This window comes from Thalassobaculum fulvum (assembly GCF_014652915.1).
GTDB classification, from domain to species: domain Bacteria; phylum Pseudomonadota; class Alphaproteobacteria; order Thalassobaculales; family Thalassobaculaceae; genus Thalassobaculum_A; species Thalassobaculum_A fulvum.
This window is the reverse complement of record NZ_BMZS01000001.1, coordinates 588,252-644,060: the sequence shown is the minus strand read 5'-3', so window position 1 is coordinate 644,060 and position 55,809 is coordinate 588,252. Positions and strand designations below refer to the sequence as shown.

54 protein-coding genes (1 of these 54 cut by a window edge) are annotated in these 55,809 nt (G+C 71.5%); 31 read left to right on the top strand and 23 right to left on the bottom strand.

Going from position 1 to position 55,809, the window contains the following annotated elements:
- From modC to IE246_RS02830, 3 genes are all read left to right on the top strand, one after another.
- Positions 1-755 carry the 3' portion of a molybdenum ABC transporter ATP-binding protein gene (gene modC, locus IE246_RS02840; RefSeq protein ID WP_189987387.1) on the top strand. The gene continues 388 nt to the left of window position 1, outside the view, so 755 of the gene's 1,143 nt are visible here — the last part of the coding sequence; its start codon lies off the left edge, out of view; it ends in the stop codon at positions 753-755.
- A gap of 571 nt (positions 756-1,326) precedes the next feature.
- Complete coding sequence (yddG, locus tag IE246_RS02835) at positions 1,327-2,253, top strand: aromatic amino acid exporter YddG (RefSeq protein WP_189987386.1); 927 nt, start codon at positions 1,327-1,329, stop codon at positions 2,251-2,253.
- Positions 2,254-2,263: 10 nt separating this feature from the next.
- Positions 2,264-3,892, top strand: a complete 1,629-nt coding sequence (locus IE246_RS02830; protein ID WP_189987385.1) for a glycosyltransferase family 4 protein — start codon at positions 2,264-2,266, stop codon at positions 3,890-3,892.
- Between the two features lie 3 nt (positions 3,893-3,895).
- On the opposite strand, the gene IE246_RS02825 is transcribed toward IE246_RS02830, so the two are convergent.
- The 3 genes from IE246_RS02825 to gloB are packed head-to-tail and all read right to left on the bottom strand — an operon-like array spanning position 3,896 to position 5,779.
- Complete coding sequence (locus IE246_RS02825; RefSeq protein ID WP_189987384.1) at positions 3,896-4,351, bottom strand: cupin domain-containing protein; 456 nt, start codon at positions 4,349-4,351, stop codon at positions 3,896-3,898.
- Entirely contained in the window at positions 4,348-4,959 is a 612-nt protein-coding gene (locus IE246_RS02820) for a glutathione S-transferase N-terminal domain-containing protein (protein WP_189987383.1), read from the bottom strand. Before IE246_RS02820 ends, IE246_RS02825 begins: the two co-directional genes overlap by 4 nt.
- 49 nt (positions 4,960-5,008) lie before the next feature.
- Entirely contained in the window at positions 5,009-5,779 is a 771-nt protein-coding gene (gene gloB, locus IE246_RS02815; protein ID WP_189987382.1) for a hydroxyacylglutathione hydrolase, read from the bottom strand.
- A 233-nt stretch (positions 5,780-6,012) separates the two neighbouring features.
- Here gloB and IE246_RS02810 point away from each other — a divergent pair, with 233 nt between their 5' ends.
- The 5 genes from IE246_RS02810 to IE246_RS02790 all read left to right on the top strand — a co-directional run bounded on the left by IE246_RS02810 (position 6,013) and on the right by IE246_RS02790 (position 10,535).
- Entirely contained in the window at positions 6,013-7,107 is a 1,095-nt protein-coding gene (locus IE246_RS02810; protein WP_189987381.1) for a mandelate racemase/muconate lactonizing enzyme family protein, read from the top strand.
- A 177-nt stretch (positions 7,108-7,284) separates the two neighbouring features.
- The gene (locus IE246_RS02805; protein ID WP_189987380.1) at positions 7,285-8,040 is read left to right on the top strand and encodes a class I SAM-dependent methyltransferase; all 756 of its coding nucleotides are present in this window, start codon (positions 7,285-7,287) and stop codon (positions 8,038-8,040) included.
- Between the two features lie 46 nt (positions 8,041-8,086).
- The gene (locus tag IE246_RS02800) at positions 8,087-8,371 is read left to right on the top strand and encodes a putative quinol monooxygenase (RefSeq protein WP_189987379.1); all 285 of its coding nucleotides are present in this window, start codon (positions 8,087-8,089) and stop codon (positions 8,369-8,371) included.
- Between the two features lie 176 nt (positions 8,372-8,547).
- On the top strand, positions 8,548-9,621 hold the full coding sequence (locus IE246_RS02795; RefSeq protein WP_189987378.1) for a LacI family DNA-binding transcriptional regulator: 1,074 nt from the start codon (positions 8,548-8,550) through the stop codon (positions 9,619-9,621).
- A complete protein-coding gene (locus IE246_RS02790) occupies positions 9,618-10,535 on the top strand; it encodes a dihydrodipicolinate synthase family protein (RefSeq protein ID WP_189987377.1) in 918 nt (305 codons plus the stop codon). The genes IE246_RS02795 and IE246_RS02790 overlap by 4 nt, the downstream gene beginning before the upstream one ends.
- 168 nt (positions 10,536-10,703) lie before the next feature.
- Here the strand turns inward: IE246_RS02790 and IE246_RS02785 are convergent, their stop codons facing one another.
- Positions 10,704-10,862: a hypothetical protein gene (locus IE246_RS02785; protein ID WP_189987376.1), complete on the bottom strand. Its 159-nt coding sequence runs from the start codon at positions 10,860-10,862 to the stop codon at positions 10,704-10,706.
- 216 nt (positions 10,863-11,078) lie between these two features.
- On the opposite strand from IE246_RS02785, the gene IE246_RS02780 reads away from it, so the two are divergent.
- Positions 11,079-12,776: a methyl-accepting chemotaxis protein gene (locus IE246_RS02780; RefSeq protein ID WP_189987375.1), complete on the top strand. Its 1,698-nt coding sequence runs from the start codon at positions 11,079-11,081 to the stop codon at positions 12,774-12,776.
- Positions 12,777-12,876: 100 nt separating this feature from the next.
- Here the strand turns inward: IE246_RS02780 and metW are convergent, their stop codons facing one another.
- The 4 genes from metW to IE246_RS02760 all read right to left on the bottom strand — a co-directional run bounded on the left by metW (position 12,877) and on the right by IE246_RS02760 (position 17,505).
- Entirely contained in the window at positions 12,877-13,506 is a 630-nt protein-coding gene (metW, locus tag IE246_RS02775) for a methionine biosynthesis protein MetW (protein ID WP_268245263.1), read from the bottom strand.
- Complete coding sequence (gene metX / locus IE246_RS02770; protein WP_189987374.1) at positions 13,503-14,702, bottom strand: homoserine O-acetyltransferase MetX; 1,200 nt, start codon at positions 14,700-14,702, stop codon at positions 13,503-13,505. Before metX ends, metW begins: the two co-directional genes overlap by 4 nt.
- 63 nt (positions 14,703-14,765) lie before the next feature.
- On the bottom strand, positions 14,766-16,367 hold the full coding sequence (locus tag IE246_RS02765) for a TIGR04372 family glycosyltransferase (RefSeq protein ID WP_189987373.1): 1,602 nt from the start codon (positions 16,365-16,367) through the stop codon (positions 14,766-14,768).
- Positions 16,368-16,374: 7 nt separating this feature from the next.
- Positions 16,375-17,505 carry an FkbM family methyltransferase gene (locus IE246_RS02760; protein ID WP_189987372.1) on the bottom strand — a complete coding sequence of 377 codons (1,131 nt, stop codon included), beginning with the start codon at positions 17,503-17,505 and terminating at the stop codon, positions 16,375-16,377.
- Between the two features lie 148 nt (positions 17,506-17,653).
- On the opposite strand from IE246_RS02760, the gene IE246_RS02755 reads away from it, so the two are divergent.
- The 3 genes from IE246_RS02755 to IE246_RS02745 are packed head-to-tail and all read left to right on the top strand — an operon-like array spanning position 17,654 to position 20,482.
- On the top strand, positions 17,654-18,412 hold the full coding sequence (locus IE246_RS02755; protein ID WP_189987371.1) for a chorismate mutase: 759 nt from the start codon (positions 17,654-17,656) through the stop codon (positions 18,410-18,412).
- A 28-nt stretch (positions 18,413-18,440) separates the two neighbouring features.
- Positions 18,441-19,556: a pyridoxal phosphate-dependent aminotransferase gene (locus tag IE246_RS02750; RefSeq protein WP_189987370.1), complete on the top strand. Its 1,116-nt coding sequence runs from the start codon at positions 18,441-18,443 to the stop codon at positions 19,554-19,556.
- Complete coding sequence (locus tag IE246_RS02745; protein ID WP_189987369.1) at positions 19,553-20,482, top strand: prephenate/arogenate dehydrogenase family protein; 930 nt, start codon at positions 19,553-19,555, stop codon at positions 20,480-20,482. Before IE246_RS02750 ends, IE246_RS02745 begins: the two co-directional genes overlap by 4 nt.
- 132 nt (positions 20,483-20,614) lie before the next feature.
- Here the strand turns inward: IE246_RS02745 and IE246_RS02740 are convergent, their stop codons facing one another.
- On the bottom strand, positions 20,615-21,703 hold the full coding sequence (locus IE246_RS02740; protein WP_189987368.1) for a DUF2125 domain-containing protein: 1,089 nt from the start codon (positions 21,701-21,703) through the stop codon (positions 20,615-20,617).
- Positions 21,704-21,762: 59 nt separating this feature from the next.
- Here IE246_RS02740 and IE246_RS02735 point away from each other — a divergent pair, with 59 nt between their 5' ends.
- Together IE246_RS02735 and IE246_RS02730 are read left to right on the top strand one after the other, a co-directional pair.
- On the top strand, positions 21,763-22,323 hold the full coding sequence (locus tag IE246_RS02735; RefSeq protein WP_189987367.1) for a gamma-glutamylcyclotransferase: 561 nt from the start codon (positions 21,763-21,765) through the stop codon (positions 22,321-22,323).
- Positions 22,324-22,365: 42 nt separating this feature from the next.
- On the top strand, positions 22,366-23,187 hold the full coding sequence (locus IE246_RS02730; RefSeq protein WP_189987366.1) for a phytanoyl-CoA dioxygenase family protein: 822 nt from the start codon (positions 22,366-22,368) through the stop codon (positions 23,185-23,187).
- Positions 23,188-23,339: 152 nt separating this feature from the next.
- Here the strand turns inward: IE246_RS02730 and phbB are convergent, their stop codons facing one another.
- The 4 genes from phbB to IE246_RS02710 form a co-directional block, all read right to left on the bottom strand.
- The gene (gene phbB / locus IE246_RS02725; RefSeq protein WP_189987365.1) at positions 23,340-24,062 is read right to left on the bottom strand and encodes an acetoacetyl-CoA reductase; all 723 of its coding nucleotides are present in this window, start codon (positions 24,060-24,062) and stop codon (positions 23,340-23,342) included.
- Between the two features lie 95 nt (positions 24,063-24,157).
- Positions 24,158-25,336, bottom strand: coding sequence for an acetyl-CoA C-acetyltransferase (locus tag IE246_RS02720; protein WP_189987364.1), 1,179 nt, complete (start codon positions 25,334-25,336; stop codon positions 24,158-24,160).
- Positions 25,337-25,538: 202 nt separating this feature from the next.
- Entirely contained in the window at positions 25,539-26,663 is a 1,125-nt protein-coding gene (locus tag IE246_RS02715) for an alpha-hydroxy acid oxidase (RefSeq protein WP_189987363.1), read from the bottom strand.
- A 25-nt stretch (positions 26,664-26,688) separates the two neighbouring features.
- Positions 26,689-28,008 (bottom strand): alpha/beta fold hydrolase, encoded by a 1,320-nt coding sequence (locus IE246_RS02710; protein WP_189987362.1) that lies wholly within the window; start codon positions 28,006-28,008, stop codon positions 26,689-26,691.
- A gap of 458 nt (positions 28,009-28,466) precedes the next feature.
- Between IE246_RS02710 and IE246_RS02705 the strand changes: the two genes are divergently transcribed.
- The 3 genes from IE246_RS02705 (at position 28,467) to IE246_RS02695 (ending at position 30,633) form a co-directional block, all read left to right on the top strand.
- The gene (locus IE246_RS02705; RefSeq protein WP_189987361.1) at positions 28,467-29,192 is read left to right on the top strand and encodes an FkbM family methyltransferase; all 726 of its coding nucleotides are present in this window, start codon (positions 28,467-28,469) and stop codon (positions 29,190-29,192) included.
- 181 nt (positions 29,193-29,373) lie between these two features.
- On the top strand, positions 29,374-30,054 hold the full coding sequence (gene phaR, locus IE246_RS02700) for a polyhydroxyalkanoate synthesis repressor PhaR (protein WP_189987360.1): 681 nt from the start codon (positions 29,374-29,376) through the stop codon (positions 30,052-30,054).
- Positions 30,055-30,126: 72 nt separating this feature from the next.
- The gene (locus tag IE246_RS02695) at positions 30,127-30,633 is read left to right on the top strand and encodes a hypothetical protein (RefSeq protein WP_189987359.1); all 507 of its coding nucleotides are present in this window, start codon (positions 30,127-30,129) and stop codon (positions 30,631-30,633) included.
- Positions 30,634-30,637: 4 nt separating this feature from the next.
- Here IE246_RS02695 and IE246_RS02690 read toward each other — a convergent pair whose 3' ends face one another.
- The gene (locus IE246_RS02690) at positions 30,638-31,621 is read right to left on the bottom strand and encodes a DUF2333 family protein (RefSeq protein ID WP_189987358.1); all 984 of its coding nucleotides are present in this window, start codon (positions 31,619-31,621) and stop codon (positions 30,638-30,640) included.
- A 51-nt stretch (positions 31,622-31,672) separates the two neighbouring features.
- Here IE246_RS02690 and IE246_RS02685 point away from each other — a divergent pair, with 51 nt between their 5' ends.
- Together IE246_RS02685 and IE246_RS02680 are read left to right on the top strand one after the other, a co-directional pair.
- Positions 31,673-32,572: a phosphotransferase family protein gene (locus tag IE246_RS02685; RefSeq protein WP_189987357.1), complete on the top strand. Its 900-nt coding sequence runs from the start codon at positions 31,673-31,675 to the stop codon at positions 32,570-32,572.
- Between the two features lie 10 nt (positions 32,573-32,582).
- A complete protein-coding gene (locus IE246_RS02680; RefSeq protein ID WP_189987356.1) occupies positions 32,583-32,894 on the top strand; it encodes an HNH endonuclease in 312 nt (103 codons plus the stop codon).
- Positions 32,895-32,898: 4 nt separating this feature from the next.
- Here IE246_RS02680 and IE246_RS02675 read toward each other — a convergent pair whose 3' ends face one another.
- Complete coding sequence (locus IE246_RS02675) at positions 32,899-33,516, bottom strand: pyridoxamine 5'-phosphate oxidase family protein (RefSeq protein WP_189987355.1); 618 nt, start codon at positions 33,514-33,516, stop codon at positions 32,899-32,901.
- Between the two features lie 125 nt (positions 33,517-33,641).
- Between IE246_RS02675 and IE246_RS02670 the strand changes: the two genes are divergently transcribed.
- A complete protein-coding gene (locus tag IE246_RS02670; protein WP_189987354.1) occupies positions 33,642-34,124 on the top strand; it encodes a response regulator in 483 nt (160 codons plus the stop codon).
- Positions 34,121-35,221, top strand: coding sequence for an agmatine deiminase (gene aguA / locus IE246_RS02665; protein WP_229836261.1), 1,101 nt, complete (start codon positions 34,121-34,123; stop codon positions 35,219-35,221). Before IE246_RS02670 ends, aguA begins: the two co-directional genes overlap by 4 nt.
- Here aguA and IE246_RS02660 read toward each other — a convergent pair.
- Positions 35,218-35,721, bottom strand: coding sequence for a PAS domain-containing protein (locus tag IE246_RS02660; protein ID WP_189987353.1), 504 nt, complete (start codon positions 35,719-35,721; stop codon positions 35,218-35,220). The genes aguA and IE246_RS02660 overlap by 4 nt on opposite strands.
- A 231-nt stretch (positions 35,722-35,952) precedes the next feature.
- On the opposite strand from IE246_RS02660, the gene IE246_RS02655 reads away from it, so the two are divergent.
- On the top strand, positions 35,953-37,188 hold the full coding sequence (locus IE246_RS02655) for a pyridoxal-phosphate-dependent aminotransferase family protein (protein WP_189987352.1): 1,236 nt from the start codon (positions 35,953-35,955) through the stop codon (positions 37,186-37,188).
- Between the two features lie 158 nt (positions 37,189-37,346).
- On the top strand, positions 37,347-38,249 hold the full coding sequence (locus tag IE246_RS02650) for a nitrilase-related carbon-nitrogen hydrolase (protein ID WP_189987351.1): 903 nt from the start codon (positions 37,347-37,349) through the stop codon (positions 38,247-38,249).
- A 34-nt stretch (positions 38,250-38,283) separates the two neighbouring features.
- Here the strand turns inward: IE246_RS02650 and IE246_RS02645 are convergent, their stop codons facing one another.
- On the bottom strand, positions 38,284-39,378 hold the full coding sequence (locus IE246_RS02645; RefSeq protein ID WP_189987350.1) for an AAA family ATPase: 1,095 nt from the start codon (positions 39,376-39,378) through the stop codon (positions 38,284-38,286).
- A gap of 15 nt (positions 39,379-39,393) precedes the next feature.
- Positions 39,394-39,885 carry a Ycf46 family AAA ATPase gene (locus IE246_RS02640; protein ID WP_189987349.1) on the bottom strand — a complete coding sequence of 164 codons (492 nt, stop codon included), beginning with the start codon at positions 39,883-39,885 and terminating at the stop codon, positions 39,394-39,396.
- 230 nt (positions 39,886-40,115) lie between these two features.
- Between IE246_RS02640 and IE246_RS02635 the strand changes: the two genes are divergently transcribed.
- Positions 40,116-42,716, top strand: coding sequence for an HD domain-containing phosphohydrolase (locus tag IE246_RS02635; protein ID WP_189987348.1), 2,601 nt, complete (start codon positions 40,116-40,118; stop codon positions 42,714-42,716).
- Positions 42,717-42,728: 12 nt separating this feature from the next.
- Here the strand turns inward: IE246_RS02635 and IE246_RS02630 are convergent, their stop codons facing one another.
- From IE246_RS02630 to IE246_RS02620, 3 genes are all read right to left on the bottom strand, one after another.
- Positions 42,729-43,214 carry a PilZ domain-containing protein gene (locus IE246_RS02630; RefSeq protein WP_189987347.1) on the bottom strand — a complete coding sequence of 162 codons (486 nt, stop codon included), beginning with the start codon at positions 43,212-43,214 and terminating at the stop codon, positions 42,729-42,731.
- Positions 43,215-43,557: 343 nt separating this feature from the next.
- The gene (locus IE246_RS02625; protein ID WP_189987346.1) at positions 43,558-44,001 is read right to left on the bottom strand and encodes a GlcG/HbpS family heme-binding protein; all 444 of its coding nucleotides are present in this window, start codon (positions 43,999-44,001) and stop codon (positions 43,558-43,560) included.
- A gap of 171 nt (positions 44,002-44,172) precedes the next feature.
- Complete coding sequence (locus tag IE246_RS02620) at positions 44,173-46,524, bottom strand: mechanosensitive ion channel domain-containing protein (protein ID WP_189987345.1); 2,352 nt, start codon at positions 46,522-46,524, stop codon at positions 44,173-44,175.
- Positions 46,525-46,687: 163 nt separating this feature from the next.
- Here IE246_RS02620 and IE246_RS02615 point away from each other — a divergent pair, with 163 nt between their 5' ends.
- From IE246_RS02615 to IE246_RS02585, 7 genes are all read left to right on the top strand, one after another.
- Positions 46,688-47,158, top strand: coding sequence for a GFA family protein (locus IE246_RS02615; protein ID WP_189987344.1), 471 nt, complete (start codon positions 46,688-46,690; stop codon positions 47,156-47,158).
- 25 nt (positions 47,159-47,183) lie between these two features.
- Entirely contained in the window at positions 47,184-48,074 is an 891-nt protein-coding gene (locus IE246_RS02610) for an MBL fold metallo-hydrolase (protein WP_189987343.1), read from the top strand.
- Between the two features lie 27 nt (positions 48,075-48,101).
- A complete protein-coding gene (locus tag IE246_RS02605; protein WP_189987342.1) occupies positions 48,102-49,070 on the top strand; it encodes a magnesium transporter CorA family protein in 969 nt (322 codons plus the stop codon).
- A gap of 27 nt (positions 49,071-49,097) precedes the next feature.
- On the top strand, positions 49,098-49,976 hold the full coding sequence (locus IE246_RS02600) for an alpha/beta fold hydrolase (protein WP_229836258.1): 879 nt from the start codon (positions 49,098-49,100) through the stop codon (positions 49,974-49,976).
- Positions 49,977-49,980: 4 nt separating this feature from the next.
- Complete coding sequence (locus IE246_RS02595) at positions 49,981-51,099, top strand: 2-methylaconitate cis-trans isomerase PrpF family protein (RefSeq protein WP_189987341.1); 1,119 nt, start codon at positions 49,981-49,983, stop codon at positions 51,097-51,099.
- 241 nt (positions 51,100-51,340) lie between these two features.
- Entirely contained in the window at positions 51,341-52,525 is a 1,185-nt protein-coding gene (locus IE246_RS02590; protein WP_189987340.1) for a Gfo/Idh/MocA family protein, read from the top strand.
- A 229-nt stretch (positions 52,526-52,754) separates the two neighbouring features.
- Complete coding sequence (locus tag IE246_RS02585; RefSeq protein WP_189987339.1) at positions 52,755-53,216, top strand: VOC family protein; 462 nt, start codon at positions 52,755-52,757, stop codon at positions 53,214-53,216.
- Positions 53,217-53,384: 168 nt separating this feature from the next.
- Here the strand turns inward: IE246_RS02585 and IE246_RS02580 are convergent, their stop codons facing one another.
- Both IE246_RS02580 and IE246_RS02575 read right to left on the bottom strand, forming a co-directional pair.
- The gene (locus IE246_RS02580) at positions 53,385-54,656 is read right to left on the bottom strand and encodes an amidohydrolase family protein (protein ID WP_189987338.1); all 1,272 of its coding nucleotides are present in this window, start codon (positions 54,654-54,656) and stop codon (positions 53,385-53,387) included.
- Between the two features lie 22 nt (positions 54,657-54,678).
- Complete coding sequence (locus IE246_RS02575) at positions 54,679-55,623, bottom strand: ABC transporter permease (protein WP_189987337.1); 945 nt, start codon at positions 55,621-55,623, stop codon at positions 54,679-54,681.
- Between the last annotated feature and the right edge of the window lie 186 nt (positions 55,624-55,809).

Here is a 55,809-nt window from a genome sequence, read left to right as displayed (position 1 = left end):
TGCTCGGCATCGGGGCGCTGCTGGACCGGGCGCCGGCGGCGCTGTCGGGCGGCGAGCGCCAACGCGTGGCGGTCGGCCGGGCCCTGCTGTCGCGACCGCGGCTGCTGCTGATGGACGAGCCGCTGTCGGCCCTCGACCGCTCGACCAAGGACGAGATCCTGCCCTACCTGGAGGCCCTGCACGACAGCCTGGCGATCCCGATCATCTACGTCAGCCACGACATCTCCGAGGTCGCGCGGCTGGCCGACCGCATCGTCGTGCTGGCCAGGGGCCGGGTGGTGACCGAGGGCCCGGTGGCGGCGATCCTGGAGCGCCTCGACCTGCACCCGGCGATGGGCCGGTTCGAGGCCGGCGTGGTGCTGACCGTGCGCGTGGTCCGGCACGACGCCGAATTCTACCTGACCCACCTGGAGCACGCCGGCCAGGAACTGGTGATGCCGATGACCGACGCCGCGCCCGGCAGCGACATCCGCCTGCGCATCCGGGCCCGCGACGTCTCGCTCGCCACCGAGCGGCCGACCGGCATCAGCATCCGCAACATCCTCTCGGGAACCGTGGCCGAGATCGTCGAGGAGCCGGACACCGCGTTCGCCGAGACCCTGGTCGACATCGGCGGTGCCCGCATCCGCTCGCGCGTCACCCGCGCCTCGGTCGCCGAGCTCGGCCTCGAGGTCGGCAAGCCGGTCTACGCGCTGATCAAGTCGATCACCTTCGAGCGCCGCAACCTGATCACCCGGGCGCCGCGGGAAGGGTGAGGGGCATCAGTCCCTGAATTGCCACCAGTATTCCAAGATCCAGACGATCGACATAACCCCGACAATTCCGAGTATGACCAGCGCCATCCGCAGATTGTCCGAAAACGCGACGGCATATGTCACCCAGAAGAACACGGTCGCAGCAATCGACCTTTTCCATATCGCCGTTTTGGCTGAACGATCCCGTGCTAGCGGTCGAACTCCAACCATCAACGACACCGCCGCGGACGCAAGCATTCCGGCAACAATCAAAGATTCGACGAACTCCAAATCACCAAATCCATGTTGGTACTAGTCGCCCGCCAGCATGATAACCACGCAAGCCGAAGCATTCCGGCGTGTAACACGCCACTTGCGACCGAGCCACCCACTTGCCCCGCCCGCCCACTTGCCCCGCCCGCCGTCCCGCGCTACACGCAATCCGCGCCGCGCCCGAGTCCTCCGCGCCGCCGCAGGCCGTCAGTCGGTGCGCGGGGTTCCCGCGCGGGTCCGGAGGCTCCCAACCGATCTCTGTCCGCCGACCGCCCGTCGGACCGAGAGGTCGTGGGCGGTCCCCTCGGGAGCCTTCGCGATGACCGCAACCGCCCTGAACGACTCTTCGGCGCATACGTCCACCGCCCGCCGGCGCGCCACCCTGATCGGCTTCACCGCCGTGCTGATGTGGGCGCTGCTGGCCCTGCTCACGACCCAGTCCGGCGCGGTGCCGCCGTTCCAGCTGCTCGCCATGACCTTCGCGATCGCGACCGTCATCGGCGTCGCCGCCTCGCTGGCCCGCGGCACCGGTCCGCACAGCCACCTGCGCCAGCCCTGGACGGTCTGGGCGACCGGGGTCGGCGGGCTGTTCGGCTACCACTTCTTCTACTTCCTGGCGCTGCGCAACGCGCCGGCGGTCGACGCCAGCCTGATCGCCTATCTGTGGCCGCTGCTGATCGTGGTGTTCTCGGCCCTGCTGCCGGGCGAGCGGCTGCGCTGGTTCCATCTGGCCGGGGCGGTGCTCGGGCTCGCCGGTGCCGGCCTGCTGGTCACAAAGGGCCAGAGCCTCGCCTTCGATCCGCGCTACGGCCTCGGCTACGGGGCGGCGATGGCCTGCGCGCTGATCTGGTCGAGCTACTCGGTCGCCTCGCGCCGGCTCGGCAAGGTGCCGACCGACGCGGTCGGCGGGTTCTGCGGCGCCACCGCCCTGCTGGCCGTGCCGTGCCACTTGGCATTCGAGACCACGGTATGGCCGCAGGACACGGTCGAATGGCTGGCGGTGCTGGCGCTCGGCCTCGGCCCGGTCGGCGGCGCGTTCTTCACCTGGGACATCGGCATGAAGCGCGGCGACATCCAGGTGCTCGGCGCCGCCGCCTACGCGGCCCCGCTGCTGTCGACCCTGGTGCTGATCGCCGCCGGGACCGCACCGCTGACCGCGGTGGTGGTCGGGGCCTGCCTGCTGATCGTCGGCGGCGCGGTGCTGGCGGCCCGCGACCTGATCCTGCCGAGGCGGAGAGTGTCATGAGGAGCATGCCATGAGCCGGGCCGCCATCCTCTACGACAGCCGCGGCTTCGACGCCGGCAAGGAGCGGCTGACCGGCCTCGCCACCGCCAGCGCCGGATTCCTGCGCGCCTATCTCGACCACGGCGCCGACGGGAAGCTGTGGCTGCACCCGACCGACGAGAGCACCACCGTCGAGGCGTTCCGCAGCCGGTTCCCGAGCGCGCGCCCGGTCGAGATCGTGCACCGGCTGGAGACCCGGCGGCTGGCCGAGCCCGGCGCGCTGTTCGTGCCGGGACCGGTGCTGGGCCCGTTCGCCTGGCGCCGGCGCGTCGTGGGGGACTCCGCCTGGTCGCTGACCGGCGTCACCCACACCATGTCGACGGCGCGGGCGCTGGAGGCGGTGCGCGAGCTGCTGGTGGCGCCGACCCGGCCGTGGGACGCGCTGATCTGCGCCTCGCGGTCGATCCGCGACCTGGTCACCGGGGTGCTGGAGCGCCATGCCGCGCATCTGGCCGAGCGTACCGGCGGGCCGGCCATGGACGTGCCCCTGCAGCTTCCGGTGATCCCGCTCGGCATCGACCTGCCGGAGACCGATGAGGCCGACCGGATGGCGTTCCGGGCCGAGCACAGGCTGGCCGACGACGCGGTGGCGGTGCTGTATCTCGGCCGGCTGTCGGCGCACGCCAAGGCGCACCCGCTGCCGATGTTCCGGGCGCTCGGCCGGGCGGCGGCGCGGACCGACCGGCAGATCGTCGCGGTGCTGGCCGGCTGGTACCACGACGAGGATACCCGGCGGGCCTTCGAGGCGACGGCCGCGGCCCTGGCGCCCGATGTGCGCGTGATCGCGGTCGACGCCCGGCCGCCGGCGGTCAAGCGCGCGGTGCTCTCGGGCTCGGACGTGTTCCTGTCGCTGTCCGACAATTTGCAGGAGAGCTTCGGCCTGACCCCGGTCGAGGCGATGGCCGCCGGCCTGCCCTGCGTGGTGACCGACTGGGACGGCTACCGCGACACCGTGGTCGACGACGAGACCGGGTTCCGGGTGCCGACCGCCCTGCCGCCGGCCGGCATCGGCGCCGACCTGGCGTGGCGCCGGCTGCTCGGGATCGACGACGACTCGGTGTTCCACGCCCTGACCTCCGAGGCCGTGGCGGTCGACACCGAGGCCGCCGCCGAGGCGATCGCCCGGCTGGCCGACGATCCCCAGCTGCGGCACCGCATGGGCGAGGCCGGCCGGGCGCGCGCGCGGGCGAGCTTCGCCTGGCCGGTGGTGATCCGGGCCTACGAGGCGCTGTGGGCCGAGCTGGCGGAGCGCCGGGCCGCGGCCGGGCCGCCGGCCGGCGGCACCCCCAGCATCGCCCCCGACCCGTTCGACGCCTTCGCAGGGTTCGCCACGCCGGGCGGCGGCAGCGGCCTGCGGATCGAGCCGGTAGAGGGCCTCGACGCCATGGCCGAGCTGGCGCGGATCGCGAGCCTGCCGAAGGCGGTCATCGACCCGCGGCTGCCCGGCACCGCCCAGGCGGTGCTGGCGCAACTGGCGCAGCGCGGCAGCATCGTCGTCGCTCTCGACCCGCCGCAGGGCCGCATCGACGACCAGCGCGCCGCCCTGCGCGCGGCGTTCTGGCTGGCCCATGCCGGGATCGTGCGGATCGTTCGGTTCTGAGGGTCAACCCTTCGGCTGCCAACCCTCCGGGGCCATCTCGAAGCCGGCGAACTCGAAGGCCGGGGCGACCGTGCAGCCGCACAACGCCCAGTCGCTCTGCGGGGCGGTGCCGATCGGCCGGGCGCTCTGCCACCAGCCGGCCGGCACCACCACGTGCGGCTTCTCGCCGGCCAGCACGTCCGGCCCCATGCGATGCTCCACCAGCCCGCGGCCGTCCGGGTCGGTCACCGACAGCAGCAGCGGCCCGCCGTCGTAGTGGTGCCAGACCTCGACGGCGTCGGTGACCCGGTGCCAGGCCGAGACCTGCCCGGCCCCGAGCAGGTAGAAGATCTGGGTCATCGCCCCCCGGCCACCGTCGGCCGGCCGCTCGCGGAAGGTCTCCTTGAACCAGCCGCCCTCGGGGTGGGGCTGGAGGCCGAGACCGGCCACCAGCGCCTTGACCCTGTCGTCCCCGCTCATGCCGCCGGCGGTACGGTCGCCTGCATGGACGGCCGGGCCGAGAACTTCTCGTACCAGGCCGCCAGCTTCGGCCGGCCGTCGCGCCAGTTCAGGTGGCCGAGCCGGAAGTCGACGTAGCCGAGCGCGCAGCCGACCGTGATGGTGCCGATGTCGACCCGGTCGCCGAAGCTGTCGGCCTCGGCCTCGAGCGCGTCGAGGGCGCCGAAGATCTTCGACAGCTGGGCGTCGGTCCAGGCCTTGTTGCGCATCGCCTCGTCGCGGAAGCGGCTCTCGTAGACCACCAGCAGGGCGGCATCGAGCATGCCGTCGGCCGCCGCCTGCAGGCGCAGCGCCTGCCAGCGGGCCTTGCCGTCCGGGAACATCTTCGGCCCGCCGTGCAGGCTGTCCAGGTACTCGCAGATCACCGGCGAGTCGAACAGGGTCATGCCGTCGTCGGCGACCAGCGCCGGGATCTTGCGGACCGGGTTGGCGGCGGCGACGCCGGGATCCGGCTGCATCGGCGTGGTGGCGATGGTCGCGATCTCGATCTTGTCGAGCACGCCAGTCTCCTGCGCGACGACCATCACCTTGCGGACGTAGGGCGAGGCCGGGGAGTGGTAGAGCTTCATCGGTGGTTTCCTCCAGACGGCGCCGCGATGGCGCCGGAACGCGGTGAACTCAGAACGAATCCTTGCGCCGGCGGATCTCGGCGAACACCTCGACCGGCGCGGCACCGGCCTTGCCGACCGCCGCCGCCATCGCCGGGTCGTCGGCCCGCAGGAACGGGTTGGTGTCGAGCTCGTCGGCCAGGGTCGACGGCACCGTCGGCTCACCGGCCGCCCGCTTGCGATCGATCTCGGCGGCCCGGGCCTTGAGCTTGGCGTTGCCGCCGTCGACCGACAGGGCGAACCGGGCGTTCGACTGGGTGTACTCGTGGCCGCAGTAGATCCGGGTCTGCGGTGGTAGCGCCCGCAGGGTGGACAGCGACTGCCAGAACTGCGCCGGCGTGCCCTCGAACATCCGCCCGCAGCCGAGCGCGAACAGCGTGTCGCCGCAGAACAGCGCATCGGAATCCGGGATGTGGAAGGCGATGTGGCCGGTGGTGTGGCCCGGCGTCTCGTAGACCGTCGCCTTGTGACCCGCGACCTCGACCGTGTCGCCGTCGCCGACCGTCTTGTCCATGTCCGGGATGCGCGCGGTCTCGGCGCGCGGCCCGACCACCGGCACGCCGTACTTCGCCTTCAGCGCCTCGTTGCCGCCGATATGGTCGTGGTGGTGGTGGGTGTTGACGATCTGCGTCAGGGTCCAGCCGCGGGCCGCCAGCGCCGCCTCCACCGGCTCCGCCTCAGCCGGGTCGACCACCGCGGTGGCACCGGTGCCGGCATCGTGGAGCAGGTAGACGTAGTTGTCCGACAGGGCCGGGACGAGCACGATTTCGAGGGCTGCCATCGGGGCCTCCTGGTGACGTGAGGGTCGGTGCGGGACTGCCGCCGCCCGAGGTCGTCGCCGGGCGGGGTCGACAGCGGGCGGCACGGTAGCATTAAGATCAGGGGCCTGCCACCGAGGCCGGGATCGCGAACCGGCAACAGTCCATCCACGGACCGGCCGGCAAACCGGCGGTCCAATCCACCTACCATCAGGCGGCCTACCATCGAAGCGTCGAACACCCGGGAGAGACGACCATGAAGATCGCCCACGTCGAAGCGGTGCCGCTGCGCATGCCGTTCAACCACGGGGGTGCCACCCGCGACGTCACCGCCGGCGGCTGGCCGGCGCTCGACTTCTGCCTGGTCAAGGTGACCACCGACACCGGAATCACCGGCTGGGGCGACGCCTTCGCCTACCACTGCCGGGAAGCGGTCGCGGCGGCGGTCGAGCACATGGTGAAGCCGGCGGTGCTGGGCGAGGACGCCCGCGACATCGCCGGGCTCAGCCACCGGCTGCAGCAGAAGTTCCACCTGTTCGGCCGCTACGGCATCACGCTGTTCGCGCTGTCCGGCCTCGACATCGCGCTGTGGGACATCGCCGGCAAGGCCGCCGGCATGCCGCTGGCCCGGCTGCTCGGCGGCAGCGCCGACCGATCGCTGCCGGCCTACTCGTCGCTGTTCATCCTGCGTGACAAGGAGGCGGTGGTGCGCGACGTGAAGCGGTCGCTGGAGGAAGGCTACCGCTACATCAAGCTGCACGAGATCGCCGAGGAGGAGGTCGGGGCGGCGCGCGACGCCGCCGGCGACGACATCCCGATCATGGTCGACGTCAACTGCCCGTGGACACCGGAGCAGGCCGCCCGCATGGCGCTGGCGCTCGACAAGTTCGACCTGCACTGGCTGGAGGAGCCGATCTTCCCGCCCGAGGACTTCGCGTCGCTGGCCCGCATCCGCGGCGAGACCGGGGTGCCGATCGCGGCCGGCGAGAACTGGTGCACCTCGTTCCAGTTCGCCCAGGCGATCGCCGCCGGCGCCATCGACTACGCCCAGCCGAGCGTCACCAAGGTCGGCGGCATCACCGAGTTCCGCAAGGTGGCGGCGCTGTCCGAGGCCGCCGGCGTGCAGGTCATGCCGCACTCGCCGTATTTCGGCCCGGGCTTCCTGGCGACCCTGCAGCTGGCGGCGGCGATGCCGAACCCCGGGCTGGTCGAGCGCTTCTACATCGACCCGGCGGCCAGCCTGTACGGCGAGTGGATCAACCCGGTGAACGGCGCCTTCCAGGTGCCCGACGGCCCGGGTCTCGGCCTGGATCCGGACCCGGCGGTGATCAAGGAGTACCGGGTGGGGTAGCCGGCCGGCGCCCGTCGCGTCGTGGCTCCCGGATCTCCACGGCGCTGCCGCTGCGTCCGGGATGAGGTCGGGAGGGGCCCCACTCCCCTCATCCCGGACGACGCGAAGCGGCGAGCCGGGACCCGCCGGCAGCCAAGCCGCTTCCGGCATGCCGCCGCCGCGGTTACCCTCCGCGCCATGTTTCTCGACGTGGTCGAACTGCGCGACTTCTACGCGGGCCATCTCGGCCTGCTGGTCCGGCGAATGGTCCGGCGCCGGGTGCGCGAGCTGTGGCCGAACCTGCGCGGCCAGTCGCTGCTCGGGCTCGGCTACGCGGTGCCGTACCTGCGGCCGTACCGCGGCGAGGCCGAGCGGGTGATCGCCGCCATGCCGGCCCAGCAGGGGGTGCTGCACTGGCCGCCCGAGGGGCCGAACGCGGCGGTCCTGGTCGACGAGGCCGAGCTGCCGCTGGAGGATTCCTCGGTCGACCGCCTGCTGATGGTGCACGCGCTGGAGAACACCGAGCAGCGGGCCGCCATGATGGCGGAGGCCTGGCGGGTGCTGGCCGGCAACGGGCGGCTGATGGTGGTCGCCCCGAACCGCCGCGGGCTGTGGGCGCGGTTCGACCACACGCCGTTCGGCCACGGCCAGCCCTACACCGTCTCGCAGCTGTCCCGGGTGCTGCGCGAGGGCCGCTTCACCCCGACCCGGACGGTGCATGCGCTGTACGCCCCGCCCTACACCTCGGCCCTGGTGATCCGTTCCGCGCCGGCGCTGGAACAGGTCGGCCAGCGGTGGTTTACCGGCTTCGCCGGGGTCGTCATGATCGAGGCTCAGAAGGAGGTCTACGCCGTCCGCCGCGACCGCAAGCGGGTGCTGGCCCGGGCCCGGGCGCTGCTGCCGTCCGGCAAGCCGGCGATGCCGGTGCCGGCCAACCGCGACGGACGCGCGTGAGGATCGACCGCGAAGCCGGGACCGAGAACCGAGGGAGGAACAAGGAATGTACATCGTCGCCGTGAACCTGGTGGTCGACGCCAAGGATGCCGACAGCTTCGCCGAACGGATCAAGCAGCACGCCAGGAACAGCCTGACCCAGGAAGGCTGCCTCGGCTTCTCGGTCAGCCGCGACCACGACAACCCCGCCTCCTTCCACCTCTGGGAGGTCTACAAGGACGCCGCCGCGTTCGAGGAGCACAAGGCCGCCGACTTCATGGCCGAGTTCGGCAAGTTCGCCGGCCCGCTGGTCAAGACCCGGGTGCTGGCGACCGGCAACCAGATCGCCTGAGTTCGCAGGCCCGGCAGGAACCCTGCCGGCCGTCGCCGGCTCGCATTGACTCGGTACGGCCCGGCTATGTAAGCGTTTACCGAGCTGCCCGGCCCGGCGGCCGCCGGCGTGGTCGTCCCGCGCCGCGGCCGGTCGGGGCGAGGCAGCGTCGCCGTCGACCGTTGGGCTCTCGCAGGATGGATGCAGACACCCCGGCCCCGCGCCGCCGCGCCCGCCGTCGCCCTGCCGGGCCGGACCGGGTGTCGGCGCGCGACGTCGCCCGGCATGCCGGGGTCTCGATCGCGACGGTCAGCCGGGTCCTGAACGACAGCGGCCCGGTCGCCGACCGGGTCCGCCGCCTGGTCGCGCAGGCGATCGACGAGCTCGGCTACACCCCGAACGCCGCCGCCCGCGCCCTGGTGCGCAGCCGCTCGGAGACCATCGGGGCGGTGGTCCCGACCCTCGAGAACGCGACCTTCGCGATCGCCGTCGAAGCCCTGCAGAGCCGGCTGCGCCAGGCCGGCTACACGCTGCTGCTGGCGAGCTCCGGCTACGACCGCTCGAACGAGAGCACTCAGGTCCGCGCGCTGCTGGCCCGCGGCGTCGAAGGGGTGATGGTGGTCGGCGGCGCCCACGACCCGGAGATCGAGCAGCTGTGCGCGGCCCGCGGGGTGCCGCTGGTGCAGACCTGGACGCTGCGGCCCGACGTGGCGTGCGTCGGCTTCGACAACCGGGCGGTCGGCCGGCAGCTGGCCGACTACCTGCTGGACCTCGGGCATCGCCAGATCGGCGTGGTCGCCGGCGTCACCCGCGGCAACGACCGGGCCGCCGAGCGGGTCGCCGGCATCACCGAGGCGCTGGCGGCCCGCGGCCTGGACCTGCCGCGCGAGCAGCTGATCGAACGGCCGTACCGGATCGCCGAAGGCCAGATCGGCCTGCGTGCGCTGCTGGCCAGCGAACCGCGCCCGACGGCGGTGATCTGCGGCAACGACCTGCTGGCGTTCGGCGCCATGCTGGAGGCCCGCAAGCGCGGCATCCGGGTGCCCGACGAGCTGTCGATCGCCGGCATCGACGACCTGGAGTTCGCGGCCGATCTCGACCCGCCGCTCACCACCATCCGCGTGCCGGCCGAGGAGATCGGCCGCCGCAGCGCCGAATACCTGATCGACCGGCTGGATGGACAGACGGTCGCGACGGTCACGGAAGTGGCAACCAGCCTGATCGTGCGCGGCTCGACCGGCCCCGCACCGCAACGAGGAGACCGAGAATGACCGACCAGACGCCGATGCGCGGCGTGCTTTCGCCGGTGGTGACGCCGTTCGACGCCGATCTGCGCCCGGACGCCGACAAGCTGATCCGACACTGCCGCTGGCTGCTGTCGCACGATTGCGGCCTCGCCATCTTCGGCACCAACAGCGAGGGCAACTCGCTGTCGGTCGAGGAGAAGATCGACCTGGTCGACCGGCTGGTCGACGCCGGCATCGACCCGGCCCGCATGATGCCCGGCACCGGCTGCTGCGCCCTGCCCGACACGGTGAAGCTGTCGCGCCACATGACCGAGCGCGGCTGCGGCGGCGTGCTGATGCTGCCGCCGTTCTACTACAAGGGAGTCAGCGACGAGGGCATCTACCGTTCGATCGCCGAGGTCATCGACCGGGTCGGCGACGACCGCCTGCGGGTCTACCTCTACCACATCCCGCCGGTCGCCCAGGTCGGCTTCAGCCTCGACCTGATCGAGCGGCTGATCACCGATTTCCCGGGCATCGTCGCCGGCATCAAGGACAGCTCCGGCGACTGGGACAACACCCGGGCGATGATCGAGCGGTTCCCGGGCTGGGGCGTGTTCGCCGGCAACGAGACCGTGCTGCTGAAGACCATGCAGGCCGGCGGTGCCGGCTGCATCTCGGCGACCTGCAACGTCAACGCCCACGGCATCGTCGAGTTCTACAAGACCTGGCAGGCGCCGAACGCCGAGCAGCGCCAGGCAGACCTGACGGCGCTGCGCAACAAGGTCGGCCAGTACGTGATGATCTCGGCCCTGAAGGCCACCATCGCGCACTACTCGGGCGACATGGACTGGCGTCGGGTGCGGCCGCCGCTGGTCGAGCTCGACGAGGCGACGGTGGCGAAGCTGGGCGCCGAGCTGGAGGCGTACGGCTTCACGATGCCGGGGCTGGCCGGCTGAGGCGGCCGTCGCTTGGTGGGTTCCGGCTCGGGCGCGCCCTCGTGGCGCACCCGTCCGGAATGACGACAGAAGGGTGAGGCGTCGTTCTCCCCTCCGTCATTCCGGAGAGACGCGCGCCAGCGCGGCGCATCCGGAACCCATCGCCCGCTCCGATCTCGGACGGGTAACTCATTCCTTGCACACCAGGAACACCTCGGTCTCGCCCGTGCTGTCGGCGAAGGCCGCTGGTTCGAGCGGCCGGCTTTGGGCGTCGAGGGCCGGCTGCTGCCCCACCCCGACCCTCACCGGATCGGGGTGAACGCCGCCACCACCCTGGTCGGCGACCATGCGGCGAACCGTGTCGCCGGCCCACCGCGGCGCTGCCGGTCCAGGCTCCGGATGCCCCGGCTCGACATACAGCCGTATTAACCAGAACGCGTAAGCCCTTCTTAGCGGGTAAACGTTTACCGTCCATTTGCGCGCATCGCCTGCACCGGGAGTTGCAGCGACCGCCGTACGCATTTCTGCGGCTTCGTCCATCGTGCAAAGTGGAGGGTAACAGGCATGAACCGAGTGACGCTGTTGTTGAGCGGCACGATCAGAGCCCGGCTCGTCAGCCTGGCGGCGGTCCTGTCGCTCGGACTCGTCGTCGTAGGCACCGTCGGACTGCTGACGGCCTACGATTCCCGCGGCCGGCTGCAGACGGTCTACCAGGACCGGACGATCCCCCTCGGGCAGATCGCCGAGATCAACGATCGCATGGCCGACAACGTCCTCGCCCTCTACGGCGCCGCATCCGAGGCGAAAGCCGGACGCACCGCCGGTGCCGGCTCGGTGACCGGGCGCGTCGAGGAGAACATCGCGTCGATCACGACGATCTGGCGCCAGTTCATGGCCACCTACCTGACGCCCGAGGAAGCGAAGATCGCCGAGAGCTACGCGGCCGATCGCAAGGCGTTCGTGGAACAGGGCCTGAAGCCGGCGCTGGCGCTGGTCGCGAAGGCCGATTTCGCAGCCCTCGACAGCTTCACCACCAGCACCCTCCTGCCCCTCTACGCCACCGCCAAGGCCGAGGCCGAGCAGCTGATGGCGCTGCAGATCGAGGTTGCCGCCAGCGAATATGCCGCCGCCGAAACGACCTTTACGACGGCGTTTGCCGGTGCCGTCGGCCTGCTGTCGTTGTTCATCGCGCTCGGTGTCTTCGCCGGCCGAAGCACGATCCGGGCCGTGATGCGGCCGCTGGGGCATCTCATCGAGGTCATGGGGGAGATCGCCAAGGGCAACTACGACAACCGCATCGGGATCGAGCGGCGGGACGAGCTCGGCCAGGCCCTCGAGCACCTGGAGGACATGCAGGCCAAGCTGCATGCGACCCGCGAGGAGGAGCGGCGGGCCGCCCGGGAGAAGGAGGAGCGCACCGCACGCCTCGACGCCCTGACCGCCGGCTTCGACTCCGCGGTCTCGACGGTGTTGAAGACCGTCGCCTCGGCCTCGACCGAGTTGCAGAGCACGGCCGCCTCGATGACCGCGACCGCCGAGCAGACCAGCCAGCAGGCGCTCGCCGTGTCGACCGCCGCCGAGGAGGCCGGCTCGAACGTCCAGACCGTCGCCTCCGCCTCCGAGGAGCTGTCGAGCTCGATCGCCGAGATCGGCAGCCAGGTCCGGCAGTCGACCGCGGTCGCCAACCGGGCCAAGGACGAAGCCGACCAGGCCAACGCACGGGTGCAGGGCCTGGCGAGCGCCGCCCAGCAGATCGGCATGGTCATCACCCTGATCCAGGACATCGCCGAGCAGACCAACCTGCTGGCCCTGAACGCCACGATCGAGGCCGCCCGAGCCGGTGAAGCCGGCAAGGGGTTCGCGGTGGTGGCGTCCGAGGTCAAGAGCCTGGCCAGCCAGACCGCCAAGGCCACCGAGGAGATCGCCGGCCAGATCGCGTCGATCCAGACGGCGAGCACCGACTCGGTCGCATCCATCGAATCGATCGCCCGGGTCATCGAGGAGGTCAACCAGATCTCGACGATGATCGCCTCGGCGGTGGAGCAGCAGACGGCGGCGACCGCCGAGATCGCCCGGAACGTGCAGCAGGCCGCGACCGGCACCACCGACGTCACCCGCAACATCTCCGGCGTGAACGAGGCGGCCTCGGAGACCGGAGCGGCCGCATCGCAGGTGCTGGCCTCGTCCTCGGAGCTGTCGCAGCAGGCCGAGGGGCTGCGCTCCCTGGTCGAGCGTTTCCTCGCCGACGTCAAGGCGGCCTGAGCGGTCGGCCGAGTTGCCCACACCCGCGCCGGCGCAGCGGCCGTCGCGGGTGTGGGCACGGAGGCCCGACATCCAGGATGGCAACGGCTGCGGCAGCGCCTCAGCCCTTTCGCAGCAGGAACACCCCGGTCTCGCCCATGCAGTTGGCGAAGGCCGACAGCTTGATCGGCTGGCCGTGGGAATCCAGGGCCAGCTTCCGCTCGACCGTGATCCCGAGCCGGTCGGCGAGGTCGACGAAGTCGTCGATCGTGCACAGGTGGATGTTCTGGGTCGACCACCAGGCGTCCGGCAGGGTCGCCGTGGTCGGCATGCGGCCGCCGACCAGCAGGCTCCAGCGCACCCGCCAGTGCCCGAAATTCGGGAAGCTGACGATCGCCCGGCGACCGATCCGCACCAGGTCGAGCAGCACCTGCCGCGGATCGCGGGTGGCCTGCAGGGTCAGCGACAGCACCGCGAAGTCGAAGCTGCGGTCCGGGTAGTAGGCGAGGTCGAGGTCGGCGTCGCCCTGGATCACCGACAGGCCGTTGGCGACGCAGGCGTTCACGCCCTCCTGCTTGATCTCGATGCCGCGGCCGTCGACCCCCTTCTCGTCGGCCAGCAGCTTGAGCAGCGCGCCGTCGCCGCAGCCGATGTCCAGCACCCGCGCCCCGGGCGTCACCATTTCGGCGACATGCCGCAGGTCGGGGCGGATCGGCGGCGTCGCGGTCGGGGCCGGCCGCTGGACGTTCACGAGCCCGCCTCCGCCAGGCCGGCATGCTCGGCGCAGCCCTTCAGGAAGCCGTCGAGCACCCGGAAGAACTCCGGCTCGTCCAGCAGGAAGGCGTCGTGCCCCTTGTCGCTCTCGATCTCCACGAAGCTGACATTGGCCGCGACCGCGTTCAGGGCGTGGACGATCTTGCGGCTCTCGGCGGTCGGGAACAGCCAGTCCGAGGTGAACGAGATCAGGCAGAACCGGACCCGCGTGCCCTCGAACGCCTTGCCGAGCACGCCGCCGTGCTCGGCCGCCAGGTCGAAGTAGTCCATCGCCCGGGTGATGTAGAGGTAGGCGTTGGCGTCGAACCGGTCGACGAAGGTGCTGCCCTGGTGGCGCAGGTACGACTCGACCTGGAAGTCGGCGTCGAAGCCGAACGACAGCTCCTTGCGGTTCTGCAGGTTGCGTCCGAACTTGCGGTGCAGCGCGGTCTCCGACAGGTAGGTGACGTGCGCGGTCATGCGAGCCACCGACAGGCCGCGCCGCGGGCTGATGTCGTGTTCCAGATAGCGGCCGCCGCACCAGTCCGGGTCGGCCAGGATCGCCTGCCGCCCGACCTCGTGGAACGCGATGTTCTGGGCGGTGTGGTAGGCGGCGCCGGCGATCGGCACCGCGGCGAACACCCGGTCCGGGTAGTCGACCGCCCATTGCAGCACCTGCATGGCGCCCATCGAGCCGCCGATCACGGCGAACAGCCGGTCGATGCCCAGATGGTCGATCAGCCGGACCTGGGAACGCACCATGTCGGCGATGGTGATCACCGGGAAGTCGAGGCCGTAGGGCCTGCCGGTCGCCGGATCCGGGTCGCTCGGCCCGGTCGAGCCCATGCAGCCGCCGATCACGTTGGCGCAGATCACGAAGTAGCGGTCGGTGTCGATCGCCTTCCCGGGCCCGATCACCGTCAGCCACCAACCCGGCTTGCCGGTGATCGGGTGATCCTCGGCGCAGTACTGGTCGCCGGTCAGCGCGTGGCACACCAGCACGGCGTTGCTGCGCTCGGCGTTCAGGGTCCCATAGGTCTGGTAGGCCACGGTGACCGGGCCGAGCGACACGCCGCAGTCCAGCGGCAGCGGGTCGTCGGCCGGAATCACGAAGCGGTGGCCCGGCAGCGTCGCCCGCAGGCGCGCCAGCTCCTCGGCACTGGTGATGGTCGACAGGCGGGTGGCCGTTGTCATGGCGGCAAAGATGGGTCGGTCGCGGGAGGGATACAACGGCCTTAGGGCGCCGGCCGCCGCCTGTCAAGGAAGCCCGGCCGCTCCCTTCGCCCCGGAACGCCGCCGCGGCGGCACCTCGACCAGGGTCCCGCCGGGGCCGAACCGGAACACCGGCGCGGTCGCCGATGGGTGGGCGCCTGCGCAGTCGCCCGGCCTCGGCCGGCCGTCGAGAAACGCCATGTAGGCGTCGAGCGCGGCGTCGGTCTCGGCGGCGGTGAGATCGTCCAGCCCGTAGCCGAGCTCGGCCAGGGTGCCGGTGTCCGGAACCTTGCCGACCGAATGGATCAGCTCCGGATCGGTCACCCGCTCGCCGGTCGCGGCCTCGCGCAGGGTCTTCAGCACCGTCCAGGTGCGCGGCCCCCACGGCAGCAGGGTGGTCGGGTACCAGTCGAGGAACAGGCAGGGGGTACCGAACAGCAGCGGCACCAGCGACATTCCCGAACTGGAACCGATATGGAAATCGGCGCCGGCCGCCAGCAGCACGTCGAGCCGGTCGGATTTCGCCGGCGAATGGGCGTAGTCGACGATCCCCGGAATGTCCGGCAACCGCGTCATCGACGGGTCGCCGAGCCGGACCACGGTGTATCCCGTCTCAGCCAGCCGCTGCAGGGCCGGCAGGGCGACCCGGATGTCGGCGTTGCGCGGCTGGTGGCGCCGGCTCGGCCGGTAGCCGCTTTCCCGGTAATGGACGGTGACGAGCCCGCGACCCGGGCGGTTACCGAGCGCCTCCAGGAACGCCGCAAGCTCCCGCCGGTCGTGCTCGGGCACCTGCAGCACGGCTCCGCGGACCGGGTCAGCCGCGCGCGAGACCGCCTCGCAGACCTCGAACCAGTCGAGAAACCCGCCTTCGACCAGTTCCACGGCGCCGCTGCCATGGGTCTCGCGGAACACGTCGTCGCCTTCGAAGAACCGCACGGTCCCGGTCGCCGCGGCCACGAGGTTGAACAGATAGCCGTTCGCCACCGTCTCCTTGGCGACCGCGATCGAACGCCCGTCGACCAGGCCCAGCTTCTGCCCGACCAGGGCGTGCGCCAGCAGGACGATGTGCCCGATCGCCGTCACCCAGTTGCGATCGAAGCACCGGTACTCGCCGTCGGACGCCATCCGCCGGACCCGAAGGCTGAACCGGGCCGCCTTGCCGGCCAGGGTGTCGTGCTCCGGCACGAACCCGGCATCCAGGAGGACCCCGGCCGTCGTCCGCTGCATGTGGGCGATGATGTTGGCCTCGCGTGCCGACCCGGCGATCGGGTCCTGCGACAGCGCGCAGAGCAGCCGCGAGAAGATGTCGCCCATCTGCCGGAACCGCAGCGGCTTCTCCGACATCCGTTCGACCAAGCCGACCCTGGCGACGCACAGCATGGCGCCGACCAGCGACCACGGGAAACGCCGGTCCGGGGACGACGAATTGGCCCAGCGCGCCAAGCCGTCGATGGTGACCGCGTCGGCCGCCCGGATCGCCCGGCGCAGGGACACCGCGTCCGGATCGTCCGACACGCAACAGTACCGGCGTATCCAGGCGAAGACCCGCTGCGGATCCGTCAGGCCGCGGATCACCCGGTCGATGCCGGCCGGTCCGGCCGGATCGGCAAGGACCTCGGCGGCGACGTCGCGGCTCACGGCGGACACGCGACGGTCACCTTGCGGCTGCGGCGGGCCGGCGCCGGAACAGCAGGTTCTTCGGGTCGTCGGCGACCTGCGGTTCGAAGCCGTGGCGCCGGAGCCCGTCGACCACCGCCTGCTTGCCCGGCTCCCACCAGCGGATCTCCAGGCGCACGCTGTCGAGGCGCGGGTCGGCGAGCGTCGCCTGCATGCCGGCGACGACCGCGCCTTCGCCGCCGTCGACGTCGATCTTGATGCGGGTCGGGAACGGGATCGTACCGCTCGCCACCAGGTCGTCGATGGCAGCGCCCGCCACGGACAGCCCGGACTTGCCGTCCGGCAGCGCCTCGTCGACCGCGTGGAACGCCTGCGCGGCGACCCCCGGGACCGCCTCGTCGTGGCTGAGCCGGCCGTGCGCCGAGCGGGCGGCGGCCGCCACCGGCAGGATCGTCACCAGGGCCTCGAGGCGGTTCGCCGCGACGTTGGCCCGGGCGGCGGCGACGTTCACCGGAAACGGCTCCAGCCCCACCACTCGGCAGCCCCGCAGGCCGGCCGCGGCGACGCTGTAGATCCCGACATTGGCGCCGACGTCGAGCAGCACGTCGTCCGGCGTGAACCCGGCGAACCAGTCCCACATCCCCGGCTCGTGCACGAAGAAGAAATCGAAATGCAGGCCGAGCCGGGGTCCCTCGACATTGAAGATCACGCGTCGGTCGCCGGCCTGCAGCAGGTACTGCCGGCCGCGGTGCTCGACGGCGAGCGCCCCGCCGAAGCGTTGGTGGAACGCCGCCAGGCCGGCGGCATGCGCGAGCGTGGCGTAGTGGAAGTAGCGGCGCGGATCGGTCTCCTGCAGCCCGGCCCCGCGCGCCTCGACGCAGACCCCGAAGGCGTTGCCGGCGGTCAGCGGGCGGTCGAGCAGCGGCACGCAGGCCAGCATCCGGTTGACCGCGCGGATCGTGGCCGGCCCGGCGCGGTGGCGCCGCAGCGCCAGCCACAGCCGCAGCGCGTTCAGATCGACGTCGCCCGGCACCACTGCCAGCGCCCGCTGGAGGTTGTGCGCGGCGTCGGGGAACGGCATCCCGGCCAGCCCGCGGGCGATCCGGTAGGGCTCGTCGCCCGTCGCGGTCGCGCGTTCCGCGGTATCGGTCGTTGTGGTTCCGCCCATTCCCTCGGCCCCGTGCCGGTCTTCGGCCTGCGCCCCCTGTCCTATGGCACCGCGCGGAAGTCAACCGAGGATGCGGTCATCCTTGCCTTCCGGGACGGCTCCCGATAAGTGTCCTGGTCCCTTCCGGTGTCGAGACGACCCAACGCCCATGGCCGACGCCTCACCTTCCCTGGCCCAGCTGCGCGCCGAGATCGACGAGATCGACGACGCCCTGCTGACGCTGCTCGAGCGCCGCATCGCGATCGGCCGGCGGGTCGCCGCCGCCAAGGGCGACGCCTCCGGTCCGTTCCTGCGCCCCGGGCGCGAGGCCCAGATCCTGCGCCGGCTGGCCGCCCGGCTCGGCGGCTCGGACCTGCCGGTCCCGGTGATGGAGCGGGTGTGGCGGGAGATCCTGGCCGCCAACCTGGCCCGCCAGGTCGAGCCGGTCACCGTGGTGTGGGCGCCCGCCGGCGCCGAGGCGCTGGTCGACCTCGCGCACGACCGCGGCGGCGTGTCGACCCGGGTCGAGACCGTGACCGGGCCGGCCGCGGCGCTGGCCGCCGTCGCCGAGGGCCGGGCGACCCTGGCGGTGCTGCCGACGCCGGAGCTGACGGCGTGGCGCTGGTGGCCGACCCTGCTCGTGGACTCCCCGGCGAAGCCGCGCATCGTTGCGCGGCTTCCGCTTTTCGGGGACCTGGGACCGGGCGCGGTCGCCGGGGTCGGCGTGGCCTGCCAGGCCCCGGACCCGTCCGGCGACGACGTGACCCTGTGGGCGGTGCCCGGCGACCTGCCCGAGGCCGTCGATCGGGCGACCGGCGCCGACGGCGCGGCCCTGTCGCTGCTGGCGGTCGACGGCTGGCCGGATGCCGGCGATCTGCCCGCCGGTGCGATCATGATCGGCGCCTACGCCCGTACCCACAGCTACTGACCTTCACGCCTGCCTCCAGGAGAGTTCGATGCCCAGCGTCGCTCCCAAAGCGTCCATTGCCGGCCTGGCGGCCCGCAAACCCGCCCTGCCCGAACCCACTTTGCCCGATGCTGCGAGCGCGGGGCGCATCGTGCGGCTGCACCTGAACGAGGGCGCGCTCGGGCCGTCGCCGCGCGCGATGGAAGCCATGCGGTCGGTCGCCGAGCGGATGGACCGCTACCCCGGCGTCGACGCCTCCGGCCTGGCCAGGGCACTCGGCCGCAAGCACGGCATCGACCCCGAGCGGGTCCTGCTCGGCTGCGGCTCCGACGAGCTGATCCAGTTCCTGTGCCTGGCCTATGTCGAGCCCGGCGAGGAGGTCATCCACACCCAGTACGGCTTCCTGCTGTTCCCGATGGCGGCGCGGATCGCCGGCGGCGTGCCGGTCTCGGCGCCGGACGACGGCTTCACCGCCAGCGTCGACGCGATCCTGGAGCGGGTCACGCCGCGCACCAAGCTGGTGTTCCTGGCGAACCCGAACAACCCGACCGGCACCTGCCTGCCGGCGGGCGAGGTCCGGCGCCTGCGCGAGGGCCTGCCCGACCGGGTGCTGCTGGTGGTCGACGCCGCCTATGCCGAATACGTGCAGCGCGACGACTACACCGCCGGGATCGAGCTGGTCGAGGCGACCGACAACACGGTCATGCTGCGGACCTTCTCCAAGGCCTTCGGCATGGCCGGGCTGCGGCTCGGCTGGGCGTACTGCCCGCAGCCGGTGGCCGACACCCTGTACTCGGTGCGTCCGCCCTACGGGGTCAACGCGCCGTCGCTGGCGGCCGGTCTCGCCGCGGTCGAGGACCGGGCGTTCCAGGACGCCACGGTCGCCCACAACGCCCGCTGGATGCCGTGGCTGCAGGAGCGGTTCCGCGCGCTCGGCCTGGAGCCGCTGCCGACCGCCGCCAACTTCATGATGCTGCGGTTCCCGGCCGAGCCCGGCCGTAACGCCGACGCGGTCCGGCCGTTCCTCGCCGGGCGCGGCATCCTGGTCCGCGAGATGGCCGGCTACGGCGCGCCGGAGTACATACGGCTGTCGGTCGGCCGCGAGGACGAGAACCGCCTCGTGGTCGACGCCGTCCGCGACTTCCTGAACGGGGCCAACGCATGACCGACGGAATCGTCTTCGAGCGCATGGCGCTGATCGGCATCGGCAACCTCGGCTCGTCGATCGCCCGGGCGGTGCGCGAGCGCGGGCTGGTCGGCACCATCGCCGTCGCCGACTTCTCCGACCGGGCCCTGGCGCGGGCCGCCGAGCTCGGCCTCGGCGACAGCTACGACGAGAGCCCGGCCGAAGCCGTCAAGGACGCCGACCTGGTGGTCATCTGCACCCCGATCGGCACCTACGGCGCGATCGCCGAGGGCATCGCGCCGCACCTCAAGCCGGGCGCGGTCCTGACCGACGTCGGCTCGGTCAAGCAGGCGGTGATCTCGGCGGTGCAGCCGCACGTTCCGGACGGCGTCCACTTCATCCCCGGCCACCCGATCGCCGGCACCGAGAAGTCCGGGCCCGACGCCGGCTCCGGGGCGCTGTTCGAGGGCCGGTTCTGGATCCTGACGCCGCTGGAGGGCACCGCTCCGGAGCCGCTGGCCCGGCTGGAGACCCTGTGGACGCGCTGCGGCGCGCTGGTCGAGGAGCTGCCCGCCGCCTACCACGACAAGGTGCTGGCGGTGACCTCGCACCTGCCGCACCTGATCGCCTACACCATCGTCGGCACCGCCTTCGACCTGGAGGAGCAGGAGCAGCGCGACGTCATCCGGTTCTCGGCCGGCGGCTTCCGCGACTTCACCCGGATCGCCGGCTCCAACCCGATCATGTGGCGCGATATCTTCCTGAACAACCGCGAGGCGGTGCTGGAGATGCTGCAGCGCTTCAGCGAGGACCTCAGCTACCTGCAGCGCGCCATCCGCTGGGGCGAGGGCGACAAGCTGCAGGAGCTGTTCACCAAGACCCGCGAGATCCGCCGCGGCGTCATCGAGGCCAACCAGGCCCGCCCCTTCCCGTACGGCACCAGCGGCAACGGCAACGGGAAGTGACGGCGTAGGTCCCGGATCTCGCTTCGCTCGTCCGGGATGAGGAGCGGTGGATGGCTTCCTGTTCCCTCATCCCGGCCGCAGCGGCGACGCCGCGGAGAGCCGGGACCTCGAACCGACGCCCGCCCCCACGCCCTATTCCGCGATCGAGCGGACCTTGGCGACCGGGATGCGGCCGACCCGGACGGTGCCGTCCTGGACCGTGACCGGCGCCTTCACCCGCTGACCCCGGCCGTCGGCCGCCGGCTCGCCGGCGGCGATCGCCGCCAGCTTCAGCAGCGCGGCGTCGGCCGGCTTCATGCGGCCCTTGGCGACCAGCCGGTCGAGCGCCTCGCCGATGCCCTGGACCTCGGCCACGCCCGCCCCTTCCGGCCGCATGGCGGCGTCGAGCGCCACCGTGCCGTCGCCGACCAGATCGATCGGCGGCCAGGACACCGACAGGTACTGCACGTCGATCACCCCGCCGGCGTCGCGCCACATGGCCAGGCCGGGCAGCCCGGCGGCCGGATCGACGTCGCCGCGCAGAGCGGCCCGCCAGCTCACCGCAGCCGGCCCCTCGAACGGCAGCGCCTCGGCGCCCGCCGGCCGTATGCCGGTCGCGGTGCCCGACACGTCGAGGGTCGCCGGCACCGCGGCGATGGCACCGGACTCCGCCTCGGGGGTCGGGTCGACGACCGCGTCGAACGCCGCGACATGCGCCCACACCACACCGCCGGGGCCGGTCAGCTCGATGTTCCGCAGGGTGACGTCGACCCGGTCGGGCGCCCGCCGGCCGAGGGTCACGACCGCCAGCGCCTCGTCGGCGTCGGCGGTCACCGAGCCCCAGGAACCGGCCGCGCTGGCCCGGCCGCCGCCGACCGGGCGCACCGCCACCCGGAACGGGTCCCAGACCGGCGTGCTGGCGACCAGCTCGGGCGCCGCCGCGGCCAGCAGGGTCGGGCCGTCCTCGCGCGTCCAGTGCACCTGGCGCATGGTGACGTCGACGGTGAACGGGAAGCCGCCGAGCGCCGGCGGCCCGTGCTCGATCCGGTCGCCGAGCGCCCGCCGCTGGTCGATCCAGCCGGTGACCGCCGCCTCGACCCGCAGCGCAACCAGCTGCCAGGCGATCGTCCAGCCGGCCGCCAGCAGCGCCGCCAGGCCGGCACCGGCGACGACCAGGCGGCGGCGGCGCAGGTGCCGGCGGTCCTGGAAACCTGCAGGCCGGGTTGTGTCAGGCGGCGACATTGCGTATCCGGTCCGGCCGGTTGTCGGGAAGGCCGAAACATAGGCGCGCGGGGCGACGGATGAAAGAGGCGGGTTCGAAGCGGGACGGCGACGGGATCTGGGTGTTCGGCTACGGCTCGCTGATGTGGAACCCCGGCTTCCCGTTCGTGGAGCGCGCGGCGGCCCGGCTGCTCGGCCGGCACCGGCGGCTGTGCGTGGTGTCGCGCCACCATCGCGGCGACGCCGCGCGGCCGGGCCTGGTCATGGGGCTGGACCGCGGCGGCTCGTGCCGCGGCATCGCCTACCGGGTGCCGGGCGAGGCGGTCGACGGGACCCTCGCCTACCTGCACGAGCGCGAGACCGCGCACTACCCGGTGTACCGCCGGGCCGAGCTGCCGGTGATCCTCGACGGGCCGCAGCCCCGGACCGTGCGCTCGGTCACCTACGTGATCGACCGCGCCGATCCGGACTATGCCGGCCACCTGACGGTCGAGCAGCAGGCCGCCATCGTCGCCGCCGCCCACGGCCGGTCCGGCGCCAACCGCGACTACCTGGTCTCGGTGGTCCGGCACATCCACGAGCTCGGCCTGCGCGACCGCCGGCTGGAGGCGGTGCTTCACGCGCTCGGGGAACGGCTCTAGCATCCCGGAAAAGCCCGTCGAAGGCACCCCCGGGAGGACACCATGAACGCGCCGTCGCGCCAGAGCCATCTGCTGAGCCCCGAAGAGATCGAGCACTACCACGAGCGCGGCTACGTGGTGCCGCGCTGGCGGCTGCCGGCCGAGCTGCTGCAGCGCATGCGCGACGACCTCGACGCGCTGCTGACCGCCAATGCCGGCGTCAGCCGCGACTCGATGTTCTGCCCGCACATCGTCAAGGGCGGCACCCAGGGCCTGCAGGGCTCCAACGCGTGGCTCGACTACGCCCGCATCCCGGAGGTGCTGGACATGGTCGGCCAGGTGATCGGCCCGGATTTCCTGCTGTGGGGCACCACCGTGTTCGGCAAGCCGGCCGGTACCGGCAAGCGGGTGCCGTGGCACCAGGACGGCGAGTACTGGCCGATCCGGCCGCTGGCCACCTGCTCGGCCTGGATCGCGCTCGACGACGCCACGCCGGAGAACGGCTGCCTCAGGGTGATTCCCGGCAGCCACAAGGGCAACCGGCTGCGCGCCCACACCCAGAAGGACAGCCCCGACCTGGTGCTGAACCAGGAGCTGAACGCCGACGAGTACGACGAGGCCGAGGCGGTCGACATCGTGCTGGAGGCGGGCCAGCTGTCGCTGCACGACGTCTACCTGGTGCACGGCTCGGAGCCGAACCGCTCGACCAAACGCCGCGCCGGCTATGTCTGCCGCTACATGCCGACCAGCTCCCACTTCGACCGCGAGTACGGCGCCCAGCTCCAGCAGCGCGGCGGCAACCAGGTCGACTTCGCCGGCCGGGCGCTGTGGCTGATGCGCGGCCGGGATCTGTGCGGGAAGAACGACTTCACGGTCGGACACTAGGGTCCCTGTCCGGCCGGACCTTCGCGGCGCCCCCGGCGAGCGCCGGGATCGCAGCTCAGGGCGACAGAAAGAAAGGGGCGGCAGCCGCCCGGCCACCGCCCCTCTGGTCTCTCGTCCCGAGGCGCCCCTGCGAACGCGGGGGCCGCGAAGGGTCAGTACATGTGCTGACCGCCGTTGATGCTCAGCGTCGAGCCGGTGATGAAGCCGGCGTCGTCGGCGGTCAGGAACACCACGCCGCGGGCGATCTCCGAGGCGTGACCGAGCCGGCCGACCGGGATGCGGGCCTTGATCTTCTCCAGCACGTCGGCCGGCACCGCCGCCACCATGTCGGTGTCGATGTAGCCCGGCGCGATGGCATTCACGGTGATGTTCGAGCGCGCACCCTCCTGGGCCAGCGCCTTGGTGAAGCCGTGGATGCCGGACTTGGCGGCGGCGTAGTTGACCTGGCCGTACTGGCCGGCCTGGCCGTTGATCGAGCCGATGTTCACGACCCGGCCGAACTTGCGCGCGCGCATGCCCTCGATGGTGCAGCGGCACATGTTGAAGCAGGAGCCGAGGTTGGTGTCGATCACCGCCTGCCACATGTCGTGGTCCATCTTGTGGATGGTGCCGTCGCGGGTGATGCCGGCGTTGTTGACCAGGATGTCGATCGGCCCGACCTCGGCCTCGACCTGGGCGACGCCGGCCTGGCAGGCCGCGAAGTCCGACACGTCCCACTTGAAGGCCGGGATGCCGGTGCGCGCCGTGAACTCCCGCGCGCGCTCGTCATTGCCGGCATAGTTGGCCGCGACCTTGCAGCCGGCGTCCTTCAGGGCGACAGAGATCGCCTCGCCGATTCCCCGGGTCCCGCCCGTCACCAGTGCCACGCGTGCCATCGGTCGTCACTCCCTCGCTGTGATGCCTTCCCCCGGAAGCCGCCCCTCTGGCGGGGGCGGACTTCCCAATCATATGACCAATTCGCGGGCCGGCGTCAGCCGCGCTCGACACACATCGCGACACCCATGCCGCCGCCGATGCACAGCGTCGCCAGGCCCTTCCTGGCGTCGCGCCGCTGCATCTCGAACAGCAGGGTGATCAGCACCCGGGCGCCGGACGCACCGATCGGGTGGCCGATGGCGATGGCGCCGCCGTTGACGTTGACCTTGGCCGGATCCCAGCCGAGGTCCTTGTTGACGGCGCAGGCCTGGGCGGCGAACGCCTCGTTGGCCTCGATCAGATCGAGGTCGTCGATCGACCAGCCGGCCTTCTCGAGCGCCCTGCGGCTGGCCGGGATCGGCCCGGTGCCCATGATGGTCGGGTCGACGCCGGCGGTCGCCCAGGAGGCGATGCGGGCGAGCGGGGTCACGCCGCGCTTGGCGGCGTTCTCGGCGCTCATCAGCACCAGGGCGGCGGCGCCGTCGTTGATGCCCGACGCGTTGCCGGCGGTCACCGTGCCGCCGTCGCGCACGAACGCCGGCCGCAGCTTGGCGAGCGCCTCCAACGTGGTGTCGGGCTTCAGGTACTCGTCGGCCTCGACCACCGTGTCGCCCCGGCGGGACTTGACGGTGACCGGCGCGATCTCGTCCTTGAACCTGCCGGCCGCCTGGGCGGCGGCGGCCTTCTGCTGCGAGGCCAGCGCGAACGCGTCCTGGTCCTCGCGGGTGATCTGGAACTTCTGGGCGACGTTCTCGGCGGTGTTGCCCATGTGGTAGCCGTTGAAGGCGTCCCACAGCCCGTCCTTGATCATGGTGTCGATGAACTGCAGGTCGCCCATCCGCTGGCCGCCGCGCAGGTGCTGGGCGTGGGTCGACAGGCTCATGCTCTCCTGACCGCCGCACACCATGACGTCGGCGTCGCCGAGCGAGATCGCCTGGTGGCCGAGCGCCACCGAGCGCAGGCCGGAGCCGCAGACCTGGTTGATGCCGTAGGCGGTCCGCTCGACCGGGATGCCGGCGGCGATCGCGGCCTGGCGGGCCGGGTTCTGGCCCTGGGCGGCGGTCAGGACCTGGCCCAGCACCACCTCGTCGACCTCGGCGGCCTCGGTCTTGGCGCGCGCCAGCGCCGCGCGGATCGCGACCTCGCCGAGCTGGCTCGCCGGCACGGAGCCGAACGCGCCGTTGAAAGCGCCTACCGGCGTGCGGGCGGCACCGGCGATGACGACCTCGGTCATGGCAGTCTCCCCTTCTCGAATCGGACGTCCGCGACGTCGCCTATGGCGGGCCCACCGGCCGGAACGGCTCCGGAACCCGGCCCCTCGAGCCCAACATAGGCCGCGCCCGGGCATCCCACAACCGGCGGCCACGCTGTCCCGGGCTGGTTAACGGCGGAACGCCGGGAGATGATGACCTGGCCCCGAGCCGGATCCGCCGGCGTCAGGTCCGGGCCGCCTCGCCGAGCAGCGGGTACTGGCTGAACAGGCTCGGCTCCATCACCGGCTCGGCGCGCGCCAGGTAGCGGCCGTCGAGCTCCGCGAAGCTGCCGACGCCGAGCAGGCCGAGGTCGATCCGGGCCTCCTCCTCCAGCAACTCCAGCACCCGGACCACGCCGGCGGCGCCGCCGGCCGCAAGCCCGCAGCACAACAGCCGCCCGATCCCGACCATGTCGGCGCCCAGCGCCCGCGCCTTGGCGATGTCGCTGCCGCGGGTGATGCCGCCGTCGACCACCACCGTCGCCCGGCCGCGCACCGCGTCGACCACCTCCGGCAGCACGTCGAGCGAGCCGAGCCCGTGGTCGAGCTGGCGGCCACCGTGGTTCGAGACGTACACCGCCTCGGCGCCGACCTCGATCGCCAGCCGGGCGTCCTCGGCGGTGGCGATGCCCTTGAGGATCAGCGGGATGTCGTAGGTCTTCTTGAAGCGCTCGATGTCGCGCCAGTTCAGGGCCTTCTGGAACTCCATGCCGGGCACCTGCCGCCACGGCTTGATGAAGCGGTTGGCGATGTCGCGCTCGCGCCGGCTGTACCAGGCACTGTCGACGGTGATGGCGAAGGCGTCGTAGCCGTGGTCGATGGCCCGGGCCACCACGCCGTCGAGCCAGGAATCGTCGCCGCGCTTGTACAGGCAGAACACCTTCATGCCGTTGCCGGCCGGGATCTCGGCGATCGACTCCAGCGGGAAGGTGCCGACCGAGGACAGGAACAGCGACACCCCGAACTCGGCGGCCGCCTGCATCGCCGCGCGCGGACCGTCGGGGTGGAAGCTCTCGAGCGAACCGATCGGGCACAGCAGCACCGGCAGGCGCAGCTTGTGGCCGAGGAACGCCCCGCCGCAGTCAATCTCCCGCATGTCCTCCAGCACCCGCGGCCGGAACGCCCAGCGGTCGAACGCCAGGCGGTTGCGGCGCACGGTGGTCTCGCTCTCGGTGCCGCCCCGCAGGTAGTCCCAGACGTTGCGGTCGAGCCGGCTGCAGGCCCGGTCGACGACCTCGTGCAGGGTCTGGCAGGCCTCGCGCAGGTCCTCGATGGTTTCCTCGCCCTGCGGCTTGTCGATTTCGGTCATGCCCGTGCGGTCTCCGCTGTCTCGGTTACGTCGTCTCGCCTATCCAGTCGATCAGGGTGCTCCAGGCCCGTTTCGGCGCGCTGGAGCCGACCACCATGCCGATATGCCCCAGCGCCAGGTCGGCACGGGTGGCGTTCGGCAGCCGCTCGGCCAGCGCCCGGGCCGAGGCCGGCGGCACGATGCGGTCGCGCGCCGGCACCATCACCAGGGCCGGGGCCTCGACCTGCTCCGGTACCACCGGCCGGCCGGCGACCCGCCAGTCGCCGGTCATCGGGGTGTTGCGGCCGTACCAGTCGAACAGCGCCTCGCGGGCGACCGGGGCGGCCAGCGGCACGCCGTCGTTCAGCCAATCCTCCAGCGCCACGAACTCGGCGGCTTCGGGGCTGTCGGGGTCGAGTTCGGCGAAGCGCAGGAACTTGCGGATGACCAGCATCGGGTCGAGGGAGAAGAACAGGGACTGGATCAGGTCGGTGGGAAGCCAACCGGCAGCCTCGATCATAGCGCTCAGCCACGGTTCCGCCAGAGGCAGCGATGCGGCGACCGGCGAGGCGTCGGCGGAGAAGTCCCACGGGGTCGCCAGCAGCGCCATGCCGGCGGTATCGCGTGGCCGGCGCTGGACCAGCGCCAGCGCCAGCAGGCCGCCCATGCAGTAACCGAGCACCGGCGGCCGCCGGCCGGCGATCGTCAGCACCGCCTCCAGCGCGCCCTCGAGCCGGCCGGCGACGTAGTCGGTCAGGGTGAAGCGGCGCTCGGTCTCGCCGGGGAACCCCCACTCCACCAGGAACGGCCGGAACCCGGCGGCGGCCAGCGCCCGCATCAGCGAGCGCCGCGGCGCCAGGTCGAGGACGTAGCCTCGGTTGACCAGCGACGGGATCACCAGGATCGGCACCCCGCCCATCGGCCGCGCCGCCTCCGGCACCGCGCCGTAGTCGAGCAGCAGGGTGGTGCCCTCCTTCCAGCACACCGGCGGGTCCTGCGCCGGCCGGCGGTACGGGTGCTCGCGATAGGCCTGGATGCCGTCGAGGAACCGGCCGAGCCGGTGGCGGATCTCCTCGTCGAGCGCCTCCTCGAACGAGGCCGGCGCCGAAGGGTCAGCCTCCGGATCGGCCTTTGCGGCCGCCCGCGCCGCCTCGAGAGCCTCGAGCTGGTGCCGCAGGCTGGTCGCCGCCTCCGCCGAGGCGGTCTTCCAGTCGAGCGATCCGCTCTTCCAGGCGGCGGAGCTCGCGTAGGACGACAGCCAGGTCGTCAGCGCCGTGCTCAGGTACAGCGGCAGCGGCCGCGGACCCGGCCGCCGTGGGTCGCCGCTCGCCCGTGTCCCCGCGGCGCTGCTGTCCCGCCCGGCCATGCTCGCCCCGTTCCTCGCTGTCCGCGCCATCATAGGCCCGCGCACCGCCCGGCCGGTACCCCGGTTGCAGCCCGTCGCCGCCGCCGGCGTCCGGCGCCGCCGCCGGTGCCGTCCCCGGCGCCATCCCCGCGCGCATGGCGTTTCCCCACAGCGCGGTCCAGCGCCGCACGCTGTCGGCCACCTCGGGGTCGGTCGCCATGGCCTGGACCTGGTCCTGCCACAGGTCCAGGAAACGGCGGGCCAGCTCGTGCGGGTCGGGGCTGCGGGTCATGGCGGCGGAGTATGTCATGGATTTCGAAGCGGCCGTCAAGGCACTGATTCAACGATGTTTTTATGACGATTTTCGCGAGTCGGAAGGGCCCGCCCGGTGTCCGCCGGAGACGGCCGGGCGATAGCGATTGCCGGCGGCCGGCCGATCGTCTAGGTCGACACGGTTGCAGCTCACCCCGGCCGTCCGCATGTCCGACCCGTATTCGTTCGACTCCCGGAGCGCCGGCTGGTTCGTCCGGCCCGGCGACGTCGTGTACGACATCGGCGCAGATCGTGGCGGAACCGCCGCCATGTACCTGGAGCGCGGGGCCGCGGCCGTCTACTCGTTCGAGCCGCTGCCGGCGAACCGGGCGCTGGTCCCGGACCGGGTCCGCAACCACCCGGCCTTCCACCTGCTGCCGTTCGCGCTTTCCGACAGCAGCGGCACCGCCGAACTGCGGGTGCCGGAGAAGAACTCCGCGGCGTCGACCCTGTCGCCGAAGTTCTCGCGCCTGTACCAGGAGCGGCGCGGCGGCGAAGTCGAGGTCGTGGAGGTCGAGACCCGCACCCTGGACGAGCTCGAGCTGCCGCGCGCCGCCTTCTGGAAGATCGACGTCGAGGGCGCGGAGCTCGAGGTCCTGCGTGGCGCCGAGCGGACGCTGCGCGACCGGAAGCCGGACATCGTGCAGCTCGAGATGTTCAACTTCGACACCTACCTGTACGGCTCGACGCTGAACCTGCTGGCCCGGCACTTCGCGCACCTCTGGACCCTCGGCCTGACGGCGGAGGGTCGGCTGGTGCATTACCGCGTCACGCCCCGGTCGGTGCAGAACCCCGAGGTCAAGGAGGCGCTGCGCCGGGCGCGGACGCCGCTGTACTTCGCGTCGGACCGGAGTTTCTGGGACTGGACGCGGAACGACCGACCGGCCGGTTGATCCAACCTTTCGCGTCGCGGAAGACCGGGAGTCCCTGAGTTTCCAAGGATTGTATACCTTTGCCGTTGCAAAGCAGCAGGCAAACGCGCAGTCTTCGAAGCGGTCCGGGAACGGGTCGCTGGCACCGTGACACCTGACGTGCCGAATCGGGCACATTCAGAGGGGAGCAACGGACAAGGTCATGGCGGAAAAGACGAGGGCCACCCGCGCCCAGAACGGCAAGACCGAGGGCGACGAGAACATCGTCACGATCAAGAAGTACGCCAACCGGCGGCTCTACAACACGGCGACCAGCAGCTACGTCACGCTCGACCATCTCTGCCAGATGGTGAAGGACGACGTCGACTTCGTGGTGTACGACGCCAAGACCGGCGAGGACATCACCCGGGCGGTGCTGACCCAGATCATCGTCGAGGAGGAGGCGAAGGGCCAGAACCTCCTCCCGATCAGCTTCCTGCGCCAGCTCATCGGGTTCTACGGCGACAACCTGCAGATGGTGGTGCCGCGCTACCTGGAGACGGCGATGTCGACCTTCGCCGACAACCAGGAGCGGATGCGCAGCTACATGCAGGAAGCGTTCGGCGGCCTGTTCCCGTTCACCCAGTTCGAGGACATGACGAAGAAGAACCTCGCCATGTTCGAGCAGGCGATGAAGATGTTCACGCCGCCGATGGCGGGCGGCGAAAACAAGCCGACGGCCCCGTCGCAACCCTCGTCCGGGCCGGCCTCCGGGGCGGCCCAGGGAACCGGCGGTGCGAGTGCCGCCGACCAGACGGCCGCCGCGGTCCGCACCCTGCAGGCGCAGGTCGAGCAGCTTCGCCACCAGCTCGACCGGCTCGGCGAAGACAAGGACAAGGGCTGACCGCCGGTTAACCCGATCTCAACCGGAGCCGTGCGAACCTGACCCGTCGTCGAACGACGGGCGCGGGTTTCAATGATCACGCCGCTCCAATCCCAGGCCCCGGCGACGGGCCTGCTCGCCCTCGATCCGGCCGCCGCCCGGCAGGCCGGCGGCGAGGCGCGTGCGCCGATCGTCGAGCCCGGCCAGTCGCCGCGCGACCGCGCGGACCCGGCCGGCGATCCCCGCCGGGTCCCACCGCCGCCGCGGGTCGACGCCGACAACCGGCCGCAACCGCCGCGGCCGGGCAGCCCCGCCGCCCCGGAGACCGCGGATTTCGGCAGTACCGGCTACCGCCGCCGGGACGGCACGGCGGGCTACGAGGACCTGCGGGACGACCGGCCGCGGCCAAGACCGTCGTCCACCTTCCTGGCGCAGGCGATCGGCCAGGAGCTCGCGGCCGATGACGGCATCGGCACCGGCGCGCCGTCCGCCGGCACCCGGTCCATCGCGGCGGCCGCGGCGCTATACCGGCAGACCCAGGACACCGTCGACCGGGCCCGGTTCGCCGGATTGGTGACGCCGCCGTCGGATTCCGCCTGACCGCTCAGCGCAGCAGGACGCTGCCGATCTCGCGCAGCTGGGTCCTGGCCCGCAGCAGGTAGAAGCCCTGGACCGCCAGGTGGTTGGGCAACAGCGAGCCGTCCGGGTCGCCGTTCATCACCACCAGCGGGTCGAGCACCGCCGCCTGGCGGAGCGAGTCGAGCATCTGCGCCCAGACCTGGTCGAGCTGCTTCTCCTTCAGCACCGGCTCGAAGTCGTCGCCCATCTCGCGCAGCAGGATGAAGTAGCCGTAGAGCCGGCCCTTGACGCCGTAGAAGACGTCGTCGACCCGGGTGTCGACCAGCAGCGGCCGCGGCTGGGCCAGATGCTGGTCGATGGTCGCCGAGGCCGAGCCGAGGTCGGCGGCGATCCGGTCGATGGTGGCGAGCAGGTTGTCGGCGCGGCGCTCGAACACCGCGTCGCCGGCCGCCAGACGGTCGTTGTAGGCGAGCAGGGCCCGACGGGCCGACCGGTACTGCGCCTCCGACGACGCGGTCGGCAGCAGCGAGGTCGAGATGTTGTAGATCCACACGTCGCCCGGGTACTTGAGCAGCCCGGCCGCCTTGTCGAGGTCCCGGTCGGCCTCCGAGGAGCCCCGGGTGCGGCCGATCTGGTCGGTCATCTCGATGGCGAAGCGCGACAGCGCGTAGACGATGCCCTGCTGGTAGTTCGGGGTGTTGTCGAGCCACGACGAGGGATAGAAGAACGGGTCGTTGGCGACCCAGAAATGCTGGTTCACCTCGCGGTCGATCAGCGCCGCCGCCGCCGCCACCGCCCGGCTGGCGCCCGGCTTGGCCTCGGCGGGCCGGAACGCCGGATCGTCGTCGATGACGTTCATGACGAACCCGCCGACCAGGTAGTACAGCACCGCCATGACCAGCAGCGCGACCAGGCTCCACCCGCTCCAGCGCAGCGCCCCCTTGCCCGGCAGCAGCCGCCGCCGCGGAGCGGAATAGTCGTCGTCCCAGTCGACGGCGGGGCGGGTCATGGCATTCTCCTCGGGTTCGGTACCAGCGAGACATAGGGAGTAACCGCCGCCGTGTCACCCGATCCGAGCGCGAGCCCCGGCCGGCCCCGGCCGGCAACGACGGTCGACGACGACGCGATCGCGGCGCTGCTGGCCGAACTTGGGCTCCCGGTGCGCCGGCTCGACTTCGTCGCCAAGGCGTCGACCAGCGAGGTCTGGCGGGCCGACACCGCCTGCGGGCCGATCGCCGTGCGGATCGCCGCCCCGCGCCCGGGAAAGCCGGCCGATTTCGACGCCGAGACGGCGCTGCGCCGGGTCCTGGCCGCCGCCGGCGCGCGGGTGGCGGCGCCGATGTTCGACCGACGCGCGCGACCGGACCTTGCGGTCGCCGACCACCGGCCGGCCTGGGTCGTCGACCGCTGGATCGACGGCGAACGCGCCGACGCCGCGACCGCCGATGCGGTCTGGCACGAATTGGGCGTCCTGCTGGCGATGCTGCACGCGCTGCCGGTCCGTGGCCACGGGCGCCTGCGGGTCGAGGGCGACGGCGTGGCGGGCCGGCTCGACGACCCGGGTGCCGCCGCCGCTGACCGCTTCGAGCGGCCATGGCCGTTCGACGACCTGCCGCTGGCCGGCCATCCGCTGGCCGCGGCGGCCCCCGACCTAGTACCGCGGCTGCAGCGGCTGGAGCCGGCGATCCGGCAGGCCGCTGCAGCCCCGCCGGCCGTCGTCCACGGCGACCTCAACGGCGCCAACGTCCGGCATGCCGGTGGTGCCCTGACCGGGCTGATCGACTTCGCCGACGCGACCGTGCTGACCCCGGGCTGGGACTTCGCCCTGCTGCGGCACTTCCAGGGCGGGCGGATCGTCGACCGGGTGCTGGCCGGCTACACCCGCGACCCTGCAGTCGCCGACCGGATCGCCCGCGACGCCCGGCTGCGCCTCGGCCTCGCCGAGATCGAGGCCGGCTGAGGCGCCCGGGATGGCCGGCGACGATTCCGACCGCGATCTCGGCCCCTGCCCGCTGTGCGGCCGGCCGATGCTGGCCGGGCCGAGCGTCGACCGGCACCACTGGGTTCCGCGCCGCGAGGGCGGGCGCGAGGCGGCCCCCATGCACACCGTTTGCCACCGCAAGATCCACGCGGTCCTGGGCGAGCGCGAGATCGCCCGCGCCTACGCCACGCCGGAAGCGCTGCGCGGACATCCCGAGATCGCGACCTTCCTGCGCTGGATCGCCGGCAAGCCCCCGGAGTTCGTCAGCCCGCACCGGACGACCCGGCGGCGCCGGCGATAGCCGCTCAGTACAACCGGTTCTTCAGCGAGTCCTCGACCCGTGCATCGGCCTCGGCGACGTCGAAGCCGCCGCCGACCTGGTCGGAGATGATCTGGGCCAGGCTCGGCAGCGTCCGCCGGTCGACCCGGTGGTCGTCCTCCCAGAGCTTGGAGCGGACCAGCGCCTTGGCGCAGTGCAGGTAGACCTCCTCGACCGCCACCAGGATGCCGGCGGTCGGCAGCCGGCCGCGGACCGCCGTCGGGGCCAGCAGCTCGCCGTCGGCGACGATCCGCGCCCGGCCGTTCACCCGCAGCGTCTCGCACACCCCAGGCACCATGAACAGCAGGCCGACGCCGTCGTTGGCCGTCAGGTTCGACAGGGTGTCGAGCCGGTTGTTGCCCGGCCGGTCCGGGATCAGCAGGGTGCGGTCGTCGAGCACCTGAACGAAGCCCGGCGCGTCGCCCTTCGGCGATACGTCGCCAAGGCCGTCGGCCCCCTGGCTGGAAATCACCAGGAACGGCGAAAGCTCGATGAACCGTCGCGCGTGGACGTCGAGCCGGTCGATCTGCTTGGCGACCGCCAGCTTGCTCGGCGTCCCGTAAAGCGAGCGCAGCTCGTCCTCGGACGCGACCATGTCGGACATACGCAGTTTCCCCTAGTTGGCGTCGCTTTCGACCAGCACGCGAGTGCACTAGACTTTTCGACAGTTTGCCGCCGGCCGCAAGGATGGCAGGGACACGCGACCGGTCAAGAAGGACACTGCAGCGCATGAGCCTGACGACGCCCAGAAAGCTGACCCGGGTGATGGACGGCCTGTTCGCCCGGTTCGACTATGCCGGCCTGCTCGTGCTGGTGGTCGAACCGGATCACGACAGCCGCGCCGCCCTGGTCCGCACCCTGGTCGAACTCGGCCTGCCGCAGCCGCGCGAGGCGGCGACCGCCGCCGAGGCCCTGGCCCAGGCGGCCGAGCTGGAGCCGGCGCTGGTGATCTGCGACAAGCAGCTCGAGGGTCCGGACGGCACCGACGGGCTGGAGCTGCTGTTCCGCATCCGCGCCGACTCGACGACCCTGCCGCCGAACGTCCCGGTGCTGCTGCTGGCCGGCGAGGCCGGGTCGCCGGGCGTCATGGAGGCCAAGCGGCTGGCGGTCGACGGCTTCCTGGTCAAGCCGGTGCCGGCCAAGCGGCTGGAGGCCCGGATCAACGCGGTGCTGATGCGCCGGTTCCCGGAACGGGTGGACTGGGGCCGGTGACACCGGTCGAGCTGACGCCGCCCCTGACGACCACGCCGGCCGCCGACGGTTTCCGGATGCCCGGCGAGTTCGAGCCGCATGCCGGGACCTGGATGCTGTGGCCCTGCCGCCCGGACACCTGGCGCGACGACGCCGGCCCGGCCGAGGCGGCGTTCGCGGCCGTCGCCGCGGCGATCGCCGCCGTCGAGCCGGTCACCGTCGGGGCCCGGGCCGACCGGCTGGACCGGGCCCGGGCGATCCTGCCCGCCGATGTACGGGTGGTCGCCCTCGACTCCGACGACGCCTGGATGCGCGACGTCGGCCCCACGGTGGTGGTCGGGCCGGGCGGCGAGCGCCGGGCGGTCGACTGGACCTTCAACGCCTGGGGCGGGACGGTCCACGGCCTGTACCGCGACTGGACGGCCGACGACCGGGTCGCCGCCGCGGTCGCCGGGGCCGAAGGCCTGGCCCGTTATCGCTGCCCGCTGATCCAGGAAGGCGGCGGGCTGCACAGCGACGGCGCCGGCACCCTGTTCGTCACCGCGGAATGCGTCCTGAGCGCCGGCCGCAACGCCGGGCTCGGGCGCGAGCGGGCGGAAGCGCTGCTGAAGGACTATACCGGGTCCGAAACGGTCGTGTGGCTGCCGCACGGCGTGGTCGAGGACGAGACAACGGGCCATGTCGACAACCTGCTGCACGTGCCGGCCCCGGGGCTGGTCCTGCTGACCTGGCCGGAGGACGCCGAAGACCCGCAGTCCGCCCGGTCGCGGGCCGCCCGCGAGGCGCTCCGGGCGGCCGCGGGCGACCGTTTCGAGGTGCGGCTGCTGCCGATGCCGGGGCCGCTGTACATGACCGAGGAAGAGGCGGCGGGCCTGGTTCCGGCACCTGGTGCGAAGCCGCGGCGCGCCGGCGACCGCCTGGCCGCCTCCTACGCCAACTTCTACCTGGCGAACGGCCGGGCGATCGTGCCGCTGCTCGACCCGCGCACCGACGAGGCGGCGCTGCGGATCGTCGCCGACGCCGTGCCGGAACGCGAGATCGTCGGGGTGCCGGCCCGCGAGATCCTGCTCGGCGGCGGCAACATCCACTGCATCACCCAGCAGGTCCCGGCCGGCTAGACCTCGAGCAGGAAATCCGGCTGGCTGCAGCCGACGATGCGGTCGACGGTGACGCCGTCCTCGGCGCAGGGCAGCTTGACCACCGTGAACGGGGTCTCGCGGTTGTAGCTGCGGGCGCGGCCGAGCGTGATCCCGATCTCGCCGTTGCGCGCGATGCGCTCGTTCGATTCCCGCAGCCCGGGCTCTCCCGCCGCCGGCGACTCGCTGAACAGCTCACCGGTCTCGTCGTGCCCGAGCAGCTCGACCAGGCGCGTGCCCCACAGCCGGCAGCGCGCCTCGTACGGGTCGACCGAAACGATCTGGTCGACATAGATCAGGCCGTGCCAGCCCACGAAGTCGTAGAAGTCGAACGAACTCCAGGCCGGGAGGCGGTCGCCCCGGCGCTTCGAGCCCCAGATCTCGACGAAGCCGGCCAGCGGCCCGAAGCGGGCCGGCGGGGTGTCCCGGGGAAGGTTCACGAATCGCCGCCCGGCCGGCTCGAACGTCACGGTGTCGATCATCGCCGTCTCTCTCGCCGCGGGTCCCCAATCTAGCCCCGACTCCGGTCGCAGGCGACGCCCTGCAATCCTGACGCTGACGGGCGGCGCGTTCTGCACTATGTTCCGGTCCGCGACGGTGGGTCGAGCCCGCGACGAGGCGGGCTGGACCGGCCGTCGCCCCGTGCGCCGGACCGCCGTCCGCGGCACCGGCCCGGGTCCCCCCGTCTCACGTGTCACCCCATGGAGCCGCCGATGGCGCCCGATTCGATCGGTCACAGCAACCGCCCGCTCAAGCGCGGGCGCAAGTTCCTGAACACCCCCGGCCCGACCAACGTGCCGCCGCGCGTGCTGAACGCCATGCACCGCGACACCATGGACCTGAACGATCCGGAATTCCTGGACGCCGCCGCCGAGAGCTTCATCGGCCTGAAGCGGGTGTTCCGGACCGACGGCGAGGTGTTCAACTACATCTCGAACGGCCACGGCGCCTGGGAGGCGGCCCTGGTCAACATCCTGAACCCGGGCGACCTGGTGCTGGTGCCGGAGACCGGGCACTTCTCGTCGAGCTGGTCGAACATGGCCGAGGCGCTCGGCGTGCAGATCCAGAGCCTCCCCGGCGACTGGCGCCGGGCCCACGACCCGGAGACCATCGGCCAGGCGCTGGCCGACGACACCGAGCGCAGGATCAAGGCGGTGCTGGTGGTGCACACCGACACCGCGACCGGCACCACCACCGACGTCAAGGCGGTGCGTGAGGCGATGGACCGCGCCGGCCACCCGGCGCTGCTGGTGGTCGACACCATCGCGTCGCTCGGCACCACCGAGTTCCGGATGGACGACTGGGGCGTCGACGTCACCATCGCGGCCTCTCAGAAGGGCCTGATGATGGCCCCCGGCCTCGGCTTCGTCGCCGCCAACGAGAAGGCGATCGCCGCCCACAGGGCGACCGCCCGCGAGCGGCGCTACTGGGACTGGACCCCGCGCATGGGCGCCGCCGGCTACCGGGCGTTCTGCGGCACCGCCCCGCAGCTGATGATCTTCGGCCTGCGCGAGGGCCTGGCCGCGCTGTTCGAGGAAGGCCTGGAGCGGGTGTTCGAGCGCCATCGGGTGCTCGCCGAAGCGACCTGGAAGGCGATCGACGTCTGGGCCCAGGCCGGCGCCCTGGAGATCAACGCCCTGGTCCCGGCCGAGCGGTCGGCGGGCGTCACCACGATCCGCACCGCCGACGGGGTCGACGGCGACCGGATCCGCGAGGTGGCGCGCGACGAGATGCTGGCCGGCATCGGCGGCGGCCTCGGCGTGTTCGGCGGCAAGGCGTTCCGGATCGGCCACATGGGCGACATGAACGCGCCGATGCTGTACGCCTGCCTGGGCGCGGTCGAGGCGACCCTGAACTACCTCGACGTGCCGCACGCCCCGGGCGGCGTCACCGCCGCGATCCAGCACGTCGCCGAGTACAAGAAGGCCCACAACTCGACCACGTTCTGAGGCCGAGGCCGTGCTAGGGTAGGTCCCGGATCGCCGGTTCCCGGCGTCCGGGATGAGGGTGTGTGGGCTCGTCGCGGCTCTGTTCCGACCTCATCCCGGCCGCAGCGGCGCAGCCGCGGAGAGCCGGGACCTCGCATCGACGCGGAGTTCACGAGCCCATGCCCGCACCCGAAACCGTCGACCTCGCCCTGTGGGCCGTCAACCTGGGCCGGCCGCTGAACGGGCTCGACGCCTGGGCCGCTCGGGTCGACGCCAAGATGGCCGAGGCCGCGGCGGCCGGCGCCCGGCTGCTGGTGATGCCGGAATACGCCGCCGAGCAGTGGCTCGCCTTCAAGCCCGAGGGCCTGACCACCGACCGCGAGATCCGCTGGCTGGCCGACCAGGCGCCGGAGGCGCTGGAACGCCTGAAGCCGCTGCCGGCGAAGCACGGCATCGGGCTGCTGGCCGGCACCATGCCGTGGACCGTCGACGGCCGGCAGCGCAACCGGGCCTGGCTGCTGCTGCCGGACGGAAGGGCGATCCACCAGGACAAGCTGTGCCTGACCCCGGACGAGCAGGACCCGAACACCTGGCTGCTGGAGCCCGGCGACAGCGTGCAGATCGTCGAGTGGGACGGCCTGACCGTCGCCACCCTGGTCTGCCTGGACGTCGAGATGCCGGCGCTGTCCTCGCTGCTGGCGCCGCACCGGCCCGACCTGCTGCTGGTGCCGTCGATGACCCTGCGACGGTCGGGCTACGCCCGGGTGTTCGGCTGTGCCAAGGCCCGGGCGGTGGAACTGATGTGCGCGGTCGCGGTCACCGGCGTGGTCGGCGCCACCCCCGGCACGACGTGGAACCCGACCAACGTGTCGGGCAACGCGGTCTATCTGCCGTGCGAGAAGTCGCTCGGCTACACCGGCGTGCACTCCGAGACGCCGGCGGTCGAGGAGCATTGGGGCGACGGCCCGTTCCTGCTGGCCAGGGACATCCCGGTCGGCGCGATCCGGGCGCTGCGCGATTCCGGCTCGGAGGTCTGGCCGGGGGCCTGGTCGGCGGCGAACATCGCAATCCGATCGGCGTAGCGCACCGGGCCCGGACCCAACGCCGGGCGGCCGCCTACGAGGCGGGTTGCGCATGCGCGGTCGCCCAGCCGCGCAGCGCTGCGATGTCCTTGTCGCGGATCTTCGCCAGTATCGGCATCTCGTCCAGGGCCCGCACGAAGTCCTCGTGCGACAGGTCGGGAGCCTCCCCGTCGAGCGACCGTTCGAAGGCGTACAGCATGGCATCGTCGACCCAGGCGGCGATCTCCGCGCCCGTCATCCCGCCTCGGTCGAGGCCGTCCGACGATCCGGACAGTTCCACCAGGGCGTCGAGATCGAGCGGATCGTCCGCCCGGTCCACGCGCTTCAGGTGGATATCCAGGATCGCACGGCGTTCGTCCTCGTCGGGCAGGTCGACGAAGAAGACTGCGTCGAACCGGCCCTTCCGGACGATCTCCGGCGGGAGATGCAGGATGTCGTTGGCGGTGGCGACGACGAACACCGGGCTGGTCTTCTCCTGCAGCCAGGTCAGGAAGGTGCCCAGAACCCGCAGGGACACGCCGGAATCGCCGACCTGCTGGCCGGGCCGGGACAGCCCCTTCTCGATTTCGTCGATCCACAGGATGCAGGGCGATACCGCCTCCGATACCGCGATCGCGTTCCGCATATGCGCTTCCGAGGCGCCGACCAGCGAATCGAAGATCCGCCCCATGTCGAGGCGAACCAGCGGAAGCCCCCATGCCGCGGCTACGCAGCGCGCCGACCATGACTTGCCGCACCCCGGGACGCCGGTAAGAAGCACGCCCTTCGGGACCGCCAGCCCGAAGCCGGCCCCCGCCCGGCCCAGCGCGTGGCGTCGACGGTGCAGCCAGCCTTTCAGCCGCGCCAGACCGCCGACGTCGTCGAGCGACAGGCCGCCGGTGTCGACGAACTCGAGCAGGCCGGACTTCCGAATGGCCTGCCGCTTCTGACGGAATATCTGCTGCACGTCGGACTCGTCGATCGCCAGATCGTCGACGGTCGCGTAGGCGATGGCGTTCTCCAGCTCGCGCTGGCTCAACCCGACCGCGGCGTCGGCCAGCTGATCGATGAGCGCTTCAGGGTCGTCGGGGACGGCGACCGCCCCCGACCGCGCAGCCCCGTCGATGAAACGGGCGACATAGGCCCGCACCTCCTGGCGTGTCGGCTACGGGTAGTCGATAACGGTGACGTCGTGCTCCAGTTCGTACGGCACGTTCAGGCTGGGCGCCACGATCACGCAGCTTGCCGGCCAGCCCTCCGTCCTGATCTGGCCGACGAACTCGCGCAGGCGCCGTCGATAGACCGGGTTGTTGCTGGCCCGGTCGGACAGGTACGGATACGGGTCGAACAGGACGAAGAGCATGCCGTCCTTCTGGGCATGCCTGTTCTCCATCGTCTGCTCGAATGCCTGCAGGGCGGCGGCCAGGTCGGCCAGCGGCAGGGCATGCCCCTTTTCGCCGGCCTCGACATTGGGGTTGAACACGCCCTTGGCGGTGCTCCACATCAGCACGTGCCGGCCGATCCGCTTGGCGGTCCTGAGAAGCGTCGCGACGACGCGATCTTCCTCGAAGGTATTGACGTGGATCAGCGGCGTCTGCGCTCTCAGCAGACGCTCGAAGTCCCTTTCGAAGGTTGTCTGGCTGCCAGCGTCATCCATCGCCTGGCACCGCTCGCTTCCTGGCCTTCGCCACGACGGCACAGCTTCAAAGGCGCAATATTCACGCCCGACCAGCACACCTGGCGGCCTTTAGCAAAAAAGCACAACAAATCTTGCCCAATTGACCGGCGGTATTCCAAGCTGTTTCTTAGGATACAACCAATGACGTTAACTCGCTGAATGCGATTGTATTCATATCGAGCACCAGCTCGTCTCTTTCCGGAAGCGACATGGCCCTGAACGGCATGGCGAACACGTACTTCATGGAGTTCGCACACAACACCGGACTGATCGTGGCGGTGGTCTTTCTGGACCGTGTGATCGCGAACCGTTCACTCAGCTCGAGAGCCACCATCGCGTCGGGGCTGCTTTTCGGAGGCGCCGCCGTTCTCTCGATGGCGGCCACCATGGCCGTCTGGGAGGGAATTATATTCGACGCGAGAACGGTCATACTGTCGGTCGGCGCTCTGTTCGGCGGCCCCGTCGTCGCAGCGATCTCGGCGACGATCGCCGCCGCCTACCGGTTCCACCTCGGCGGTGCGGGTGCCACGGTCGGTGTGCTGGTCATCGCAACCGCGAGTGCCGCCGGGCTTCTTCTGCGGCACCGGTACGTCCGCGACCTGCTCGCGCTCGACGTCCTGCCCTTGCTGGCCCTCGGACTGGCCGTTCACACCGCTGCGGTTCTCTGGTTCGCCCTCCTGCCGCTCGATTACGTCGAGGATGTACTGAAGGGCCCCGCCTTGGCCTACGTCGGAACCCTCACCCTCGGCACTGTCCTCATGGGCCTCATGCTGCGCGAGATCGAGCGGACCAAGCACTTCGACAGCATCCTCCGCGACAGCCACGAGCGCCTGCAGAACCTGTTCGACACGACCGCGACCGCCCTGCTCGAAGAGGACATCTCCGGCGTCTATCGCGCCATGCGCCGGCTGCGCGAGTCCGGTGTCGAGGACCTGCGCGCGCATCTGGCGCAGTACCCCGCGCTGGTCGACGACCTCGCCGCCGAGGTCAAGGTCCTGCGGTGCAATCCGGCAGCGGTACGGCTGTTCCGTTTCCAGTCCGACGACGACCGAAAGACCCGGATCGATGCATTCTTCGGACCGGGCGCCCGCGAAGCCTTCATCAACGAGCTCTGCGCGATCTGGGACGGCGCCAGTCGAACGGAGCAGGAAGCGATGTTCCGGGCCGAGGACGGGACGGAGCTGGCCGCCTTCGTCGTCGTCCCCCTGCCCCGGACCGAAGAACAGGCGCGGCACGTCGCCGTCAGCATCCTCGACGTGACGGCGCTGCGGTCCACCGAGAGGCAGGTCCTGCAGGAACGCGAGCGCCTGCGGGAGGTGGTCTGGGGCACCGACGTCGGCACCTGGGAATGGAACGTCCAGACCGGACAGACCGTCTTCAACGACCGCTGGGCTGAGATCGTCGGCTACACGCTTGCCGAACTCGAGCCGGTTTCCATCGACACCTGGGAGCGTCTCGCCCACCCGGACGACCTGACGGTCTCCGGCGCGATCCTCGAGGAGGTGTTCGCCGGCAAGCGCGACTTCTACGAGTGCGAGGCGCGCATGCGCCACAAGGACGGCCGATGGATCTGGGTCCTCGACCGCGGCAAGGTCGTGGAGTGGGCACCGGACGGATCGCCGCTCCGGATGTCCGGAACGCATATGGACATCACCGACCGCAAGCAGGCGGAGCTGCGCGCCGACCACCTGGCGTCGGTCCGCGAAGCGTTACTGCGCTGCCACGCCGACATCCTCGCGGCCCGCAGCGAAGCCGAGGTATTCGAGCGCACGGTGGCCACCCTGGTCGAGGCCCGCGGGTATGCGCTGGCCTGGATCGGGGTGCCGGAGGACGGGCCGGACAAGCTGGTGCGCCCGGTCGCCCGGGCCGGGACCCAGTCGTCGTATCTGGACGGTATCGTGGTCCACTGGTCGGACGACGACCTCGGGCGCGGGCCGACCGGCCGCGCGATCCGGTCAGGCGAGATCGAGGTCGCCCACGAGCTGCAGCGCGATGAGAGTTTCGAGCCCTGGCTCGAGCACGCCGAGAACCACTCGCTGTTCTCGTCCGTGGCAGCCCCGATCATGGCGGACGGCCAGGTACTGGCCGCCCTGAACCTCTACAGCTCGATCCCCGCCGTGTTCGACGCGGAAGAGATCGGGCTGATCCAGGAGTTCGCCCAGAACGTCGGCCTCGCGGTGCGGGCACTCCGGCTGCAGGCCGAGCGCGCCCGTCTCCATTCGGAACTGGAGAACGCCGCCCTCGGCGCGGTGACGGCCATCGCGGCGACCATCGAGAAGCGCGACCCCTATACCGCCGGGCATCAGGCGAGCGTCGCCGCCCTGTCCGAGGCGATCGGCAGGAAGCTCGGCTGGGACGCCTTCAAGCTGCAAGGCCTGCGGCTCGGCGCCATGATCCACGACATCGGCAAGGTCGCGGTTCCGTCGGAGATCCTGAACCGGCCAGGCAAGCTGTCCGACGCGGAACTCGCCATCATCAAGTCGCACACGCAGGTCGGCTACGAGATCCTGGAGAGGACGACGTTCCCCTGGCCGATCAAGGAAATGGTCTTGCAGCATCACGAGCGGCTCGACGGCAGCGGCTATCCGCAGGGACTGCGGGAGGGCCGGATCATCGACGAGGCCAAGGTGATCGGGGTCGCCGACGTGGTCGACGCCATCACCTCGCACCGGCCGTACCGTCCCGGTCTCGGGGTCGAGTCCGCGCTGTCCGAGATCGAGCGCGGCCGCGGCACGCTCTACGACCCGGCGATCGCGGACGCCTGCCTGACCCTGTTCCGGGACGACGGCTACTCTCTCGACAAGGCCTGAACCGGCAGCGCGTCACGACAGCCAGACCAGCGCAAGGACCAGGATCACCCCGGTCACCAGCGCGAGCGCGCCGGCGGCACGCACGAGGTACCGCCGCAGCTCCGCCATGCGCTGCTCGCGGTCCAGGCGCTCGATGCGCGCGCGCCACTCCTGCTCGAGTACGGCCAGGACATGTATCAGCCGGTCGAGCGCGGCGTTCGGCAGATCGCCGAACTCGACGCCCACGAGGCGGTTGCCGGGATCGACGCGAACCACCCGCCCCTCGAACCCGATCCGGAACGCCTCGCCGCGCTCGGTCCCGACGATCTGCCCGGTGATCGTCTCGCCCTCCCGCGGCAGGAGCTCGGTGGTCCGGGCGCCGAAGCCGCCGAGGGAGACGTCGACCAGGGTCCAGACCGCCCCGGCGACCTCGACGACCGCAGGAATACCGGCATGCCGCCGGTAGCGACGCCGCTCCTCGGCGAGATCCCTCTCGTTCAGCGGCTCGACTTCCCGCATGCGGTACCCCTCCGCGCAAACCGCCGGCGCCTGCACCCGGTCGGCAGGCCGAGCCGGCAGCCGGTCCCGGCGGCTGGAATACATCCTATCGATGCAGCCCGCCGAGTTCGACCGGCTCGATCTGCCGGAACGGATCTCGTGGTTGGACTGGAACTCTCTTTCTCATGTCCCAACCCGACCCCGGCCACGATATCGCCCCGGGCCCCTGCTGCGAGCGGGTCCGGCGCCCAACGGGGCCTGGTGGCCTGCACCGCGGACGGCCGTACCCCCGACATGATCCCGTCGCTGACCCGGTACCTGAACACGCCGGAGGACTGACCGGCGGACGCCGACCGCCGCCCGGTCAGCCCGGGTCGGCGACCAGCCCGGCCGCCGCGATGCCGGCGATCGCCGCCGCCTCGTCCTGGTCGGAGGTGTCGCCGCTGATGCCGACCGCGCCGACGATCGCGCCGTCCCCGTCGCGGATCAGCACGCCGCCCGGCACCGGCACCAGCGACCCGCGGGCCAGGGTGTTGACGGCGTTGACGAAGTAGGCCTGCTCCTGCGCCCGCTTGAAGATCGCCCGCGAGCCGATGCCCAGCGCGATCGCGCCGTTGGCCTTGCCGACCGCGATCTCCATGCGCATCGGGCTGGCGCCGTCCTGGCGCTCGAACGCCTTCAGATGCCCGGCGGCGTCGAGCACCGCGACGCCGAGCGGCTTGAGGCCGAGCTCGGCCGCCTTGGCGAAGGCGGCGGCGATGATGGTGCGGGCCTCGTCGAGGCTGACGGACGGCTGGGCGATCGGCATGGCGGTCTCCTCCTGGAATCGGGAGGCGGATCCTAGGCGGATCGCGCCGGCTTGGCGACCTTCCGGAACGCGACGGCCGTCGTGCCGGATCGCGCCGGTCGCCCCCGGCCGGGCCGGCGGCTCGGCCGGCGCGGGCGCCCGCGACCCCCCGCGACCCCCCCCCCCGCACCGTCAGCCGTCGCGCTTCTTCTCCTCGTCCTTCGCGGTCTGCTCGGCAGCACTCTGCTCGGCGCGGGCGGCATCCTTCTCCTCGGCCGAGACGGTCTGAACCGGCTCGTGCTCGACCACCGGCGCCGGGCGCTGCAGCGCCGCCGCCGCCTTCTCGGCCTCCAGCAGGATCCGGCCCGGCGGCGCAGTGCCGTCCTTGTCGACGCCGAAGTACAGGGTCTGGTGCGGGAACGGGATCTCGATGCCCTCGGCGTCGAAGCGCTTCTTCAGGCGGCGCAGCATCTCGCGCTTCACGCCCCACTGCAGGACCGGCTTGGTCTTCAGGCGCGCCCGGATGATCACCGCGCTGTCGGCCAGCTCCTGCACCCCGAAGATCTCCACCGGCTCCAGGATCTTCTCGCCGTGCTCGGCGTCCTGGCGCAGCTCCTCCGCGACCTCCTGGATCAGCCGGCTCACATGGTCGGTGTCCTCGCGGTACGCCACCCCGACGTCCAGCAGGGCGTAGGAGAAGTCCTTGGTCATGTTGACGACGCTGGTCACGTCGCCGAACGGCACGGTGTGCACCGAGCCCTCGACGTCGCGCAGCCGCAGGGTCCGGATCGAGATGTCCTCGACCACGCCGGTGTGGCCGCCGGCGGTGACCACGTCGCCGACCGAGATGGTGTCCTCGATCAGGATGAACAGGCCGGTGATGATGTCGCGGACCAGCGCCTGGGAGCCGAAGCCGATGGCCAGACCGACGACACCGGCACCGGCCAGCAGCGGCGCGGTGTCGACCCCGATCTCCGACAGCACGATCAGCCCGACGAAGGTGAACAGCGCGATCGAGATCACCCGCCGCAGCAGCGGCAGCAGGGTCTTGGCGCGTCCGCTCGGCTGCCGCGGCGTGCCGTCCGGATAGGTGCTGGACAGCGAGCGCTGGATCGCGCCGCTGGCGAACTCCCAGATGCCGACCCCGACGACCACCACCACGGCGATCACCACGGCGCTCTGCAGCAGCCGTCCGCGCGCCGTCGGGCCGAGTGCCGTGTAGAGGTCGAGCCCCCACGCGCCGAGGGTGACGCCGATCGCGAGTATCAGCAGGATGACGTCGACCGTCCGCGTCAGGATCGGCCGGTACACCCCGGCCCGCTGCCGCAGCCCCGGGAACCGGCGGTTCAGGTCGTCGTCGATCCGGAACAGCCGCTCGATCAGCCGGTGGGCGGCGCGGGCCAGCAGAAAAGCCGCGAAGAACGCGGCCAGCGTGACCAGGGTCGCCCGGACCAGGAACACGAAGCCGTCCTGCTCGCCGGACACGAAGATGCCGAACGCCACCAGCACGTAGAGCATCGCCAGGACGTGCCAGATATCGGCCAGCCGGCGGCGCACCCGGCTGCCCATCTGCTGGCCCCGCGGCCCGCGGATCACCGTCGCGAAGTCGTCGCGGCTCTGCAGGATCAGCACCACCACCAGGATCGCGAACACCAGCGCCGCGGCGGTCTCGATGCCGCGCGCCCCGACCTCGCCGGCTCCGAACGGCACCGCCAGCCGCGACCCGACGAAACCGATCGCGACCACGGTGGTCAGCCGCATCGCCCAGACATACAGGTAGGCGGCGGTCTCGGACTTCAGCGGCAGCAGCCGCAGGTGATCGGCGTAGGGCGCCAGCACGAACCGGGCGGCGACCCCGACGCCGGTCTGGATCGCCCAGGCGATGACCAGCACCAGGGCGCCGTCCTCGATCGCCTGCCGGCCGTTCAGCACCACCAGCATGGCGTAGCCGGACGCGATGGTGGCCGCGACGATGAAGGCCTCGACCAGGGACAGGGCGATCGCCAGGAACACCCGGCTCTGCACGCTCGACGGGTCGGAGTTGCGAAGCTGCCGGATCGGCCGCCGCAGGGCCAGCCCGACGATCCATCGCGCCACGACGACCGCCAGCAGGGTCAGCCCGACCACCGTGCCGACCTCGGTCCAGAACGCCCGGCGCCGCGGGTCCTCGACCTGCTTGGCGATCCAGCCGGGGATCTGGTCGAAGGTGCCCAGCCAGTCGACGAAGCGCTGGAATACCGCACCGACCCGCTCCGTGTGGTTGGCCACCGCATCGCCCAGGTGGGCGCTGACGCTGGCTGCCTTCTCGGCCTCGCGGGCCTTCCGCTGTGCCTCCAGGATGGTCTTCAGGTCCTGGACCAGCTGATCGCGGCGCTGCGGATCCTCCAGGGTCTTGACCAGCTGCTCGAGATCGCCGGCGGTCTTGGCTTCGCCGCCGCTGGCGGCCGGCAGCCCCGGCAGCTGCGCGGCGGCCGGGGCGGCCGCCAGCAGGCCGAGACAGAGGACGGCGAGGCAGAGGAAGCGCAGGGGCGTCGCGGCGGTCATGAAACCTGGATCTCCGGTGACGATGATCGGGCCACACTGCTGGTAGCATTGCCCGGTGGGAATGAGAACCTCGAGGCGGGGATATGGTTCACTACGGGCCGCCCGGCGAACTGGATGAGGCCGGCAAACGGGATGAGGCCGGCAAACTGCAGGAGGACAGGCCGTGCACCTCGAAGGATCATGCCGCTGCGGCGCGGTGACGTTCGGCTGCGACGCCTACGCGCCGGTACCGTACCTGCGGTGCTACTGCTCGATCTGCCGCAAGACCGACGGTGGCGGCGGCTTCGCGATCAACCTCGGCGCCCACGCCGGCAGCCTGACGGTCACCGGCGAGGAGCACGTCGGTGTCTTCAGCGCGACGATCGACGGCCGGCCGAGTTCGGCCGAGCGGCGGTTCTGCCGACACTGCGGATCGGCGCTGTGGGTGTGGGACCCGACCTGGCCGGAACTGGTGCACCCGTTCGCCAGCGCCATCGACACGCCGCTGCCCACACCGCCGCACGTGGTCCACATGATGCTGGCCGACAAGCCGGACTGGGTGCGCGCCGACATCCGCGACGGCGACGTCGTCCACCCGGGCTATCCCGATCTGTCGCTTCGGGATTGGCACGCGGCGCACGGCCTGCTGAGCTAGCGTCGCGAAACCCGGGAGGCATGCGATGCAGAGCGACAGCACCACCGAGGCACCGGTCACCGCCGGCATAAGGCGATCCGCCGGCCGGTCGGTGGCGACCGACGCCGGCGGCTACCGCGTCGTCGCGCTGTGCGACGGGCATGTCGACTTCGACCTGTCCCGGCTGCCTGGCGTCGCGCTGGACGACGCGTTGCCGGTGGCCGCCCCGCGCGGGGTCGACGCCCGCGACCTCGCGGTGTCGGTCAACGCCTTCGCGGTCGTCGGGCCGGACCGGCTGTACCTCGTCGACTCCGGCAACGGCACCATCCGCGGCCCGGGCCTGGGCCACCTGCTGCAGGCGATGGCCGCCGCCGGACTGCGGCCGGAGGACGTCGACGCCGTGCTGATGACGCACATGCACGGCGACCACGTGGCCGGCCTGTACGACGGCGACCGCAGCGTGTTCCCGAACGCCGAGATGATCGTCTCGGAGGCGGAACGGGCGTTCTGGGACGCGCCCGAGCAGCTCAGCGAGCTGCAGCGCGGCCAGCTCGACATGGCCCGCAAGGGCTTCGCGACCCACAGCGGGCGGACCACGATCGCCAATCCCGGCGCGGAAGTGGTGCCGGGGATCACCATGGTCGCGCTGCCGGGCCACACCCCGGGGCATGTCGGCTACCGCATCGACGGGTCCGACCCGCTGCTGATCTGGGGCGACGTCGTGCACCTGCCGGCGCTGCAGATGGCCCGGCCCGACTGGTATTTCGTGTTCGACGTCGACCCGGAGACCGCCGTCGCGACCCGCCGGCGGATCCTGGACGAAGTCGCGACCGACGGCATCCGGGTCACCGGCGCCCATGTGCCGTTTCCCGGCTTCGCCCGGATCGAGCGCGCCGGCGGCGGCTATCTCTACCGCCCGACCGACGAAAGCCTCTGAGATGGCGGCCGGATCCAGGAGCGGGGCATGCTGGACGTCTACGTGAGACAGGACCGACGCCTGAACCGGATCGCGGGCGCCACCGGGATCCCGGCCGGCGCGGTCTGGATCGACATGCTCCGCCCGACCCCGGACGAGGAGACGCTGGTCGAGCAGGCGATCGGCATCGACGTCCCGACCCATGCGGAGATGCAGGAGATCGAGGCCTCGAGCCGGCTCTACCAGGACAACGGCAGCCTGTTCATGACGGCGACGGTGCTCTCGAGGACCGACACCGAGGAACCGGTCGCCCGTCCAATCACCTTCGTGCTGACGCCCGACCGGCTGGTCACCATCCGCTACAGCGAGCCGCGCTCCTTCGAGCTGTTCGCCGCGCGCTGCCAGAAACCCGGCGCCGACGAGGACGCCGCCGGCGTCCTGACCGGCCTGCTGGACGCCGTGATCGACCGCGCCGCCGACACCCTGGAGCGGCTGTCGGTGGAAATGGACGCCCTGTCGGTGAAGGTGTTCCTGCCGCGGGCCGCCCGCCGCCAGAGCGAGATCGAGTACCAGGACGTGCTGCGCGAGATCGGTCGCAAGGGCGAATTGAACGCCAAGATCCAGGAGAGCCTGCTGAGCATCGGCCGGCTCGCCACCTATCTCGGCCAGGCCACGCTGGGCGGCAGGACCGGCAAGGAGGTGCGCGGCCGGATCAAGACCCTCGGCCGCGACGTCACCTCGCTGACCGACCACGCGCATTTCCTGGCCGACCGGGTGACCTTCCTGCTCGACGCCACCCTCGGCATGATCAGCAACGAGCAGAACACCATCATCAAGATCGTCTCGATCGCCACCCTGGTGTTCCTGCCGCCGACGGTGATCGCCTCGATCTACGGCATGAACTTCCACTTCATGCCGGAACTGGACTGGCCCTGGGGCTATCCCTTCGCCCTGTCGCTGATGGCCACCTCGGCCGTCCTCCCGTATCTGGTGTTCCGCCGCATCGGCTGGCTGTAGCCACGCCTTGGCCGCAAGGAGAACCGCGTGACCGGCATCCGCCACTCGTTCCACAAGATCAACGGCTTTCCCATGCACCTGGCCGAGGCCGGCGACGGGCCGCCGCTGCTGCTGCTGCACGGCTGGCCGGAGTTCTGGGCGACCTGGGAGCCGGTGATCGAGCGGCTGTCCGACGGGTTCCGGCTGCTGGCCCCCGACTTCCGCGGCTTCGGCCAGAGCGGCAACCCGGATGCCGGGCGGTCGGACCGGGCCGGTGCCGATGTCCTGGCCGACGACATCGTCGCGCTGATGGACGCCATCGGGCTGGAGCGCGCCGGCTTCGTCGGCCACGACGTCGCCGCCTACGTGCTGCAGCGGATCGGCGTGCGCTACCCGGAGCGCGCCGCCGGGCTGTTCTTCTTCAACTGCCCGACCCACGGGGTCGGCCAGCGCTGGCGCGCGCCCGGCCACATCAACGAGATCTGGTACCAGACCTTCCACCAGATGCCGTTCGCCGCCGACCTCGTCGGGGCCAGCCGCGACAGCTGCCGGGCCTATATCGGCCACTTCCTGAAGCACTGGTGCCACCGCAAGGACGCGTTCGACGACGTGCTGGAGCGTTGGGTCGACAACTTCCTGCGGCCCGGCAACCTGCAGGGCGGCTTCAACTGGTACGTCTCGGCCAATGCCGGCCGGCTGGCCACCATGGCCGGCACCGCGCCGAAGCCGCCGGTGATCGAGGTGCCGTCCCGGGTGCTGTGGGGCCGGCACGACCCGGTGCTGCGCTCTGAATGGGCCGACGTGCTGCCGGAGTATTTCTCGGACGTCGAGATCGGCTTCGCCGAGGGCTCCGGCCACTTCGTGCACGTCGAGGAGCCGGACCTGGCCGCCGCCGAGATCCGCCGCTTCTTCGCGGGAAAGGCCTGACGCCATGAGCCAGCGCGCGATCCCGGCCGTGTTCATGCGCGGCGGCTCCAGCAAGGGCGTGTTCTTCCACGCCCGCGACCTGCCGGCCGACCGGTCCGTCCTCGATCCGATCCTGCTGTCGGTGATCGGCAGCCCGGATCCCTACGGCCGCCAGCTCGACGGCATGGGCGGCGGCATCTCGTCGCTGTCCAAGGCGGTGATCATCGGCCCGCCGACCCGGCCGGACTGCGACGTCGACTACACCTTCGCCCAGGTCTCGGTGGACCGGCCGGTGGTCGACTGGGCCAGCAACTGCGGCAACCTGTCCTCGGCGGTCGGCCCGTTCGCGGTCGACGAGGGCCTGGTCGCGGCCGGCGACGGCGAGGCCCTGGTCCGGATCCACCAGGTGAATACGTCCAAGGTGATCCACGCCCGGTTCCCGGTCGCCGGCGGCAAGGCGGTGGTGACCGGCGACTTCGCGATCGCCGGGGTCGCCGGCACCGGCGCGCGCATCCGGCTCGACTTCCTGGATCCCGGCGGCGCCGGCACCGGCCGGCTGCTGCCGACCGGCAAGCCGCGCGACGTGCTCGACGTGCCCGGCTTCGGCCCGGTACCCGTCAGCATGGTCGACGCCGCCAACCCGATCGTGTTCGTGGCGGCCGGGAATCTCGGGCTGACCGGCGCCGAGCTGCCGGACGCCATCGAGGCCCGCCCGCAGGTCATGGCCGCCCTCGACTGGATCCGCCGGCGGGCCGCGGTCGCCATGGGCATGGCGGCCCGACCCGACGACGCGCCGCTGTCGGTGCCCAAGGTCGCGATGCTGGCGGCCCCGGCGGGCTACACGACGCTCGACGGCCAGACGGTCGGCGCCGTCGCCCAGGACATCGCGGTCCGCATGATCTCGATGGAGCGCGCCCACCGGGCGGTGCCGCTGACCGGGGCGATGTGCCTGGGGGTGGCGGCCCGGCTGCCGGGCACCGTCGCCCACGCGCTCGCCCGCGCTTCCGGCGGCGACGAGGTTCGGGTGGCGAACCCGTCGGGCGTGCTGTCGGTCGGCGCCGAGGTCGAGGACGGCGAGGCGAAGAGCGCGCTGGTGTTCCGCACCGCCCGCCGGCTGATGCAGGGCGAGGTGCTGATCCCGTAACCGTTGCCCGCTGTCCGCACTTCCTGAGTGTCCGTCGCTTCGTGGGTCCCGGAGCCGTCCCGGCATGAGGCCGGGACTCTCCGGGATGACGACAGGAGGGGGGCGGGCACCCACCCATTTTGTCATTCCGGAGAGGGTGCGTCAGCACCCGGCTCCGGAACCCACCCGCCGCTCCGCGACTTGCCCCGCCGGGCTGGGCGGGCGAGGCTCCGGAAAAGCCCAGCAATCGGGGGGAAGTCGAATGCGCCAGAAGACGCGGGTCAGAGCGGGCATCGTCGGGTCGCGGTTCGCCGCTTCGTTCCACTACGCGGCGGTCGAGCGGGTGTACGGAGCCTCGCCGGAGGTGATCGGCGTGCATTCCCGCAGCCGCGACAGCGCCGAGGCGTTCGCCGGGCCGCGCGGCATCGCGGTGTTCGACGACCTCGACGCCCTGCTCGACCAGGTCGACGTGGTGCACGTCTGCACCCCGCCGGTGACCCACGAGGCGATGGCGATCGCGGCGCTGCGGCGCGGGGTCTACCCGATCGTCGAGAAGCCGTTCACCGGCTTCTTCGGCGACGGCAGCGACGGCTTCGACGGCCGGACCTGGCCGAAGCAAGCGGCGCTCGATGCCGCCATGGCCAGCGTGAAGCGGATCCTGGACGCCGAGGCGGAGTCGAATGCCGACGTGCTGTACGCCGAGAACTGGGTGTACATGCCGGCGGTCCAGAAGGAGCGCGAGGTGATCGAGAAGACCGGCGCGCAGATCCTGTGGATGCACGGCGAGCAGGGGCATTCGGGCTCGCACTCGCCGGCCTACGGCCACTGGAAGTTCGCCGGCGGCGGCTCGGCGGTCGGCAAGGGCTGCCACCCGCTGAGCGCGCTGCTGTACCTGAAGCGGGTCGAGGGCAGGGCGCGCGACGGCAGGCCGATCCGCCCGGCCACGGTCAGCGCCCGCATCCACGAACTGACCCGCCTGCCCGGCTACCGCGACGCCGGGCACCTGCGCACCGACTACAACGACATCGAGGACGCGGCGATGCTGCACGTCACCTTCGAGGACGGCACGCTGGCCACCGTGTTCGCCTCGGAGATCGTGATGGGCGGCATCAAGAACCGGCTCGAGGTGATGGCCAACAACCACCGCGCCGTCTGCAACATCAACCCGAACGACACCATGCGGACCTACAACCCCGACGAGGCGGCGTTCGCGGACGTCTACCTGGTCGAGAAGCTCGGCACCAAGCAGGGCTGGGCGCCCGCAGTCCCGGACGAGGACCACACCAACGGCTTCCCGCAGGAGATCGAGGCGTTCTACCGCACCGTCGCCCATGGCGAGCCGGCCGAGAGCGACAGCGGCCTCGCCGCCGACACCATCGCCACGATCTACGCCGGCTACGTCTCGGCCGAGGACGGCGGCCGGGAGACGAAGATCCCGCTGGCTTGAGGGGGACCGGGGCAGAGAGGGGCACGGGCGGCACCATGGATCCCGGAGTCGCCCGCTTCGCGAACGCACCGGGATGACGGATTGGGGTGAACGTCCGCCCCTCCCCCTCCTTCGTCATTCCGGAGCCGCGTAACGGACTCCGGAATCCACCTATCGCACCGGAACTCTCTTGTCGGAGCTCGACAGTCACCTATTTTACAAGATTTATCTTGTAAAATAGGTGACTGTCATGATCGTCCCCATCAGGGGCCTGTACGAGGCCCACCTCACGGTCCGCGACCTGGACCGCTCGATCGCCTTCTACCGCGACGTCCTCGGACTGCCGCTGGCCCATGTCGTGAAGGACCGCAACGTCGCGTTCTTCTGGGTGCCGAAGCCCGACACCGCGATGCTGGGGCTGTGGGGCGTCGGCACGGCGCCGATGTCGATGCGGCTGCACATCGCCTTCAACGTGGCGCTGGAGGACGTCGAGCGGTCGGTCGACGTCCTCAAGGCCGCCGGGCTGACGCCGACCAAGAACGGCCAGGAGCCGATCGACGAGCCGGTGGTACTGAGCTGGATGCCGGCCGCCAGCGTCTACTTCGACGACCCGGACGGCCATTCCCTGGAGTTCATCGCGATGCTGCCGGAGGCGCCGCGCAAGGTGCCGAGCTTCATTCCGCTGTCCGAATGGCGGGCCGGAGCGGCGTGAGGACCGGAGCGGAGCAGCCGTCGGCTCATGGGTCCCGGCTCGCCCGCGCAGGCGCGGCCGTCCGGGATGAGGGCGTCGGAAGACTTTCATCCCCCCTCATCCCGGCCGCAGCGGCGCAGCCGCGGAGAGCCGGGACCCACGGAGCGACGAGCCCCGGGGCCACCGACCTCAGAAGTCCAGGCTGACCGTCTCCTCGGCCCCGCCCAAGGTCAGCACCGGATCGGCCGCCGCCGTGCGGGCGATCACCTTGCCGGCGCGGATCACCGCGAGCCGGACCGGGCGCAGGCGCAGCGCCTCGATCGGGCTGCGGCACTGCAGCAGCACCATGTCGGCCCGGCAACCGGGCGCCAGCCCGTAGCCGTCGAGCCCCAGCGCCTTCGCCCCGTTGACCGTGACGGCATCGAAACAGGCCAGCATTTCCGCGCGTCCGGTCATCTGCCCGACGTGCAGGCCCATGCTCGCGACCTCCAGCATGTCGTGGCTGCCGAGCGGGTACCACGGGTCCATGACGCAGTCGTGGCCGAAGGCGACGTTCACCCCGGCGGCCATCAGCTCCTTCACCCGGGTCATGCCGCGGCGCTTCGGATAGGTGTCGTGGCGGCCCTGCAGGGTGATGTTGATCAGCGGGTTCGGGATGGCGTGCAGCCCGGCCTCGGCGATCAGCGGGATCAGCTTGGAGACGTAGTAGTTGTCCATGGAGTGCATGGAGGTCAGGTGCGAGCCTGCGACCCGGCCGTGCAGGCCGAGCCGCCGGGTCTGATAGGCCAGGCTCTCGACATGGCGCGACAGCGGGTCGTCGCTCTCGTCGCAATGCATGTCGACCCGCAGGCCGCGCTCGGCCGCGATCTCGCACAGCAGCCGCACCGACTCCGCGCCGTCGGCCATGGTGCGCTCGAAATGCGGGATGCCGCCGACCACGTCGACCCCGAGGTCGAGCGCCCGTTCCAGGCTCTCGCGCCCGCCCGGCGTCCGCAGGACCCCGTCCTGCGGAAACGCCACGAGCTGCACGTCGATCCACGGCTTCATCTCGTCGCGCACCTCCAGCAGCGCCTGTACCGCCAGCAGGCTGGGGTCGGAGGTGTCGACATGGCTGCGGATCGCCAGGGTCCCGCGGGCGATCGACCAGCGGCACAGCCGCCGGGCCCGTTGCTTCACGGACTCGGCGGTCAGCTCCGGCTTCAGCTCGCCCCAGAGCGCAATGCCCTCCAGCAGGGTGCCGGATTCGTTGACCCGCGGCAGGCCATAGCTGAGGGTCGAGTCCATGTGGAAGTGCGAGTCGACGAACGGCGCGGTGACCAGCCGACCCTCGGCGTCGATCTCCTCGGCCGCCGACGCCTGAAGGTTCGGCCGCAGCTCGGCGATCCGACCATCCTTCACGCCGATGTCGACCGGCTCGCCGCCGGACGGCAGGACGGCGCGGCGCAGGATCAGGTCGAGCATGGTTGACCTCCCGGAACGATCGTCAGTGCCGCTCGCCGCGGCGGTACGGCACCAGCAGGGCCTTGGGATAGCGCGCCTTGCGGGCCATCACCACCATGGCGGCGATGCTGAGCAGGTAGGGCAGCATCAGGAAGAACTGGTAGGGGATGGCGCCGCCGGCGAACTGCTGGGCCCGGACCTGCAGGGCGTCGAGCCCGGCGAACAGCAGGGCGCCGAGCAGCGCCTTGCCGGGCCGCCACGACGCGAAGATCACCAGGGCGACGCAGATCCACCCCCGGCCGTTGACCATGCCGAAATAGAAGGCGTCGAACGCCGACATGGTCAGGTAGGCGCCGCCGACCGCCATCAGCGCCGAGCCGGCCATCACCGCCCCGCAGCGCACCGCCAGCACGTCGATGCCCTGGGCCTCGACCGCCACCGGGTTCTCGCCCGCCATCCGCACCGCCAGGCCGACCGGCGTGCGGTACAGCACCCAGATCACCGCCGGCACCGCCAGGAAGGTGGCATAGGTCAGCGGCGTGTGGTTCAGGAACGCGTCGCCGACGAACGGCAGGTCGCTCAGCCCCGGCACCTTGATCTGCTGGAACGGCTGGATCTTCGGCGGCGTGGTGCTGGACGGCAGCAGCATCCGGAAGGTGAAGAAGCTGAGCGCCGAGGCGAACATGGTCAGCCCGATGCCGGCGACGTGCTGCGACAGCCCGAGATAGACCGTGAAGCCCGAGTGCATCAGCCCGAAGGCCGCGCCGACGAACGCCGCGAACAGCACCCCGCCCCACAGATCGCCGCCCTGGTAGACCCACATCCAGCCGGCCATGGCGCCGGCGGTCATGATGCCCTCGATGCCGAGGTTCAGCACCCCTGCGCGCTCGCAGATCAGCTCGCCCAGCGTGCCGAGGATCAGCGGGCAGGCGATCCGAATCATCGCCGCCCAGAACCCGGCGGTGAGGAACACCTCGATCAGGTCCACCTGGCAGCCCTCCTCGCACCCGTCGCTGCGTGGGTTCCGGATCCGTTCCGCCTGCGGCGATCCGGTCCGGAATGACGAAAAGTGGGAAGGTCCAAATCCCCTTCTTCTTCGTCATTCCGGACGGTCTCGCGCCAGCGCGACCGATCCGGGACCCACCCGCCGCTCCGATGCATCCCCCGCCGCCTC

Coding starts and splice junctions, on each gene's coding strand:
- IE246_RS02715 (WP_189987363.1), bottom strand. CDS start 26,663: ATGACCGAAATCGACAAGCCGCAGGGCGAGGAAACCATCGAGGACCTG.
- IE246_RS02680 (WP_189987356.1), top strand. CDS start 32,583: ATGGCCGGCGACGATTCCGACCGCGATCTCGGCCCCTGCCCGCTGTGC.
- IE246_RS02710 (WP_189987362.1), bottom strand. CDS start 28,008: ATGGCCGGGCGGGACAGCAGCGCCGCGGGGACACGGGCGAGCGGCGAC.
- IE246_RS02625 (WP_189987346.1), bottom strand. CDS start 44,001: ATGCCGATCGCCCAGCCGTCCGTCAGCCTCGACGAGGCCCGCACCATC.
- IE246_RS02705 (WP_189987361.1), top strand. CDS start 28,467: ATGTCCGACCCGTATTCGTTCGACTCCCGGAGCGCCGGCTGGTTCGTC.
- IE246_RS02695 (WP_189987359.1), top strand. CDS start 30,127: ATGATCACGCCGCTCCAATCCCAGGCCCCGGCGACGGGCCTGCTCGCC.
- IE246_RS02655 (WP_189987352.1), top strand. CDS start 35,953: ATGGCGCCCGATTCGATCGGTCACAGCAACCGCCCGCTCAAGCGCGGG.
- IE246_RS02720 (WP_189987364.1), bottom strand. CDS start 25,336: ATGACCGAGGTCGTCATCGCCGGTGCCGCCCGCACGCCGGTAGGCGCT.
- metX (WP_189987374.1), bottom strand. CDS start 14,702: ATGACAACGGCCACCCGCCTGTCGACCATCACCAGTGCCGAGGAGCTG.
- IE246_RS02820 (WP_189987383.1), bottom strand. CDS start 4,959: ATGAAGCTCTACCACTCCCCGGCCTCGCCCTACGTCCGCAAGGTGATG.
- IE246_RS02750 (WP_189987370.1), top strand. CDS start 18,441: ATGCCCAGCGTCGCTCCCAAAGCGTCCATTGCCGGCCTGGCGGCCCGC.
- IE246_RS02830 (WP_189987385.1), top strand. CDS start 2,264: ATGAGCCGGGCCGCCATCCTCTACGACAGCCGCGGCTTCGACGCCGGC.
- IE246_RS02795 (WP_189987378.1), top strand. CDS start 8,548: ATGGATGCAGACACCCCGGCCCCGCGCCGCCGCGCCCGCCGTCGCCCT.
- IE246_RS02755 (WP_189987371.1), top strand. CDS start 17,654: ATGGCCGACGCCTCACCTTCCCTGGCCCAGCTGCGCGCCGAGATCGAC.
- gloB (WP_189987382.1), bottom strand. CDS start 5,779: ATGGCAGCCCTCGAAATCGTGCTCGTCCCGGCCCTGTCGGACAACTAC.
- IE246_RS02730 (WP_189987366.1), top strand. CDS start 22,366: ATGAACGCGCCGTCGCGCCAGAGCCATCTGCTGAGCCCCGAAGAGATC.
- IE246_RS02580 (WP_189987338.1), bottom strand. CDS start 54,656: ATGCTCGACCTGATCCTGCGCCGCGCCGTCCTGCCGTCCGGCGGCGAG.
- IE246_RS02635 (WP_189987348.1), top strand. CDS start 40,116: ATGGCCCTGAACGGCATGGCGAACACGTACTTCATGGAGTTCGCACAC.
- IE246_RS02630 (WP_189987347.1), bottom strand. CDS start 43,214: ATGCGGGAAGTCGAGCCGCTGAACGAGAGGGATCTCGCCGAGGAGCGG.
- IE246_RS02640 (WP_189987349.1), bottom strand. CDS start 39,885: ATGGATGACGCTGGCAGCCAGACAACCTTCGAAAGGGACTTCGAGCGT.
- IE246_RS02660 (WP_189987353.1), bottom strand. CDS start 35,721: ATGATCGACACCGTGACGTTCGAGCCGGCCGGGCGGCGATTCGTGAAC.
- yddG (WP_189987386.1), top strand. CDS start 1,327: ATGACCGCAACCGCCCTGAACGACTCTTCGGCGCATACGTCCACCGCC.
- IE246_RS02780 (WP_189987375.1), top strand. CDS start 11,079: ATGAACCGAGTGACGCTGTTGTTGAGCGGCACGATCAGAGCCCGGCTC.
- IE246_RS02735 (WP_189987367.1), top strand. CDS start 21,763: ATGAAAGAGGCGGGTTCGAAGCGGGACGGCGACGGGATCTGGGTGTTC.
- IE246_RS02595 (WP_189987341.1), top strand. CDS start 49,981: ATGAGCCAGCGCGCGATCCCGGCCGTGTTCATGCGCGGCGGCTCCAGC.
- IE246_RS02585 (WP_189987339.1), top strand. CDS start 52,755: ATGATCGTCCCCATCAGGGGCCTGTACGAGGCCCACCTCACGGTCCGC.
- IE246_RS02810 (WP_189987381.1), top strand. CDS start 6,013: ATGAAGATCGCCCACGTCGAAGCGGTGCCGCTGCGCATGCCGTTCAAC.
- IE246_RS02620 (WP_189987345.1), bottom strand. CDS start 46,524: ATGACCGCCGCGACGCCCCTGCGCTTCCTCTGCCTCGCCGTCCTCTGT.
- IE246_RS02790 (WP_189987377.1), top strand. CDS start 9,618: ATGACCGACCAGACGCCGATGCGCGGCGTGCTTTCGCCGGTGGTGACG.
- IE246_RS02590 (WP_189987340.1), top strand. CDS start 51,341: ATGCGCCAGAAGACGCGGGTCAGAGCGGGCATCGTCGGGTCGCGGTTC.
- IE246_RS02605 (WP_189987342.1), top strand. CDS start 48,102: ATGCTGGACGTCTACGTGAGACAGGACCGACGCCTGAACCGGATCGCG.
- IE246_RS02690 (WP_189987358.1), bottom strand. CDS start 31,621: ATGACCCGCCCCGCCGTCGACTGGGACGACGACTATTCCGCTCCGCGG.
- IE246_RS02745 (WP_189987369.1), top strand. CDS start 19,553: ATGACCGACGGAATCGTCTTCGAGCGCATGGCGCTGATCGGCATCGGC.
- IE246_RS02825 (WP_189987384.1), bottom strand. CDS start 4,351: ATGAGCGGGGACGACAGGGTCAAGGCGCTGGTGGCCGGTCTCGGCCTC.
- IE246_RS02610 (WP_189987343.1), top strand. CDS start 47,184: ATGCAGAGCGACAGCACCACCGAGGCACCGGTCACCGCCGGCATAAGG.
- phaR (WP_189987360.1), top strand. CDS start 29,374: ATGGCGGAAAAGACGAGGGCCACCCGCGCCCAGAACGGCAAGACCGAG.
- IE246_RS02760 (WP_189987372.1), bottom strand. CDS start 17,505: ATGGGCGGAACCACAACGACCGATACCGCGGAACGCGCGACCGCGACG.
- IE246_RS02740 (WP_189987368.1), bottom strand. CDS start 21,703: ATGTCGCCGCCTGACACAACCCGGCCTGCAGGTTTCCAGGACCGCCGG.
- IE246_RS02670 (WP_189987354.1), top strand. CDS start 33,642: ATGAGCCTGACGACGCCCAGAAAGCTGACCCGGGTGATGGACGGCCTG.
- IE246_RS02675 (WP_189987355.1), bottom strand. CDS start 33,516: ATGTCCGACATGGTCGCGTCCGAGGACGAGCTGCGCTCGCTTTACGGG.
- IE246_RS02785 (WP_189987376.1), bottom strand. CDS start 10,862: ATGGTCGCCGACCAGGGTGGTGGCGGCGTTCACCCCGATCCGGTGAGG.
- phbB (WP_189987365.1), bottom strand. CDS start 24,062: ATGGCACGCGTGGCACTGGTGACGGGCGGGACCCGGGGAATCGGCGAG.
- IE246_RS02805 (WP_189987380.1), top strand. CDS start 7,285: ATGTTTCTCGACGTGGTCGAACTGCGCGACTTCTACGCGGGCCATCTC.
- IE246_RS02650 (WP_189987351.1), top strand. CDS start 37,347: ATGCCCGCACCCGAAACCGTCGACCTCGCCCTGTGGGCCGTCAACCTG.
- IE246_RS02800 (WP_189987379.1), top strand. CDS start 8,087: ATGTACATCGTCGCCGTGAACCTGGTGGTCGACGCCAAGGATGCCGAC.